General features: G+C 61.0%; 49 protein-coding genes and 5 tRNA genes (1 of these 54 only partly in view). 27 read left to right on the top strand and 27 right to left on the bottom strand.

What is annotated here, in order from left to right; translation table 11 throughout:
* The first annotated feature begins 257 nt into the window (after positions 1-257).
* From ROSMUCSMR3_RS17085 to ROSMUCSMR3_RS17075, 3 genes are read left to right on the top strand one after another with little or no spacing between them, the layout of a single operon-like run.
* Complete coding sequence (locus tag ROSMUCSMR3_RS17085) at positions 258-785, top strand: flavin reductase family protein (protein WP_237183473.1); 528 nt, start codon at positions 258-260, stop codon at positions 783-785.
* Between the two features lie 10 nt (positions 786-795).
* On the top strand, positions 796-2,268 hold the full coding sequence (locus ROSMUCSMR3_RS17080) for an aldehyde dehydrogenase (RefSeq protein WP_081508099.1): 1,473 nt from the start codon (positions 796-798) through the stop codon (positions 2,266-2,268).
* 15 nt (positions 2,269-2,283) lie between these two features.
* A complete protein-coding gene (locus ROSMUCSMR3_RS17075; RefSeq protein WP_081508098.1) occupies positions 2,284-3,342 on the top strand; it encodes an LLM class flavin-dependent oxidoreductase in 1,059 nt (352 codons plus the stop codon).
* A gap of 37 nt (positions 3,343-3,379) precedes the next feature.
* Here ROSMUCSMR3_RS17075 and ROSMUCSMR3_RS17070 read toward each other — a convergent pair.
* Both ROSMUCSMR3_RS17070 and ROSMUCSMR3_RS17065 read right to left on the bottom strand, forming a co-directional pair.
* A tRNA-Asp gene (locus ROSMUCSMR3_RS17070) sits at positions 3,380-3,456 on the bottom strand.
* A gap of 139 nt (positions 3,457-3,595) precedes the next feature.
* A tRNA-Asp gene (locus ROSMUCSMR3_RS17065) sits at positions 3,596-3,672 on the bottom strand.
* Positions 3,673-3,869: 197 nt separating this feature from the next.
* Here ROSMUCSMR3_RS17065 and ROSMUCSMR3_RS17060 point away from each other — a divergent pair.
* On the top strand, positions 3,870-5,354 hold the full coding sequence (locus tag ROSMUCSMR3_RS17060; RefSeq protein ID WP_081508097.1) for an ABC transporter substrate-binding protein: 1,485 nt from the start codon (positions 3,870-3,872) through the stop codon (positions 5,352-5,354).
* A 234-nt stretch (positions 5,355-5,588) separates the two neighbouring features.
* Here the strand turns inward: ROSMUCSMR3_RS17060 and ROSMUCSMR3_RS17055 are convergent, their stop codons facing one another.
* Positions 5,589-6,230: a helix-turn-helix transcriptional regulator gene (locus ROSMUCSMR3_RS17055; protein ID WP_008280159.1), complete on the bottom strand. Its 642-nt coding sequence runs from the start codon at positions 6,228-6,230 to the stop codon at positions 5,589-5,591.
* Between the two features lie 227 nt (positions 6,231-6,457).
* On the opposite strand from ROSMUCSMR3_RS17055, the gene ROSMUCSMR3_RS17050 reads away from it, so the two are divergent.
* The 5 genes from ROSMUCSMR3_RS17050 (at position 6,458) to ROSMUCSMR3_RS17030 (ending at position 11,933) form a co-directional block, all read left to right on the top strand.
* Positions 6,458-7,666, top strand: a complete 1,209-nt coding sequence (locus tag ROSMUCSMR3_RS17050; RefSeq protein ID WP_081508096.1) for a pyridoxal-phosphate-dependent aminotransferase family protein — start codon at positions 6,458-6,460, stop codon at positions 7,664-7,666.
* Positions 7,667-7,678: 12 nt separating this feature from the next.
* On the top strand, positions 7,679-8,620 hold the full coding sequence (locus tag ROSMUCSMR3_RS17045) for an HpcH/HpaI aldolase/citrate lyase family protein (RefSeq protein ID WP_008280157.1): 942 nt from the start codon (positions 7,679-7,681) through the stop codon (positions 8,618-8,620).
* Positions 8,621-8,662: 42 nt separating this feature from the next.
* The gene (locus ROSMUCSMR3_RS17040) at positions 8,663-9,853 is read left to right on the top strand and encodes a malate--CoA ligase subunit beta (RefSeq protein ID WP_008280156.1); all 1,191 of its coding nucleotides are present in this window, start codon (positions 8,663-8,665) and stop codon (positions 9,851-9,853) included.
* Positions 9,853-10,734, top strand: coding sequence for a succinate--CoA ligase subunit alpha (gene sucD / locus ROSMUCSMR3_RS17035; protein ID WP_198385547.1), 882 nt, complete (start codon positions 9,853-9,855; stop codon positions 10,732-10,734). The genes ROSMUCSMR3_RS17040 and sucD overlap by 1 nt, the downstream gene beginning before the upstream one ends.
* 149 nt (positions 10,735-10,883) lie before the next feature.
* Positions 10,884-11,933: a zinc-dependent alcohol dehydrogenase family protein gene (locus ROSMUCSMR3_RS17030; protein WP_081508094.1), complete on the top strand. Its 1,050-nt coding sequence runs from the start codon at positions 10,884-10,886 to the stop codon at positions 11,931-11,933.
* A 290-nt stretch (positions 11,934-12,223) separates the two neighbouring features.
* Here ROSMUCSMR3_RS17030 and ndk read toward each other — a convergent pair whose 3' ends face one another.
* Entirely contained in the window at positions 12,224-12,646 is a 423-nt protein-coding gene (gene ndk, locus ROSMUCSMR3_RS17025) for a nucleoside-diphosphate kinase (protein WP_008280153.1), read from the bottom strand.
* Positions 12,647-12,781: 135 nt separating this feature from the next.
* On the opposite strand from ndk, the gene ROSMUCSMR3_RS17020 reads away from it, so the two are divergent.
* The 3 genes from ROSMUCSMR3_RS17020 to ROSMUCSMR3_RS17010 all read left to right on the top strand — a co-directional run bounded on the left by ROSMUCSMR3_RS17020 (position 12,782) and on the right by ROSMUCSMR3_RS17010 (position 15,948).
* A complete protein-coding gene (locus ROSMUCSMR3_RS17020; RefSeq protein ID WP_008280152.1) occupies positions 12,782-14,629 on the top strand; it encodes an ABC-F family ATP-binding cassette domain-containing protein in 1,848 nt (615 codons plus the stop codon).
* Between the two features lie 96 nt (positions 14,630-14,725).
* Positions 14,726-15,352, top strand: coding sequence for a MarC family protein (locus ROSMUCSMR3_RS17015; protein ID WP_081508093.1), 627 nt, complete (start codon positions 14,726-14,728; stop codon positions 15,350-15,352).
* A gap of 17 nt (positions 15,353-15,369) precedes the next feature.
* Positions 15,370-15,948, top strand: coding sequence for a TIGR02281 family clan AA aspartic protease (locus ROSMUCSMR3_RS17010; protein WP_081508092.1), 579 nt, complete (start codon positions 15,370-15,372; stop codon positions 15,946-15,948).
* Positions 15,949-15,989: 41 nt separating this feature from the next.
* Here the strand turns inward: ROSMUCSMR3_RS17010 and ROSMUCSMR3_RS17005 are convergent, their stop codons facing one another.
* From ROSMUCSMR3_RS17005 to lptF, 9 genes are all read right to left on the bottom strand, one after another.
* Complete coding sequence (locus tag ROSMUCSMR3_RS17005; RefSeq protein WP_081508091.1) at positions 15,990-17,297, bottom strand: pyruvate dehydrogenase complex dihydrolipoamide acetyltransferase; 1,308 nt, start codon at positions 17,295-17,297, stop codon at positions 15,990-15,992.
* A gap of 13 nt (positions 17,298-17,310) precedes the next feature.
* On the bottom strand, positions 17,311-18,675 hold the full coding sequence (locus ROSMUCSMR3_RS17000) for a pyruvate dehydrogenase complex E1 component subunit beta (protein WP_008280148.1): 1,365 nt from the start codon (positions 18,673-18,675) through the stop codon (positions 17,311-17,313).
* Positions 18,676-18,690: 15 nt separating this feature from the next.
* Positions 18,691-19,701 carry a pyruvate dehydrogenase (acetyl-transferring) E1 component subunit alpha gene (gene pdhA / locus ROSMUCSMR3_RS16995; protein WP_008280147.1) on the bottom strand — a complete coding sequence of 337 codons (1,011 nt, stop codon included), beginning with the start codon at positions 19,699-19,701 and terminating at the stop codon, positions 18,691-18,693.
* A gap of 165 nt (positions 19,702-19,866) precedes the next feature.
* Positions 19,867-20,718: a 16S rRNA (adenine(1518)-N(6)/adenine(1519)-N(6))-dimethyltransferase RsmA gene (gene rsmA / locus ROSMUCSMR3_RS16990; RefSeq protein ID WP_081508090.1), complete on the bottom strand. Its 852-nt coding sequence runs from the start codon at positions 20,716-20,718 to the stop codon at positions 19,867-19,869.
* A complete protein-coding gene (gene pdxA, locus ROSMUCSMR3_RS16985) occupies positions 20,715-21,686 on the bottom strand; it encodes a 4-hydroxythreonine-4-phosphate dehydrogenase PdxA (RefSeq protein WP_081508089.1) in 972 nt (323 codons plus the stop codon). The genes rsmA and pdxA overlap by 4 nt, the downstream gene beginning before the upstream one ends.
* A complete protein-coding gene (locus tag ROSMUCSMR3_RS16980) occupies positions 21,683-22,927 on the bottom strand; it encodes a peptidylprolyl isomerase (RefSeq protein WP_081508088.1) in 1,245 nt (414 codons plus the stop codon). Before ROSMUCSMR3_RS16980 ends, pdxA begins: the two co-directional genes overlap by 4 nt.
* A 5-nt stretch (positions 22,928-22,932) precedes the next feature.
* On the bottom strand, positions 22,933-25,104 hold the full coding sequence (locus tag ROSMUCSMR3_RS16975) for an LPS-assembly protein LptD (protein ID WP_081508087.1): 2,172 nt from the start codon (positions 25,102-25,104) through the stop codon (positions 22,933-22,935).
* Positions 25,101-26,192, bottom strand: a complete 1,092-nt coding sequence (lptG, locus tag ROSMUCSMR3_RS16970; protein ID WP_037297185.1) for an LPS export ABC transporter permease LptG — start codon at positions 26,190-26,192, stop codon at positions 25,101-25,103. Before lptG ends, ROSMUCSMR3_RS16975 begins: the two co-directional genes overlap by 4 nt.
* Positions 26,189-27,310: an LPS export ABC transporter permease LptF gene (gene lptF / locus ROSMUCSMR3_RS16965; protein WP_008280141.1), complete on the bottom strand. Its 1,122-nt coding sequence runs from the start codon at positions 27,308-27,310 to the stop codon at positions 26,189-26,191. The genes lptG and lptF overlap by 4 nt, the downstream gene beginning before the upstream one ends.
* Positions 27,311-27,459: 149 nt before the next feature.
* Here lptF and ROSMUCSMR3_RS16960 point away from each other — a divergent pair, with 149 nt between their 5' ends.
* The gene (locus ROSMUCSMR3_RS16960) at positions 27,460-28,947 is read left to right on the top strand and encodes a leucyl aminopeptidase (protein ID WP_008280140.1); all 1,488 of its coding nucleotides are present in this window, start codon (positions 27,460-27,462) and stop codon (positions 28,945-28,947) included.
* Complete coding sequence (locus ROSMUCSMR3_RS16955) at positions 28,947-29,405, top strand: DNA polymerase III subunit chi (protein ID WP_081508086.1); 459 nt, start codon at positions 28,947-28,949, stop codon at positions 29,403-29,405. Before ROSMUCSMR3_RS16960 ends, ROSMUCSMR3_RS16955 begins: the two co-directional genes overlap by 1 nt.
* A gap of 55 nt (positions 29,406-29,460) precedes the next feature.
* Here ROSMUCSMR3_RS16955 and ROSMUCSMR3_RS16950 read toward each other — a convergent pair whose 3' ends face one another.
* Positions 29,461-29,757: an FtsB family cell division protein gene (locus ROSMUCSMR3_RS16950; protein ID WP_081508659.1), complete on the bottom strand. Its 297-nt coding sequence runs from the start codon at positions 29,755-29,757 to the stop codon at positions 29,461-29,463.
* A 129-nt stretch (positions 29,758-29,886) separates the two neighbouring features.
* Here ROSMUCSMR3_RS16950 and ROSMUCSMR3_RS16945 point away from each other — a divergent pair, with 129 nt between their 5' ends.
* Positions 29,887-31,518, top strand: a complete 1,632-nt coding sequence (locus ROSMUCSMR3_RS16945) for an acyl-CoA dehydrogenase family protein (protein WP_081508085.1) — start codon at positions 29,887-29,889, stop codon at positions 31,516-31,518.
* Positions 31,519-31,556: 38 nt separating this feature from the next.
* Here the strand turns inward: ROSMUCSMR3_RS16945 and ROSMUCSMR3_RS16940 are convergent, their stop codons facing one another.
* Positions 31,557-32,273, bottom strand: coding sequence for a PA1136 family autoinducer-binding transcriptional regulator (locus ROSMUCSMR3_RS16940; protein WP_081508084.1), 717 nt, complete (start codon positions 32,271-32,273; stop codon positions 31,557-31,559).
* On the bottom strand, positions 32,270-33,136 hold the full coding sequence (gene hchA / locus ROSMUCSMR3_RS16935) for a glyoxalase III HchA (RefSeq protein WP_081508083.1): 867 nt from the start codon (positions 33,134-33,136) through the stop codon (positions 32,270-32,272). Before hchA ends, ROSMUCSMR3_RS16940 begins: the two co-directional genes overlap by 4 nt.
* 291 nt (positions 33,137-33,427) lie before the next feature.
* Between hchA and ROSMUCSMR3_RS16930 the strand changes: the two genes are divergently transcribed.
* Positions 33,428-33,862: a hypothetical protein gene (locus ROSMUCSMR3_RS16930; protein WP_008280136.1), complete on the top strand. Its 435-nt coding sequence runs from the start codon at positions 33,428-33,430 to the stop codon at positions 33,860-33,862.
* A 118-nt stretch (positions 33,863-33,980) separates the two neighbouring features.
* Here the strand turns inward: ROSMUCSMR3_RS16930 and ROSMUCSMR3_RS16925 are convergent, their stop codons facing one another.
* Both ROSMUCSMR3_RS16925 and ROSMUCSMR3_RS16920 read right to left on the bottom strand, forming a co-directional pair.
* Entirely contained in the window at positions 33,981-35,777 is a 1,797-nt protein-coding gene (locus ROSMUCSMR3_RS16925; protein ID WP_008280135.1) for an ABC transporter transmembrane domain-containing protein, read from the bottom strand.
* A gap of 101 nt (positions 35,778-35,878) precedes the next feature.
* Positions 35,879-35,952 (bottom strand) — tRNA-Gly (locus ROSMUCSMR3_RS16920).
* 268 nt (positions 35,953-36,220) lie between these two features.
* Between ROSMUCSMR3_RS16920 and ROSMUCSMR3_RS16915 the strand changes: the two genes are divergently transcribed.
* Together ROSMUCSMR3_RS16915 and ROSMUCSMR3_RS16910 are read left to right on the top strand one after the other, a co-directional pair.
* Positions 36,221-36,988, top strand: coding sequence for a class I SAM-dependent methyltransferase (locus ROSMUCSMR3_RS16915; RefSeq protein WP_008280134.1), 768 nt, complete (start codon positions 36,221-36,223; stop codon positions 36,986-36,988).
* A gap of 73 nt (positions 36,989-37,061) precedes the next feature.
* Entirely contained in the window at positions 37,062-37,955 is an 894-nt protein-coding gene (locus tag ROSMUCSMR3_RS16910; protein ID WP_081508082.1) for a hypothetical protein, read from the top strand.
* On the opposite strand, the gene rlmB is transcribed toward ROSMUCSMR3_RS16910, so the two are convergent.
* Positions 37,937-38,713 carry a 23S rRNA (guanosine(2251)-2'-O)-methyltransferase RlmB gene (gene rlmB, locus ROSMUCSMR3_RS16905; RefSeq protein WP_008280132.1) on the bottom strand — a complete coding sequence of 259 codons (777 nt, stop codon included), beginning with the start codon at positions 38,711-38,713 and terminating at the stop codon, positions 37,937-37,939. The two genes, ROSMUCSMR3_RS16910 and rlmB, sit on opposite strands and share 19 nt — an antisense overlap.
* 135 nt (positions 38,714-38,848) lie before the next feature.
* Between rlmB and ROSMUCSMR3_RS21315 the strand changes: the two genes are divergently transcribed.
* The 4 genes from ROSMUCSMR3_RS21315 (at position 38,849) to ROSMUCSMR3_RS16890 (ending at position 42,404) form a co-directional block, all read left to right on the top strand.
* Positions 38,849-38,932: transfer RNA gene (locus tag ROSMUCSMR3_RS21315), tRNA-Tyr, on the top strand.
* A gap of 288 nt (positions 38,933-39,220) precedes the next feature.
* Positions 39,221-40,555: a metal-dependent hydrolase family protein gene (locus ROSMUCSMR3_RS16900; protein ID WP_237183472.1), complete on the top strand. Its 1,335-nt coding sequence runs from the start codon at positions 39,221-39,223 to the stop codon at positions 40,553-40,555.
* On the top strand, positions 40,555-41,292 hold the full coding sequence (locus ROSMUCSMR3_RS16895; protein WP_081508080.1) for a hypothetical protein: 738 nt from the start codon (positions 40,555-40,557) through the stop codon (positions 41,290-41,292). The genes ROSMUCSMR3_RS16900 and ROSMUCSMR3_RS16895 overlap by 1 nt, the downstream gene beginning before the upstream one ends.
* A 92-nt stretch (positions 41,293-41,384) precedes the next feature.
* The gene (locus ROSMUCSMR3_RS16890; RefSeq protein ID WP_081508079.1) at positions 41,385-42,404 is read left to right on the top strand and encodes a hypothetical protein; all 1,020 of its coding nucleotides are present in this window, start codon (positions 41,385-41,387) and stop codon (positions 42,402-42,404) included.
* 24 nt (positions 42,405-42,428) lie between these two features.
* Here ROSMUCSMR3_RS16890 and ROSMUCSMR3_RS16885 read toward each other — a convergent pair whose 3' ends face one another.
* The 7 genes from ROSMUCSMR3_RS16885 to ROSMUCSMR3_RS16855 are packed head-to-tail and all read right to left on the bottom strand — an operon-like array spanning position 42,429 to position 48,829.
* Positions 42,429-43,358, bottom strand: a complete 930-nt coding sequence (locus tag ROSMUCSMR3_RS16885) for an AEC family transporter (protein ID WP_081508078.1) — start codon at positions 43,356-43,358, stop codon at positions 42,429-42,431.
* Between the two features lie 5 nt (positions 43,359-43,363).
* Entirely contained in the window at positions 43,364-44,161 is a 798-nt protein-coding gene (locus tag ROSMUCSMR3_RS16880; RefSeq protein ID WP_081508077.1) for an MBL fold metallo-hydrolase, read from the bottom strand.
* A complete protein-coding gene (locus tag ROSMUCSMR3_RS16875) occupies positions 44,161-44,952 on the bottom strand; it encodes a TatD family hydrolase (RefSeq protein WP_081508076.1) in 792 nt (263 codons plus the stop codon). The genes ROSMUCSMR3_RS16880 and ROSMUCSMR3_RS16875 overlap by 1 nt, the downstream gene beginning before the upstream one ends.
* A 21-nt stretch (positions 44,953-44,973) precedes the next feature.
* On the bottom strand, positions 44,974-46,098 hold the full coding sequence (locus tag ROSMUCSMR3_RS16870) for a DNA polymerase III subunit delta' (protein WP_081508075.1): 1,125 nt from the start codon (positions 46,096-46,098) through the stop codon (positions 44,974-44,976).
* Complete coding sequence (gene tmk / locus ROSMUCSMR3_RS16865) at positions 46,095-46,721, bottom strand: dTMP kinase (protein ID WP_081508074.1); 627 nt, start codon at positions 46,719-46,721, stop codon at positions 46,095-46,097. Before tmk ends, ROSMUCSMR3_RS16870 begins: the two co-directional genes overlap by 4 nt.
* The gene (locus ROSMUCSMR3_RS16860; RefSeq protein ID WP_081508073.1) at positions 46,718-47,881 is read right to left on the bottom strand and encodes a D-alanyl-D-alanine carboxypeptidase family protein; all 1,164 of its coding nucleotides are present in this window, start codon (positions 47,879-47,881) and stop codon (positions 46,718-46,720) included. Before ROSMUCSMR3_RS16860 ends, tmk begins: the two co-directional genes overlap by 4 nt.
* Positions 47,882-47,896: 15 nt before the next feature.
* Positions 47,897-48,829, bottom strand: a complete 933-nt coding sequence (locus ROSMUCSMR3_RS16855) for an SPOR domain-containing protein (RefSeq protein ID WP_081508072.1) — start codon at positions 48,827-48,829, stop codon at positions 47,897-47,899.
* Positions 48,830-49,107: 278 nt separating this feature from the next.
* On the opposite strand from ROSMUCSMR3_RS16855, the gene ROSMUCSMR3_RS16850 reads away from it, so the two are divergent.
* Positions 49,108-49,195: transfer RNA gene (locus ROSMUCSMR3_RS16850), tRNA-Ser, on the top strand.
* A gap of 425 nt (positions 49,196-49,620) precedes the next feature.
* Here the strand turns inward: ROSMUCSMR3_RS16850 and ROSMUCSMR3_RS16845 are convergent.
* A complete protein-coding gene (locus tag ROSMUCSMR3_RS16845; RefSeq protein ID WP_081508071.1) occupies positions 49,621-50,487 on the bottom strand; it encodes a sulfotransferase in 867 nt (288 codons plus the stop codon).
* A gap of 277 nt (positions 50,488-50,764) precedes the next feature.
* Between ROSMUCSMR3_RS16845 and ROSMUCSMR3_RS16840 the strand changes: the two genes are divergently transcribed.
* The 4 genes from ROSMUCSMR3_RS16840 to ROSMUCSMR3_RS16825 all read left to right on the top strand — a co-directional run.
* On the top strand, positions 50,765-53,098 hold the full coding sequence (locus ROSMUCSMR3_RS16840) for a methyltransferase domain-containing protein (RefSeq protein WP_237183471.1): 2,334 nt from the start codon (positions 50,765-50,767) through the stop codon (positions 53,096-53,098).
* A gap of 415 nt (positions 53,099-53,513) precedes the next feature.
* Positions 53,514-53,798 carry a phosphopantetheine-binding protein gene (locus ROSMUCSMR3_RS16835; RefSeq protein WP_157667350.1) on the top strand — a complete coding sequence of 95 codons (285 nt, stop codon included), beginning with the start codon at positions 53,514-53,516 and terminating at the stop codon, positions 53,796-53,798.
* Between the two features lie 2 nt (positions 53,799-53,800).
* On the top strand, positions 53,801-55,102 hold the full coding sequence (locus ROSMUCSMR3_RS16830; protein WP_081508069.1) for a polysaccharide pyruvyl transferase family protein: 1,302 nt from the start codon (positions 53,801-53,803) through the stop codon (positions 55,100-55,102).
* A gap of 3 nt (positions 55,103-55,105) precedes the next feature.
* A protein-coding gene (locus tag ROSMUCSMR3_RS16825; RefSeq protein WP_081508068.1) for a phytanoyl-CoA dioxygenase family protein crosses the window boundary here: on the top strand, positions 55,106-55,883 show its 5' portion. 95 nt of this gene lie beyond the right edge of the window; the window shows 778 of its 873 coding nt (coding positions 1-778); it begins with the start codon at positions 55,106-55,108; its stop codon lies beyond the right edge, outside the window.

Genomic DNA, 55,883 nt, shown 5'->3' with positions numbered 1-55,883 from the left:
GACACCGCTGCGGCGGCGCATTCCTGTCAGCTAGTCCAGCCTCATACGGATTCGCAACCCGCAAACAAGCCCGTTTTTCCAAGTTAGCGCAATCACTTGGCAGGAATCCGCAATGCTGCAGGTGCAAACGCCCTGCACAGAGCATCAATTCGGATTATTCGAACATATACAGCAAAACAATTCGTTTTCAAAAATTCACCTTTCATGTCAGCCTGTACCTGCCCTTCAAAACCACCCGCCAGACCCAAGGACATCCCATGCAACACCCCAGCCCCGCCCCCGTGGACAGAGCCAGCTTTGTCAGCGCCATGCGTCAGGTCGCAGCCTCGGTGACAGTTGTCACAACCGATGGGCCGATGGGCCGGTTCGGGGCCACGGTCAGCGCCTTTGCCTCGGTTTCCGCCGATCCGCCCTCGGTCCTTGTCTGCCTGCACGGGCAAAGCCGCATCGCACAGGCAGTGGCCGCCAATGGCCGCTTCTGCGTCAATATCCTGCCCGAAGGCAGCACTGACATCGCCGACCGCTTCGCCGGGCGGCACGACGGCTGGATCACCGACCGCTTTTCCGGCATCGACTGCTACGGCACGCCGGGCACCGCCCCCCTGATCGAAGGGGCCACAGGCTTTGCCTGCGACATGGCGCAGAGCGTGCCATCGGGCAGCCATCTCATCGTGATAGGCCATGTCACCAGCGTGTTTGACGCAGGTACCGCGCCACTGGCATGGCGCGACGGTGGCTATCACCGGGTCGTGCCCAAGGATGCCGCCCGCTGTGCCGCAGAATAAGAGGCAAAGAATGACCACTGAGTACCAAATGCTGATCGACGGCGCATGGGTCGATGCCTCGGACGGTGGACGGTTCGAGAGCTTCAACCCCGCCACCGGTGAAATCTGGGCCACCGCCCCCGAGGCGACCGAGGCCGACGTGATCCGCGCCGTCGAGGCCGCGCATCGCGCCTGCTATGACGGCCCATGGTCGCGCATGACCCCCACCCAACGCGGCCAATGCCTGCGCCGCTTGGGCGATCTTCTGGCCGAACACAGCGAACCCTTGGGCGAGATTGAGACCCGCGATTCCGGCAAGATGTTCAAGGAAACCCGCTGGCAGGCCAAATATATCGCCGAATTCCTGCAGTTCTACGCCGGGGCCGCCGATAAGATCACCGGCGAAACCCTCCCCATCGACAAGCCGGATATGTTCGTCTTCACCCACCGCGAACCTTTGGGCGTGGTGGCCGCCATCGTACCGTGGAACTCCCAGCTGTTCCTCACGGCGGTCAAACTCGGCCCCGCCTTGGCCGCAGGCAACACGCTCGTGCTCAAAACCTCGGAACACGCCCCTGCCGTGATTCTCGAATTCGGGCGGCTCATTGCACAGGCAGGCATCCCCGACGGCGTGGTCAATATCGTCACCGGCCACGGCGATCCCTGCGGTCGCGTGCTCACCTCGCATCCGCTTGTGGCAAGGATCAGCTTTACCGGCGGCCCGAACGCGGCGCGCCATGTGCTCACGAACTCCACCCAGAATTTCGCACAAGTCAGCCTTGAATTGGGCGGCAAATCCCCCTTTGTCGTCTTTGACGATGCCGATATCGAAAGTGCCGTGAACGGCGCTGTCGCGGGCATTTTTGGCGCTTCGGGTCAAAGCTGCGTCGCAGGCTCGCGCCTGCTTGTGCACGCCGATATCGCCGACGATTTCCTCACCCGCCTCAGCGCCATCGCCAGCCGCATCCGCATCGGCGATCCGATGGACGAGGCCACGCAAATGGGCCCTCTCTGCACCCGCGCGCAACTGGATCATATCGAGCGCGAGGTGGCCCATGCCCAGACCCAAGGCGCGCGCCTGATCTGCGGCGGCAAACGGTCTGCGGCGGGCGAGATGTTCTTTGAACCCACCATTCTTGATTGCCCCTCCCCCGACCTGCGCATCGTCGATACCGAGCTTTTCGGCCCAGTCCTCTCGGTCCTTCGCTTCAAAACCGAGGCCGAGGCGCTGACCCTCGCCAACGGCTCCGAGCATGGCCTTGCCGCAGGCATCTTTACCCGCGACAACGCCCGCGCCCTGCGAATGTCGCGCGCCGTGCGCGCCGGTATCGTCTGGGTCAACACCTACCGCGCCATCAGCCCCATCGCCGAATTCGGCGGCACGAAATCCAGCGGCTATGGCCGCGAAAGCGGCTTTCAGGCGCTTTACGATTACACACGGCCCAAAACCGTCTGGATGAATATGTCCGACGATCCCATGGCCAACCCCTTTCAAATGCGCTGATCACAGGAGACCGGCATGAAATTCCACCTCGCAATCAATCTCGAACGGCTCGATCCCAGCGCCGACATGAAGGCCCTGCGCGACCACACCCTCGAAATGGTCCAAATGGCCGAGGCAGGCGGCTTTGAAATCGCTTGGGCGGCAGAGCATCACGCGCTTGAGATGACCATCGCCCCCAACCCCTTTCAGATCCTGACATGGTGGGGCGAACACACCAGCCGCATCCGCTTGGGCGTGGGCGTGGTCAACGCCGCCTATTGGCACCCCATCCGGCTGGCTGGCGAGGCCGCGATGCTGGATTTGCTCAGCGACGGGCGGCTTGAATTCGGCATCGGCTCGGGTGCCTATCAGCGCGAATTCGACCGTATGATGCCGGGGCTCGCGCAGCCCGACAGCTGGCGCTATATGCAGGAATCGCTGCCCGTGGTGCAAAACCTCTGGGCGGGCGATTACGCCCATGACGGCGAATACTGGCAATTCCCCACCGCCACCTCCTGCCCCAAGCCGGTGCAATCCGAGGTGCCGATCTGGGTCGCCGCCCGCGCCCCCATCACCTTTGATTATGCGGTGGAACATGGCTGCGACATCATGAGCTGGCCGCTCACCATGCCCTTTTCCGAGGCCGAGAATTACCGCGCCCGGCTCGACGCCGCGATCGCCAAGAACGGCGGGCGCTATGACGGGCGTTGGGCGCTCATGCGCCACACGGCGGTCTATGAAACCGAGGACGACCGGCAGGCCGCCTTGGCAGCCCTGCGCCGCGTTCTGGGCCAATTCGGCAACCTGATGATGAAACGCGGCGAAGTGGTCAACGGCTTCCCCGATCCCGTCCCCCTCGCGGAACTCGAGGGCAACGCCCGCACCGATCCCGCCATGCTCGAGGAAAACCTCGCCTTCGGCAGCCCCGAGACCGTGGCCGATAAAGTCCGCCAATACGAGGCTTTGGGCGTCGATGCCTTCATCTACTACGCGTCCATGGGCCTCGATATGGATCGCCAGAAACGCTCGCTGCAACTCTTCATCGACAAGGTGATACCGCAATTCGCCGAGCAAACCATCGCCGCGGCAGAGTGATCCGCCAAGGCTGGTCTGTCAGGCATAAAGGGGAAAGTGGCGCGGTTGACGGGGCTCGAACCCGCGACCCCCGGCGTGACAGGCCGGTACTCTAACCAACTGAGCTACAACCGCGCGTGGGAGGCTGCATAAGCGCCCCCCGCGCGCCCGTCAATCCCAAAATCGTGAATCGAAAGCATTGGCAGATAGGCCCTCAGACCCAGCCCCCAAACGCAAAAACCCCCGCCGGGGCGGGGGCCTTTGAGGGCTGCGGTGGCGCGGTTGACGGGGCTCGAACCCGCGACCCCCGGCGTGACAGGCCGGTACTCTAACCAACTGAGCTACAACCGCCCGCAGCACGATCAGGGGCGAACCCCCGACGTGTGGCGCTTCTATGACGGGGCTGCGCGCCCGTCAAGCGCTGGCTGGCGGAAATTTCAACTTTCCTATGCCCATCCCCCACGCCCAAATCGTGATCTCCGCAGCATCCCGAATAGTTTGATTTCCCCGCGCCGCCTTGGCACACTCTGCCCCAATAGCCCGGGGAGATGTCGATGCGGCCCATCCTATTGTCGATCCTGTGCCTGCTGCTTGCCACGCCGGCAGGCGCCGCCCCCTCGGGCACGTTCCGCCATGCGCATAACGTGGGCTTCGGCGCCCATTCGAGCCTTGATCCCGCCTCGCAGGGCCGCGTGCTCCAGATCATCGAGAAAATCCAGAGCCGCCTTGTGCGCCCCGGTCCCGGCGGCAAGCCCGCACCCGATCTCGCCACCTCTTGGACCCCCAATTCAGATGGCACCGTCTGGAGCTTTCAGATTCGCGACGGTGTGCGCTTTCACGATGGCAGCGCGCTGGATGCGGGCGATGTGGTCTATTCGATCAAGCGGGTGATTGACCCCGATTTCGGCAGCCCCGCCCGCGCCGCCGTCAAGATGATCACCCACATTGCCACCACCGGGCCGCTCAGCGTGGAACTGCGCCTTGACGCGCCCTTTGCCGATCTGCCGCTGCAATTGATGGACCCCCGCCTGCGGATCATCCCAGAAGGCTCGGGCGATACCATTCACCATTCCGGAATTGGCACCGGACCATTCAAGGTCGAGAAATTCGACCCAGACGGCATCACCACGCTGGTCGCCAATGAGGACTATTGGGAAGGCCCCCCCGCCCTCGCCCGAATCGAGGTGATCGGTGTGCCCGATGCCCAAGCCCGGCTTCAGGCGTTCCTCGGCGGACAGCTCGACATGGAGCGCGGCATCGCCCCCATGATGCGCCGCGCGCTTGATAAATCGCTGCGCTACCAACTCCTAGAGATCCCCACCGGCAACTGGATGGGTCTGGCCTTTCGCACCGATGTGCCACCCTTTGATGACCCCCGCGTGCGCGAGGCGCTGCACCTGACCGTCGACCGCGACGAGATGCTGCAACTGGCGCTGGATGGCGGCGGGGTGATTTCCTGCGACACGCCCGTGGCCCCCAATGACCAATACCGCGCCGAGATGGAGTGCCCCGCCAACCCCGAGCGTGCGCGCCAATTGCTCGCCGAGGCAGGCTATCCCGATGGGGTCGATGTCGATGTGCATGTCTCTGCCCTTGATCCCAGCTGGCCGGTGATCGGTGTCGCGTTTCAGGAACAGGCCGCGCGCGCGGGCATCCGCGTCAACCTGATCAACGCCGCCGCCGATGGCTATTGGTCAAATGTCTGGATGAAAAAGGACGCGTTCAGCACCTCTTGGGGCGAACGCCCCGCCGATCAAGCCCTGAATGAGGCGTTTCACTCCACCGCCAAATGGAACGAGACTTTCTATAAGAATTCCAAATTCGACCAACTGCTCGAAACCGCCCGCGCCGAGCTTGATTTCAAACGCCGCCGCGCGCTCTATATCGAGGCGCAGGAATATCTGGCGATGAATTCCGGCACGATCATCCCCTTTCACGTCACGCAACTCGTGGTGCTCTCCAACCGCGTGACCCATTTCGATCCGGTGCCCAACGATGCGCTGCGCTGGCATCTGGTGACGGTGGTGGATTGAGGGGGATTTTCTCGGTCATTCGCAGCACTCAACCCGCGCGGAATCAAGGCGCGTAGCGCCGCCGCGCAGCGCCCGTCCGCCCCCTCGGGCGGGCGCTTTTGCGGCGTCGCAGTTTCTTGATGGCGCGGAAGTATTCGGCAGTCATAAAGTGCCATCCACTCCTGTTTCAGCGCCCTCCCGGCGGACAGGCACCGCGTGGCACGCCATCGGCGTGAACATCAGCGATAGCCCCCTTCAATACGTCCCCGCCACATATTTCGCGATGGCCCCGCCCCGCGAATTCACGTCCAGTTTCTGGTAAATCGCCTTGAGGTAATATTTGACCGTATTCTCCGACAGGCCCAGCCGCGCTGAAATCTGGAAATTGGTCAACCCATCCACCAACAGCCCCAATATCTCATGCTCGCGCCGGGTCAGGCTATCGCCTTGCTCGCCCATCAACCGTTTGAGAATCTCGGCGGGCAGGATGCTGTGGCCTTCAACCAGATGGCCCAACACCCGCGGCAGACTGCTCAGAACCTGCCCCATCATACAAACCGAATGCGCCCCCGCCTTCACCGCCGTGCGGATAAAGGCAAACTCCGCCTCCTCGGCAACCACCACCACCATCACGCGCGGATGATCCCGCCGCAGCATGTCCAACACCCGGCCCAGATCCGCATCCGCCAACCGAACCCCCAGCACCAGCACCACCCGCCCCGGCCGCTCACCCAGCGCCTTGCGCAGGCTGGCCAGATCGGTGGCAAAGGGGCCAAGTCGCACCGCCGCGATCTGCGCCACCAATGATCCCAGGCCCTGACAGACAATCGCCTGCCGGTCCGCCACGATCACCTCGGGCAGCTCCAATGCAGCGTCCTGAACGGTCGCGTCAATCATATCTCGCACAGTCTCCTCCTCCGGCCCCGCTATACAAGACCAAGGAACGTCCTGAAATCAAACGATTTTTCAGAATGCAACGGCATACCGCCGCGCCCCCATCGGGTAGGGCACCCCTACCCGCCGGGGCAATCAGCCCCCCGTATGGCCGCGTTTTTCCATGCGCGCGGGCATTACGGCATGCGCCACCGCCCCGCATAAAGGGCCAAGCCAAGAGGAGGACAATCATGAACGGCCATTCGCATCTTTTCATTCCCGGACCCACCAATGTACCCGAGGAGGTGCGCCGCGCGATGAATATCCCGATGGAGGATATGCGCGCGCCGGATTTCGGCGATTTCATCCTGCCGCTGCTGTCGGACCTGAAAAAGGTGTTCCGCCTGACCCATGGCCGCGTGTTTGTCTACCCGACCTCCGGCACCGGCGCTTGGGAGGCCGCGATTTCCAACACGCTCAACACCGGCGACCGCGTGCTCATGTCACGGTTTGGCCAGTTCTCAATGCTTTGGGTTGATATGGCCGAGCGTTTGGGCCTCGACGTGGACCTCTGCGAGGTGGATTGGGGCAAGGGCGTGCCGGTCGAGGATTACGCCGCCAAACTGACCGCCGATAAAGAGCACAAGATCAAGGCGGTCTTTGCCACCCATAACGAGACAGCCACCGGCGTCACCTCCAACATCGCCGCCATTCGCGCCGCGATGGATGCGGCCAACCACCCCGCACTTCTCTTTGTCGATGGCGTCAGCTCGATCGGCTCGATTGAATTCGAGATGGAGGATTGGGGCGTCGACCTCGCCGTCGCAGGCTCGCAAAAAGGCTTCATGCTGCCCGCCGGTCTTGGTCTCTTGGGCGTCAGCGACAAGGCGCTCGCCGCCCATGAGCACGCAAAAATGCCCCGCTGCTACTTCAGCTTTGCCGATATGATCAAGCTGAACGACACCGGCTATTTCCCCTACACCCCCGCCACCCAACTCCTGCGCGGATTGCGCTGCTCGCTCGATATGCTGCTGGCGGTAGGAATGGAAAGCGTCTGGGACCGTCACCACCGCCTCGCTTCGGGCGTACGTGCCGCGATTGCCGAATGGCAGGGTTGCCGCCTCGTGGCGCATGGTCCGGAATGGCATTCCGATACCGTGTCGGCCATCTATGCCCCCGAGGGCGTCGATGCCCGCGACGTGATCGCCACCGCCTATCACAAGTATCAGACCTCGCTTGGCTCTGGCCTTGCCAAACTGGCCGGTCGCGCCTTTCGCATCGGTCACTTGGGTTCGCTCAACCCGGTGATGCTCTGCGGTGCCATATCGGCGGCTGAAATGGCGCTGCGAGATGCCGGGGCTGTGATCGAACCGGGCTGTGGCATCGCCGCCGCTCAGGAACATTTCCGCGCCTCCACCCCCACAATGCAGGTGCGCGTTGCACCCGCCCGCGCCGCCTGATCGGACATCTTTATGAGCTACACGCTTCACCCGCTGAAAAAGCAACGCCTGCAACGCTCGGAACTCGCCGTTCCCGGCTCCAGCCCCTCGATGATCGACAAGGCAGCGGACTCGGATGTCGACTACATCTTCTTTGACCTAGAGGATGCCGTCGCCCCCCCGGACAAGGTGCAGGCCCGCGCCAATATCATTCAGGCCCTCAACGACATCGACTGGAAAGCCAAGGGCAAGACCATTTCGATCCGCATCAACGGCCTTGATACCCATTACATGTATCGCGACGTGGTCGAGATTGTGGAACAGGCAGGTCAGCACCTTGATACCATCCTTGTCCCCAAGGTGGGCGTGCCCGCCGATCTCTACACCGTCGAAACCATGGTCAGCCAGATCGAGACGGCGATGGGCTTTACCCATCAGATCGGCCTTGAGGCGCTGATTGAAACCGCCCTCGGCATGGCCAATGTCGAGGCGATCGCCTCGGCCCCCGGACGGCTCGAGGCGCTGCATTTTGGCGTGGCCGATTATGCCGCCTCCAACCGCGCCCGCACCGTGGTCATCGGCGGCCTCAACCCCGATTATCCCGGTGACCAGTGGCATTTTGCCCTCAGCCGCATGACAGTGGCTTGCCGCGCTTACGGTCTGCGCGCCATCGACGGCCCGTTTGGCGATTTCTCTGACCCTGACGGCTATACGCTCAGCGCAAAACGCGCCGCGACCTTGGGGATCGAGGGGAAATGGGCCATCCACCCCAGCCAGATCGCGCTCGCCAATGATGTCTTCTCGCCCCCCGAGGCCGAAGTCACCCGCGCCCGCCGCATCATCGAAGAACTGCGCAAGGCCGAGGCCCAAGGCAAAGGGGCCGCGAGCCTTGATGGCAAGATGATCGACGCCGCATCCGAGCGTATGGCCAACAACGTCATCAGCGTCGCCGACGCCATCGCCGCCAAAGGCTGAGGGCCAACCAAAAAGGCCAACCACGATAGGGAGGACTACCAAATGGATATCCACGAATTCCAAGCCAAGGAACTCTTGAAACGCTTTGGCGTGCAGGTGCCGCGCGGCGGCATCGCCTATAGCCCCGAACAGGCGGTCTACCGCGCCTCGGAACTGTCCGGCGACCGTTGGGTGGTCAAGGCCCAGATCCACTCCGGCGCGCGCGGCAAAGCAGGCGGCGTGCGCATCTGCAAAAACGAGACCGAGATTTCCGAGGCCGCACAATGGATGCTCGGGCGCATGCTCGTCACCCATCAGACCGGCCCCCAAGGGAAACTCGTCAGCCGCCTCTATATCGAAGAGGCCACCAGCATCGCGCAGGAAATCTATCTGGCCTTCGTGATGGACCGCAAGGAAGAGCGCGTTGTCGTCGTGGCCTCAGGCCAAGGCGGCATGGAGATCGAAGAGATTTCCGCGCAAGAGCCCGAATCGATCATCCGCTCCGTGGTCGATCCAGCCGTGGGCATGCAGGCGTTTCAGGCCCGCGAGATTGCCTTTTCCCTGGGCCTTGATGCCGCCCTCATCCCGCAGGCGGTCAAGACCATCATCGGCTGCTACCGCATGATGGAGGAAACCGACGCCAATATGGTGGAAATCAACCCGCTCGTCGTCACCACCTCGGGCGAGATCATGGCGCTCGACGCCAAGGTCAGCTTTGATGACAACGCCCTTTTCCGCCGCCCCGAAATCTCGGAACTCCGCGACAAAAGCCAAGAGGACTCGCGCGAAACCTTCGCCTCTGACCGCGGCCTCAACTACATCGGTCTGACCGGCGAAATCGGCTGTATCGTCAACGGCGCGGGTCTCGCCATGGCGACGCTCGACATGATCAAGATGGCGGGCGGCGAACCGGCCAACTTTCTCGACGTGGGCGGCGGGGCCAGCCCCGATAGGGTGCTGATGTCCTTCAACGCCGTACTCAACGACCGCAACGTCGAGGCGATCTTGGTCAATATCTTCGCAGGCATCAACCGCTGCGACTGGATCGCCGAGGGCGTGATCCGCGCGGTGCGCGAATTGAACCTCACCCTGCCCCTCGTCGTGCGCCTCTCGGGCACCAATGTCGAAGAGGGCCGCCGCCTCATCGCCGACAGCGGCCTGCCGATCCTGACCGCCGAAACACTGGCCGAAGCCGCTGATCTGGTGGTCCGCGCCTGGTCCGACACCAAAAACACCGTCAAGGGAGCCGCATGATGGCCATTATCATCGACAAGAACAGTCGCGTGCTCGTGACCGGCCTCACCGGCCGCATCGGCAGCTTTCATACGCAGGACATGATCAACCACGGCACCAACGTCGTGGGCGGCGTGACACCGGGCAAGGGCGGCACCAAACATAACGGCCTGCCCGTTTTCAACACCGTCAAAGGGGCTGTGGCAGAAACCGGTGCCGATCTCGTGATCTGCTTCGTCCCGCCCCCCTTTGCCGCCGACAGCATCATGGAAGCGGCGGATGCTGGCATCACCACCTGCGTCTGCATCGCCGATGGCATCCCCGCCAGCGACATGATCAAGGTCAAACGCTACATGCGCCGCTACAAGGCAGAAAAGCGCATGCGCCTCATCGGCCCCAACTGCGCGGGCATCATCACCCCCGGTCAGGCCTTTGCCGGCCTCATGCCGCCGCATATCTACAAACCGGGCCGGGTGGGCATCATCGGGCGGTCGGGCACCTTGGGATACGAGGCCGCCAGCCAGATGAAAGAGCGTGGCATCGGTGTGTCCACCTCCGTCGGCATCGGCGGCGATCCGATCAACGGCTCCTCCTTCCGCGACATTCTGGAGTTGTTCGAGAATGACGAGGGCACCGATGCCGTGGTCATGGTCGGCGAAATCGGCGGCCCGCAAGAGGCCGAAGCCGCCGCTTACATCCGCGACCATATGACCAAGCCGGTGGCGGCCTATATCGCCGGTCTCTCGGCCCCCAAAGGTCGACGTATGGGCCATGCCGGGGCGATCGTGTCGGCCTTCGGCGAATCGGCGCAAGAAAAGGTCGAGATCCTCTCCGAGGCGGGTGTCACAATCGTCCCGACCCCCTCCTCCTTTGGCGAGGTGGTCGCGCGGATGGTCGCCTGATCCGCCCGACCTTGGGGCCGCTTCTCCCTGTGGCGGCCCCGGCCCTACCGGACCTTACAAAATCGACTTGAGAACCTTACAGACCTTACAGGCTTGCACCCGCCAAACCCCGCCCCTAGGCTGCCGACAATTCCAGCTACAGGTGCCCGATGCGCGCAGCCCTCCTGACCTGCTACAATACCCCCACCGACATCACCGAAGTGCCCGATCCCGACTGTCCCCGTGACGGCGCGATCATCGCCGTGCGCGCCTGCGGTGTGTGCCGCTCTGACCATCACGCGTGGAAAGGGGCCGATCCCGATGTCATCCTGCCGCATGTCATGGGGCATGAATTCGCGGGAGAAGTCCTTGAAATCGGGCCAGAATGTCGGGCCTTCGCCGTGGGTGACCGGGTCACGGCCCCGTTCATTCTGGGGTGCGGCACCTGCCCCGATTGCCGGGGCGGAGAGCCCACAGTCTGCAATCACCAACAGGTGATCGGCTTTACCGGCTGGGGGGCCTTTGCGGAACGTCTCGCCATTCCGCGCGCCGATTTCAACCTCGTGCGCCTGCCCGATACGATGGGCTATGCCGCCGCCGCTGGCATGGGATGCCGCGTCACCACGGCCTTTCGCGCCGTCGTGGATCGCGCAAAAACTCAACCCGGTGAATGGCTTAGCGTCCACGGCTGCGGTGGTGTCGGTCTCTCGGCCATCATGATCGGCGCAGCCATCGGTGCCCGTGTTCTGGCCATCGACGTCAACCCCGAGGCGCTGCGCATCGCCAAATCCCTCGGCGCGACAGCCACCCTTGATGCCAGCCAATCCCCAGATGTCGGTGCCGCCGTGCGCGACCTGACCGAAGGCGGCGCGCATGTCTCTCTAGACGCGCTCGGGATCACGGACACCTTTCACAACTCTTTGAAAAGCCTTCGCAAAATGGGGCGTCACGTTCAAATCGGCATGCCCCTTGGCCGCCACGCCACACCCGAATTACCCCTGTTAGAGCTGGTCTATTCTCGCCAGATCACGTTGCACGGCACCCGTGGCATGGGGGCTGACCGCTTCGCCCCCCTCTTCGCCATGATCTCTGCCGGGCATCTCGACCCTGAACGCCTGATCACCCAACGCATCGGATTATCGGGACTTAACAATGCCTTGATCGCAATGGACGGCTTTCAGGGCTATGGCGTCACCGTGGTCGACCAGCTAAGCGCCTGATTCGCCTTAGTTTCGCCACAATCGCGCCCTAACCGCGCCGTGAAACTTACCGATCCTGTAAGGATAATCAAAGGCCAAGCCGTTCAAGGTTTGCCACCCCATAATGGAGCAGTCCAATGCCACAGGCCACCCCCCCGACATCCGGGGCCAAATCCGCGCCCCCGCAACCCTCTGCGCGACCGCAGCCCAAACCAAATGCCGCGCCAGTCTATCAGGACTACGCAAGTATATAAAAGAAAAAGGCCGCATCCCAACAGGATACGGCCCTTTCTTTATCTATCGCCTTAAGATCAGCCGACCAGTTCGAGACCCGAAAAGAAATAGGCGATCTCGACCGCTGCAGTCTCTGCCGCATCCGAACCGTGGACAGAATTTTCACCGACCGACTCGGCGAATTCCGCACGGATCGTGCCCGCTGCAGCATCCGCAGGATTGGTTGCGCCCATCACTTCGCGGTTCTTGGCCACAGCGCCCTCGCCTTCCAGAACCTGCACCACAACCGGGCCAGACGCCATGAATTCGCACAGTTCGCCGTAGAAGGGGCGCTCTTTGTGCACGGCATAGAAAACACCCGCCTGTTCCGGTGTCAGTTGAATGCGCTTCTGCGCGACGATGCGCAGACCTGCATCCTCGAACTTGGCATTGATCTTGCCGGTCAGGTTGCGCTTGGTCGCGTCGGGTTTGATAATGCTCAGCGTGCGTTCAACAGCCATTTCAGCCTCTTTTCCATAGGTTTCACCGGCCCGGCCCCTTGCCCGACCGCGTTTGATCGCGGGTCCGATAACATGCACACCGCGCCTTGAAAAGCCGCGATTGACGGCGGCGCGCACATACGGCATGCGGGGGCCATGTTGCACATAGATGATATCACCTATTCGGTCGCGGGCCGAACCCTGATCGAGAGCGCCTCTGCCTCTATCCCCGATGGCCACAAGGTTGGCATCGTGGGCCGCAATGGCACGGGCAAAACCACCCTATTCCGCCTGATCCGGGGCGAATTGGCACTGGAAGGTGGCAGCATCAGCCTGCCGTCGCGCGCGCGCATCGGCGGCGTGGCCCAAGAGGTGCCCGGAAACGAGGTGTCACTGGTCAACACCGTTCTGAGCTATGACACGGAACGTGCTGAACTCATGGAAGAATCCGAGCGCTCGACCGATGGCGCGCGGATCGCCGAAATCCAGACGCGGCTCGCAGATATCGACGCTTGGTCCGCCGAGGCGCGCGCCTCGAGCATCCTTAAAGGACTGGGGTTTACCGACGAAGAACAGCTTATGCCCTGCTCCGCCTTCTCTGGCGGCTGGCGGATGCGCGTGGCCTTGGCAGGTGTGCTTTTCTCGCAACCCGACCTCTTGCTGCTGGACGAACCCACCAACTATCTCGACCTTGAAGGCGCGCTGTGGCTTGAAACCTACCTCGCGCGCTATCCCCATACGGTGCTCATCATCAGCCATGATCGCGGGCTTTTAAACCGCGCCGTGGGCTCGATCCTGCATCTTGAGGATAAAAAACTCACGCTTTATCAAGGCGGTTACGAGACTTTCGCCGAAACCCGTGCCGCCCGTCTTGCCGCTGCCGCCTCTGAGGCGAAAAAGCAAGACGCCCGCCGCGCGCATCTCCAGAGCTTTGTCGACCGCTTCCGCGCCAAGGCGAGCAAGGCCGTGCAGGCACAATCCCGCCTCAAGATGATTGCCAAACTCAAGCCGATCACAACACCGCAAGAGGCAGCACTCAAACGCTTTACCTTTCCCACGCCCGAAGAGTTGTCACCGCCCATCTTGCGGATCGAGAGCGGATCGGTTGGGTATGATGGCGTGCCGGTGCTGCGGCGGTTGAACCTGCGGATCGACCAAGATGACCGGATCGCACTCTTGGGGCGCAATGGTGAAGGGAAATCTACTCTTTCCAAGCTCTTGGCAGGCAAACTTGACCCAATTGAAGGCCAGATTCACAAAGCCTCAAAGCTGCGCGTCGGCTATTTTGCGCAGCATCAGGTCGAGGAATTGCACCTTGATGAAACCCCCATTGACCACATCCGCCGCCTGCGCCCGGAAGAGGCACCCGCGAAACTGCGGGCGCGTTTGGGCGGATTTGGAATCGGGGCCGAACAGGCCGAAACGCTGGTCGGCAAGCTTTCGGGCGGGCAAAAGGCGCGGCTATCGCTGATGCTGGCCACGCTCGATGCGCCGCATATGCTGATTCTCGATGAACCGACCAACCACCTCGATATCGAAAGCCGTGAGGCCCTTGTTGAGGCGCTGACCGCCTATTCCGGCGCGATCATTCTGGTAAGCCATGATATGCACCTGCTGGGGCTGGTGGCGGATCGCCTGTGGCTGGTCCGGGACGGTGCTGTGGCCCCCTATGAGGGTGATCTGGAAAGCTATCGCGCCATGCTGCTCAGCGGCTCGGACACCGAAAAGCCAAGTGAAAAACCCAAGGAAATCAAGGTCAAAAAGCCCTCGCGCGATGCGATCCTCAAGCTGCGACAAGATGTGAAACGCTGCGAAGAGCGTATCGCCAAGCTGCAGGACATGGAGAGCAAGGTCGCCGCGAAATTGGCCGATCCCGCGATCTACGATGACATCCACGGGCTGACCCAATGGCAAAAGAAATACGCCGAGATTGAGGATGGCCTGTCTCTGGCTGAGACCCTCTGGATGGAGGCATTGGAGCGGCTGGAAACGGCAGAGCGCTGATCGCCCTTACGAGCATCTACCTTTGCGGGCACTCAGGTTTTTGGATCAGGGGACTTTTCCCTTGGCATTTCAGCCTGAAAATGGTGCAAGACCCTTATGGATACTGCGTTTCTCATCACGGCCTTTGTCACGCTCTTCGTGATCATTGATCCTATCGGGATGACACCGCTCTTTGTGGCGCTGACCCAAGGGATGAGCACGGCGCGACGGCGCGCGATTGCCATTCGGGCCTGCGTCACCTCTGCGCTGTTGCTCATCCTGTTTGCTGCGCTCGGCGAGGCGGTGTTGGGCTTTATCGGCATTTCGATGCCTGCCTTTCGCATTGCAGGTGGTTTGCTGCTGTTTCTCACGGCGCTCGACATGCTTTTTGAACGGCGCGGACAGCGGCGCAAGGGACAGGCCGACGCGGCCGAAGAAGACGACAGCGACGATCCGTCGATTTTTCCCATCGCGATCCCGCTCATTTCCGGGCCCGGGTCGATTGCAACGGTGATCCTATTGGCTGGGCAAAAGCCGGGGGCAGAGGGGCTGCTCTGGGTCATCGGTGTTATGCTGTCGGTCATCGCCTTGGTTTTCGTGATGTTTCTGACCTCTGGTCTTTTAGAGCGCGCCCTTGGCAAGGTAGGGATCAACGTGGTGACACGGCTCTTGGGCATGCTGCTGGCGGCGCTTGCCGTACAATTCGTGCTTGATGGCTTGCGCGGCTTTGGTTTGGCTGGCTGAGCGCCTATATAGCGGCCATGCAGGATTTTGATTTCGCCCGACTGACCTATCTCATGATCCTTGGATCAGTGCTTTTGGTTTGGTTTGTGGCTCAGAACCGCGCGTCCTTGGGCAAATTGGCGCAGCAGGCGTTGATCTGGGGTCTTATCTTTGTTGGTGCCTTGGCGGCGGTGGGCCTCTGGGAGGATATTCGCCAGACGGTGCGCCCAATGCAAAGCGTCGTCGCGGGCGACCGGATCGAAGTGCCGCGCGCGCCGGACGGGCATTACTACCTGACTGTCGAGATCGAGGGCGTGCCGGTGCGCTTTGTCGTCGATACTGGGGCCAGTCAGATCGTGCTCAGCCAGAGTGACGCTGAACGGATCGGGCTTGATACCAAGAGTTTGGCCTATCTGGGCCGCGCCTATACCGCCAATGGCGAGGTGCGCACAGCGCCGGTGCGTCTTGAAAGCCTTGTGGTTGGGCCGGTGCGGCATGAAAACCTGCGGGCCGTGGTCAATCAGGGCGAAATGGGCCAATCCCTGTTGGGGATGGAGTATCTGCAACGCTTTTCCAGCATCGAGATCACTGGCGGACGTCTTGTGCTGACCCGCTGAACAAAGTGTAACGCCCCGACTAAGAGCCGGGGCGCTGATCTTTAGGCCAACATGACCATCGGATTTTCAAGGTTCTCGACGATTTTCGTCAAAAGCTCCGCACCAAGTGCGCCGTCGATCACGCGGTGATCCACCGAGAGCGTCACCGACATGACCGTGGCCACGGTCAATTCACCATCCTTGCCCACCACCGGCTTTTTAAGCCCTGCGCCAACGGCGAGGATCGCACCATGCGGCGGGTTGATGACGGCATCGAAATTCTCGATCCCGAACATGCCAAGGTTGGAAATCGCAAAGGTGCCGCCCTGATATTCCTGTGGTGCCAACTTGCGGTCACGGGCGCGTTTGGCGAGGTCTTTCATCTCTGCCGATAGCGCCGAAAGAGATTTCATCTCGGCGTCCTTTAGAACCGGCGTAAAGAGCCCACCTTCAATGGCCACCGCCACCGCCACGTCAGAGGGTTTCAGGCGCAGCACCTTGTCACCGGCCCAGACGGCATTGGCATCCGGCACCGCCTGAAGGGCAAGCGCGCAGGCCTTGATGATAAAGTCATTGACCGACAGCTTGACGCCCCGTGGCTCTAACTGTTTGTTCAGATCCGCGCGGAATTTCATCAGTGCATCAAGGCGGATTTCACGCCGCAGGTAGAAATGCGGCACGGTTTGCTTGGCCTCGGTCAGGCGCGCAGCAATGGTCTTGCGCATGCCGTCGAGCTTGACCTCTTCATAGGCGCGGCCCTGATACATGGCAACCACGGCATCCGACGACGGACCAGAAGGGGCTGCAGCGGGTGCCGGGGTTGCAGCCTTGCTTGCCGGAGCCTCGGCAGCGCTTGCAACGGGGGCAGCGCCGGCCTTGGCCCCTTCCACATCCGCCTTGACGATCCGGCCATGCGGGCCCGAACCGGTGATGCCTGCCAGATCAATCCCCTTGTCTGCCGCGATGCGACGCGCAAGCGGCGAGGCGAAAATGCGATCCCCATCGCCCGTTTTCGGCGCGACGGGGGCAGGTTTGGCCGCAGCTTGGGCTTGCGGCGTTGCCTCGGCCTGTTTGGCTGCCGGAGCCTCGGCCTTGGCCGGGGCACTGGATATATCCGCAGCGCTTTCGCCCTCATCCAGCATCACCGCGATGGGGGTGTTGACCTTGACCCCTTCGGTGCCTTCGGCCACCAGGATCTTGCCAACAACGCCCTCTTCCACTGCCTCGAATTCCATCGTGGCCTTGTCAGTTTCAATCTCGGCCAAGAGATCGCCCGCAGAAACGGTATCCCCCTCTTTGACCAGCCATTTGGCCAGCGTGCCCTCTTCCATCGTGGGCGAGAGGGCGGGCATCAGAATTTCGGTTGCCATCTTAGGGTCTCCCTCAGCGATAGGTCACTTGGCGAACGGCGTCGATCACCTCTTGGGTAGAGGTCAGCGCCAGCTTTTCCAGATTGGCGGCATAGGGCATCGGCACATCCTTGCCCGTGCAGTTGATGACCGGCGCATCGAGATAGTCGAACGCCTTTTGCATCAGCACGGCCGAGATATGGTTGCCGATTGAGGCCACCGGCCAGCCTTCTTCCACCGTCACGCAACGATTGGTTTTCATCACAGAGGCGATGACCGTATCCGTATCCATCGGGCGCAGCGTGCGCAGGTCAATCACCTCGGCGCTGATCCCATCCTCAGCCAGTTTCTCGGCGGCCTCTAGCGCATAGGTCATGCCGATACCAAAGCTGACGATGGTCACATCCGTGCCTTCTCGCCATATCTTGGCCTTGCCGAAGGGGATGGTGAAATCGTCGAGCTTGGGAACTTCAAACGAGCGGCCATAGAGGATCTCATTTTCGAGAAACACCACCGGGTTGGGATCGCGAATGGCGGTTTTCAACAGGCCCTTGGCATCCGCCGCCGAATAAGGCTGCACCACGCGCAAACCGGGCACTTGGGCGTACCACGCCGCGTAATCCTGGCTGTGCTGTGCGCCGACACGCGCGGCTGCCCCGTTGGGACCACGGAACACGATCGGGCTGCCCATCTGACCACCAGACATATAAAGCGTCTTGGCCGCAGAGTTGATGATCTGGTCAATCGCCTGCATGGCAAAGTTCCACGTCATGAATTCGACGATGGGCCGCAAGCCCCCCCAAGACGCGCCAACACCTATCCCGGCAAAGCCATGCTCGGTGATCGGCGTGTCAATCACGCGCTTGGCACCGAATTCCTCGAGCAGGTTCTGGGTGATCTTATAGGCTCCCTGATACTCGGCAACCTCTTCCCCCATGACAAACACGGTGTCGTCACGGCGCATTTCCTCGGCCATGGCAGTGTTCAGCGCTTCGCGCACTGTCATGGTCTGCATTTCGGTGCCTTCAGGCCAATCGGGGCTGGTATTCGCTTTCGGTGCCTCGGGAGCCTTGGCAGTAGCAGGGGCAGCTTTCGGGGCGGGGGCGGCCTCGGGTGCCTTGGCGGCGGGGGCACTTGCCACGTCTTCGGCGCTCTCGCCATCCTCCAGCATCACGGCGATGGGGGTGTTGACCTTGACGCCTTCGCTGCCCTCGGCGATCAGGATTTTGCCCATCACGCCCTCATCGACCGCCTCGAATTCCATCGTGGCCTTGTCAGTTTCAATCTCGGCGAGGATATCACCAGCTTTGACGGTATCGCCTTCTTTAACCAGCCATTTGGCCAGTGTGCCTTCTTCCATGGTCGGAGAGAGGGCGGGCATCAGGATTTCGGTTGCCATTGTCGTCTCTCCTCTTCACGCGTTCTGCGGTGCCGCGTCGGCAATAATATCTGTCCAAAGCTCATCAAGCGCGGGCTCGGGGCTTTCCTTGGCGAATTCGGCACTGGCGTTCACCACATCCTTGATCTCTTTGTCGATCGCCTTGAGGTCCTCTTCGGTGGCATGACCGCCCGACACCAGCAGATCGCGCACATGCTCGATGGCGTCTTTTTCCTCGCGCATTTTCTGCACCTCTTCGCGGGTGCGATATTTGGCCGGGTCAGACATGGAATGGCCACGATAGCGGTAGGTCTTGATTTCTAGAATGTAGGGGCCCGCGCCCGAGCGGCAGTGCGCAACGGCCTTGTCGCCCGCCTCTTTCACGGCCAGCACGTCCATCCCGTCGACCGCTTCGCCGGGAATGCCAAAGGCCTGCCCACGCGTGTAGATGTCAGGGCTAGAGGTTGATCGTTTCTGCGATGTGCCCATGGCGTATTGGTTGTTCTCGATCACGAAGATCACCGGCAATTGCCAAAGGGCGGCCATGTTGAAGGTCTCATAGACCTGTCCCTGATTGGCGGCACCATCTCCGAAATACGTGAAGGTCACACGATCATTTCCAAGGTATTTGTCGGCAAAGGCCAGACCGGCGCCGAGCGGCACGTTGGCACCCACGATGCCATGGCCACCATAGAACCGCTTTTCGGTCGAAAACATATGCATCGAGCCGCCCTTGCCGCGACTATAGCCCCCCTCACGCCCGGTGAGTTCGGCCATCACACCGTTGGGGTCCATCCCGCAGGCCAGCATGTGCCCGTGATCGCGGTATGTGGTGATGCGGCGGTCGCCCTCTTCTGCGGCGGCCTCAAGTCCGACGACAACCGCCTCTTGTCCGATGTAGAGATGGCAGAAACCGCCGATCAGACCCATGCCATAAAGCTGGCCCGCCTTTTCCTCGAATCGTCGAATGAGCAGCATATCGCGATAATACTGCTTGAGATCTTCGGCTGAGACGTTGGATTTCTTAGTGCTTTTCCGGGCAACCATGGGATGGCGACTCCTTGCTGGCGAATATAGTTTAGCATTAAACTATTTCATACACCAATCGCGTCGCGGTTGCGAGAGGGAATTTTACCTAGAGTAAGTCGTGCAGCACACCCCTGCCCAAATGCCGCAGCACGGACACCCTCATCCAGCAAAACAACAAAAGCCTCAGGCCTCAACTCCGCCCGGCATTCGGCGTGCAAGCGCGCAAAACTGCTCTAAACTCACAGTCTCAGCGCGATCCGTGGGTTTAATCCCCGCAGAGAGCAACCGATCCTCGATATCGGGGGCCGCCCCCTTGAGCGCTGCGCGCAGCATTTTGCGGCGCTGGTTGAAGGCGCGGGCGACCACGCGCTCCAATATCTTGGGGTCCGCGGGATAGCGTGGCTCGGGCAACGCGGTCAGATGCACCACGGCGCTTGACACCTTGGGTGGTGGGGTAAAGGCCCCCGGCGGCAGATGCATCACGATGCGCGGCAAAGCGCGCCACTGCGCCAAAAGGGCCAGACGCCCATAGGCCTTGCCCCCCGGCTGCGCCACGATGCGCTCTGCGACTTCGCGTTGAAACATCAAGGTAAGCGATTGCCAAAAGGGCGGCCATTCGGGCGGCGTCAACCAGCGGATCAACAACTCCGTGCCCACATTATAGGGCAGGTTCGACACCACGCGAATAGGCGGCGTCAGATGTGCCAGCGGATCAAGATCAAGCGCGTCAGCATTTAGAACCGTCAGGCGGCCCGGTGCGGCCTCGGCAATCTCTTGCAAGGCGGGCAGGCACCTCGAATCCTTTTCGATCGCAAGCACATGTCGCGCGCCCTCCATCAAAAGCCCGCGAGTCAATCCGCCGGGTCCGGGGCCAATCTCCAGCACGTCGCAACCGCCAAGGTCCCCCGCCTGCCGCGCAATTTTCGAGGTGAGGTTCAGATCGAGCAGGAAATTCTGACCCAAGGATTTGCGGGCGGAAAGACCATGTGCCGCGATAACCTTGGCCAGTGGAGGAAGGTCTTCAAGCGCTCTCATGCGCGGCGCGCCTCGCCCATGGTCTGCGCGAGCTTAAGGGCCTCAATCAACGAGGTGGGATTGGCCCGCCCCTGCCCCGCGATGTCCAGGGCTGTGCCGTGATCCGGCGAGGTGCGGATAAACGGCAGGCCAAGCGTAACATTCACGCCCCGGTCGAAATCCAGCGTTTTGATCGGAATGAGCGCCTGATCGTGATACATACAGACTGCGGCATCATACGTCGCGCGGGCGGAGGCGTGAAACATCGTATCCGCTGAGAGCGGCCCGCGCAGATCAAACCCCTGGGCGCGAAGGCGGCTGATCACTGGGGCAATAACCTCGATTTCCTCGCGCCCCATTTTGCCACCCTCACCAGCATGCGGATTGAGACCTGCAATGGCCAATCGCGGGGCACTCAGGCCGAAATCACGGATCAACGCGGCGTGGGTGATGCGGATCGTCTCTTCCAGCAGACCGGGCGAGAGCGCCTGCGGCACGTCCTTGAGCGGTATGTGGATGGTCGTGGGCACGACGCGCAACTGATCCGAGGCCAGCATCATCACCACACGCCCGACACCCGCCAGATGCGCAAGAAACTCGGTATGACCCGGAAAGGCAAAACCTGCCCCGTCCTGTAGCGCCTGTTTGTGTATTGGCGCGGTGCAGAGCGCCGACGCCGCGCCGGATTGCACCAGATCGACACCGCGCGCGATCACGTCGATCACGCCACGCGCATGAGCAGGGTTGGGCGTGCCAAGCGTCAGCGGCCCATCAAACGCATGCGCCAAAACCGGCAGCGCAGTGGCACAGGCGGCGGATGCCTCGGCAGGATCTGTAATTTGCGCGATAGGTGTTCCGGGTGGCAGATGCGCCGGATCACCAATCAAGAAGAAAGGCAGGGCACCCCGCAGACGGTCCCATGCGGCGGCGGCAATTTCCGGACCGATGCCAGCCGGCTCGCCACAGCTGAGCGCGATGGGCGCGCTCACTTCTCGACGATCCGCGCCTCGGCGCGTAACTGTTCGAGATACCCATTGGCAAAGGACTCGATCCGCTGGTTGCGGATGAAATTCGACAGATCCTCAACCGAAGGTGCCTCTCCGTCAAGTTTCGGCGAGCGACCACAGAGCATCAGGAACACCAGTGTTTGCCCATTGGCGCGCGTCAAGCTGGTCGAAGTTTCGCCGGGATCAAGCGAGGCGAGCGCGATGGCGATATCCTGCGGAATTTCCTCTGGGGCCTTCGACCCGCGCTCCAACACTTCAGGCGGCTGTCCATGCGCCACGCCATAAAGGTCATCGCAGGTATCAACCGCTGCGCGCACCTGTGCCGCACGCTGCAACGCCGCCTCACTCCGCCCGCCGGGGATATAGTAGGCGGCATATTCGATGGCGGCATATTCCGGAGAGGGCACTGTCATTTCCTCGATATCGCGCATGTAGAAGAGCGCCAGAGCACCTTCTAGAGGCAACGGATCGGACACCTCGCCCGGGGCAAGCCCCAGCACGATTGGCCGCAACCCTGCGGGCAATTCAGACAACGCAACCCAATCCATGCGTCCCCCACGCGAGGACGAGGGTGCCGCGGAGTGACGGCGCGCTGCCTCTGCGAATGCGCCTTCGCTGGTGGATTCTGCAATAGACGCGGCCAAGGCCTGCTTGGCCTCTGCATCCTCAAGACTGGTCACCGGCAGGATGATTTCTGACAAAAGAACGCGCACTGCAGCGCCACCGGTCAGAGCGCGCGTTGCACGTTCCAGATCATCTTCGCTTACCGACACGCGCGCAGCAAACCGCGCGCGCGTCAGTTCGCGCCATGTGATCCCGGCGCGAACAAACTCTCGGAAGGATTCTTGCGACACGCCCGAATCTCCCAATGCCGCGATAAGCTGATCAGCGGTCATATTTGCCCGACCGGCAAATTCCTCCATCCCGTCCCGCACCAAATCCTCTTCAAGCACAAGACCCGAGGCTCTGGCGGCGTCAAGCTTGATACGTTCCTCGATCAGCTGCTCCCGGGCCAGTCGCTGCGGGTCGCCGGGCGCGCGAAACAGCGTCAGAAGGCGCGCGCGTTGTTGCAACTCGTAGCCGGTGATCGCCTGATCGTTCACATAGATTTGCGGCGAGAACAGGTTTTGCGCCTGCGCCATACCCCCGCTCAGGGGCCACACCAGCAAGCCCGTCACGGCGAGGGTCAGGGCGGCAATCAGGCGGCGAAAGATCGGTGTCATTCTGGTCAGTTCCTGCAGGTCCGGGTAAAGCTTCGGTCACGGGTCGCGGACGAGAACCCCGTAAACCCTACCGTAAAGCCGAAGTTGGTTTCCGGTTCAAGGATAGTCGAAGAGGTAAACCGGCGCGAGACCGAAAGCGTGATGTCCACGCATTCGTTGGAATATGTCAGCCCCGCCCCTGCACGCACGCTGCGCTCTGCCGCCGCGTCAAACCGCCACTCGGCATGGCCAGTCCAATGCTGAGCAAAGCGATAGCTGCCATCAATCGCCCATTCGGACACTTTCGCCGGTCGATTTTCAGCCGGATCAGCCGAGAGCCAGACATAAGTGGCCGCAATATTGGTATCATCGTTACGCCAACTGGCGCGGGCCTCAGCCTTGGTCGTGTCGAACATGGAATCAAACAGGCCCCGCGCCGTCACGGTCAAACCAGTGGCATTGCGGAACTGTCCCGCAATCAGCAAGTCCGAGGCACGGGCGCGCAACCCCGAGGATTTGGCAAAGCTTGGGGTCAGGCCATCCCTCTCCAGCAAACGCTCTTCGCGCCAGACCTGCCCGAGAGCAAGACTTCCTTGCCAGCCCGCCGGATCAAACCGGGTATAGCTTACCCCATAGGCGGCACTATACCCACGTTCGCGCCGGTCAGGGGCATTGAACCGCGAGGGATTGAAAAGGTTGCCTTCGTCAAACTCGATCAGCGTCGCCTCGTCGAGGGGAATATCGGGGTTCGATCCACCGCTCCACGACAATTGCGCCACAGGCTCGATCACATGGGTGACTGCATGGCGCGTGGATTTGAGCAGCGGCCACCGAAGTTCAAGCGCGAGTGTGGGGGTCAGTTCGGTGGCCTGCGAGGCGGCCGTAATCCCCGCCTGTGAAATCTCGAAATGATCCAGGATGAGGCCGGTTTGGAAACTGGCAAGCACGCCTGCTGGCAGCGTCCAACCGCGATACCAGTCCAGCCGGGTGGTCAGCCGTGTTACATCGCGCCCGTCCGCAAAGCGGTCAAGCGTGGCCAGCGTGGAATCCGAGCTGCGGTAATGGCTGTGCAGTGTCGCGCCAAAGCGCAATTCGCCCCCGATCCGTGTGGGAAAGAACCGGCGCTCATATTCGGCATTGCCCGCCAACGTGGGCAGGGTTGCGTTGCTCTCGCCCACCCGTCGCGATTGAAAATGCGTGATCGCGCCACGGATATACTCATCCCGGCGCGCACGCTCGACCGACACCTCATTGATCAGGCGGTCCTTGTCGGAAAATCCATGGTCCAACAGAAACGTATCGTCGCTGGACAGCTCGACATTGAACCGCAGGATGAAATCGCGCGGCAGTTCGAACCGACCCGTACCAAACAGATATCCACGGGTTGGGTCGGGGCTGAAATCATCCTCGGCCACGGCACCGTTGAATTCAATTTCACCCTGGCGAAACGCCTGACGATAGCGGAATTCCAGCCGCTTGGAATTGGTCGCAAGGAACGGCGCCAGCGTCAGGTCGCGGCTATCGCCAATGGGGATGAAATAGGGCACGCGGATGCCCGTGCCCAAAAGCGAAGAGTTGACCAGCGACGGGGTCAGAAACCCACGCGCGCGATCAAGCGTCGGGTCCGGCAAGCGAAGACGCGGCAGATAGAGCACGGTGGTGTTCAGGATGCGGAACTGCGCGTTGTCAAAATAGAGCTGACGTTCTTGCTCATCATGGATCACCCGCTGCGCCCGGATCTGCCACAGCGGAGGGCGGCCGTTATCGCAAACCCTGCAAGAGGTCACGGCAGTCTTGTAAAGCTGGTTAAAGCGCGCATCGGTGCGGCGCATCTCCACGGCCGCCAATTGCAATTGATCCTGCATGACGATCCGCGCCCCACGCAGGATGCCATTGGTCAGGTCGCGGTCCAGCTCGGCGCTGTCGGCCACGACCAACGCGCCTTCGACATCCGTGAGCGTCAACGGTCCGGTGATCGCCAACTGGCCGGTGCCATGGTCATAGGTGATTTCGCGCGCAGTCAGACGGCGCCCCTGATAGAGCGCCTCAACATTGCCCGTCGCAATCAGGCGGTTGTCCGCCGTGAGGCGCACGTCATCTGCGACCAACACCGCCGGATCAGAGGGGGCATCCTGCGCGGCCAGCGGGCTTGCGAGCGAAAGCAGCAGAACAAGAAAGAGGCGTATTTGGCGGATCATCCATCCTCCAGATGCAGAAGGATGCCGAGACCGATAAATAGCGAGGCAACGGGCGGAGCCCAAGCCGCCAGCAAGATCGGCAATTGGCCATTCTCACCCAAGATATGCGCGAAATTGCGCACGTAATGCAGGCCGAACCCCAAAAGAACTGCCGTCAATACCGAAAGCCCGACATTGGCACCGCGCGTGTGCCCCATGGTCAGTGCCGCCGAAATCAACACAAGCGCCACCAGAAAGACTGGCTGCGCCAATTCGCTCTGGAACCATATGGCGTAACGTCGCGCAGAAAATCCAGCCTCTTCCAATTGATCAATGAACTTGGGCAACTCCCAAATCGGGATGTACTCCGGGCTGCCGAAACTGTCGAGAATTCGATCCTGGGTCAGATCAGAGGGCACGCTCAACTGCGCCTCTTGGCGAGCCATAGCCTCGGGATTGATGTTCTCGGCCAAGTCCCAAATCTTGGCATCTTCGAGCAGCCAGGCCCCGGTCTCAAGCCGTGCGGTGCTGGCACTTATGCGGCGCAGAGGTTGGCCATCGGGGGCAAAGTCATAAAAGCTGGGGCCGTAAAGTGTGCTGAGATCAGAACTGGAACGGGCAGCATAGATCACCGTCTGACCCGCCGTTCCCCCCTGCCGCAGCCACAGACCCTCTGACGCAATGGCAAGGTCAGAATATGTCTGACCCGAGTAGGTATTGACCAGATCGTGATGCCGTTTCGCAGTCGCCGCCACCAGCGGATTGCCTACCGCCAGCCCCAACAGGCCAATAGCCAGAGCCACCGCTGCCGGAGCAAGCAGACCGCGCAATGCAGACCGGCCAGAGGCGCGCAGCACCACCATCTCGGACGAGCGCGCCAACCGTAAGAAAAGCGCGACCGAGGCAAGAATCATCACCAATGGAATGATCTCGTAATAGGCTTCGGGCAGTTTCAACAGCACGATCCCCAAAACCTGACCAAAGGCCAATTCAGGGAAATCGCCCAACTCGTCCATCAGGTCGATCAGCCCCATGATCACGAGCATGGTGATCGTCACGCCCATAAAGCTCACAAAGAAACGTCGCCCGAAATAGCGCTCTAGGATCATGTCGGCACCTCCGCCGCAGGCCCCTTGCGCCGCAGCCGGTGCCACAGGCCCGGATAGCTGGCAAGCGCCAGGAGCAGCCCCGACAACGCCAGCCCGATCAGCGCCGGCAGATAAAGCAACGGCCACAGCACAGCGCTGGCCAGAACCGGTGCCAGCACAAGGCTCTCGACGATCTTGAGCCCCACCAAAAGACCAAAAGCCAGCAACACCTGACGCCAGACACCAAACCGGCTATGTGCCCCCACCAAGAGGGTGCAGAACCCAACCAAAGCCGCGATCACGCAGAGCAAAGCCGCCGTGATGCGGCCATGCATCTGGGCCATCACAGCCCCCATACTAACGCCCGTGCGCGCCGCGACCGCCTCGGGGTCGCGCAGCATCTCGAGCGTGCCCGCAAAGGCCACCTCGTCTAAATTGACCACATCGCGCCGAACAAGGCTGCTGATGTCATAGGAAAAATCGTCAAAATAGGTGGTAAAGAGCCGGTTTTGCTCGGCGCGAATATTCTGGGCCAATCCCGAGACCATGACCAGCCGTGTGCCGCCCCCCTCTTGCACCAGATAGGCGCGGGACGAGGTATAGGTCACAGGCGCTTCGGGATCACGCCGGTCAGACAGAAACACGTCGCGCAATTCGCCAGACAATGTGATCTCGCGAATATAGAAGGTCACGCCGGGGGCGGGATGCAGGAATTCGCCCTCGCTGAGCAATTTGGCCGTGATATTGCGCGAGACCTCATCTAGCCGCAGGCGCAGCTGGCTTAGGCTGCTGGGGATCAGGAAATGCGCCAAGAGCGACATCATCACCGCAACGATCACACCGAAGACAAACACCGGGCGGGCCAAGCGCAGAGGCGAATATCCAGTGGCCTGCATCACCGTCAGCTCGCTTTCGCTTGACAGGCGGTTGACCACGTAAACAGCGGCAGCAAAGGCCGCAATCGGCAGCACGACGCCGATCACCCCCGGCAGGGTCAATGCCGTGAATTCCACAAACACCCAAGCGGGCTGGCCATCCCCGATCAGCCGGTCGAACATGCGCACCGCCTTGTTGATCCAAAAGATCGAAACCAAAACGAGCGCAAAGAAACCGAACAAAACCATGAATTGCGACAGCATGTATCTGTCGAATCTGGTCACTCTTATCCCCCGTGGCAGCAGTATTGCCGGGCAACCTAGCGGAATTGATTGCGGGGGAAAACTGCTAACTGGTCATTGGCGACAAGCCGCGCTAGGTCTTGGCAAAGCCGAACCAAGGAGAGCCCTCGATGACCACCCCCCTGCACGTTGTCTTTGCCGAGACTGATCTAGAGGCGCTCGCCACAGCGCCCGGTCGGATCGCTGTGATCATTCCCCCCGAAGGCAAGCTTGACGCCGGTGCGCGAAAGATCAATCGCATGACGCGCGGCACCCTTGCGCGGCTGGTCGAGGCGGCCGCCCTGAACGACAAAAAACCTGGCGACGTGATCAGCATCAACTGGCCCTCCGGGATGGTGGCCGAGGCGATTGATGTGGTCATCCTTCCCCGCAGCGCCAGCCCCGCCGAGAGCCGCCGCGCAGGTGTGAACCTGAGCCGCCTCAAGGGGGACAAGCCGCTTTTGATCCTTGGATCGGCGTTGCGCCGTCCGGTCGATGTGCTGCTTGGCGTGCTGCTGCGGGCCTATGATTTCACCCCGCACAAATCGCAGCCCAAGAAAGACACCGCACCAAAGGACCCCGGTGCCGTTACGCTGATGACCGGCAGGCCGGATGAAGTCAAAGCCGAAGCCGCGCCCACATTGGCCTTGGCCGAGGGGGTATTCTTTACCCGCGATCTGGTCAACGAGCCTGCCAATCACCTGACCACCACCGAATTCGCAAATCGCATCGCCGCGATGAAGGATCTGGGCCTCAAGATCACCATTCTTGAGGAAAAGGACATGGAGAAACTCGGGATGGGTGCGCTCTTGTCTGTGGGTCACGGGAGCGCCAGCCCGTCGAAACTGGCAGTGATGGAATGGCTAGGCGGGCCAAAGGGCGAGGCACCACTGGCCCTCATCGGCAAGGGCGTGGTGTTCGACACAGGTGGCATCAGCCTGAAACCCGCCGCTGGCATGGAAGAAATGACCATGGACATGGGCGGTGCCGGTGTTGTCGCAGGGGTCATGCGCACGCTGGCCCTTCGGCGCGCCAAGGCAAATGTCGTGGGCCTTGTGGGCATCGTGGAAAACATGCCCTCGGACCGCGCCACCCGTCCTGGCGACGTGGTGACGTCGATGAAGGGCGACACCATCGAGGTGATCAATACCGACGCCGAGGGGCGGCTCGTGCTGGCAGATGTGCTCTGGTATGCGCAAGAAACCTACAAGCCGCGCGGAATGATTGATCTGGCCACCCTCACAGGGGCCTGTATCGTGGCCTTGGGTCACGAGAATGCCGCTGTTCTCAGCAATGACGAAGGGCTCTGCAACGCCTTCCTGCGTGCCGCAAAGACAGAAGGCGAAGGCGCATGGCGTCTGCCGCTCGGGCCGGGCTATGCCGATATGATCAAGGGCCAGATCGCCGATATCAAGAACTCTGCCGGGCGGCCTGCGGGCACGATCACGGCAGCGGAATTCCTGCACCGCTTTGTGCAGGAGGGCATGCCTTGGGTACATCTTGATATCGCGGGGGTGGCCAGCGTCAAGGCGGACACGACCTACGCCCCCAAAGGCGCGACAGGCTGGGGCGTTCTGGCGCTCAACCGTCTGGTTGCGGATATGCTTGAGGAGAGTTGATGGGGGCCGTCTACTTCTATCACCTGACGCGTCAGCCACTTGAGGCGACATTGCCGATGTTGCTTGAGAAATCCTTGGGGGCTGGCTGGCGCGTGGTGGTGCGGGGAAGAGAGGCGGCGCGGCTTGTCTGGCTCGATGAACGGCTCTGGTTAGGGCCTGAGGATGGGTTTTTGCCGCATGGCGTGGCCGGTGGGGCGCATGATGCCGATCAGCCGGTTTTGCTGACGACAGACCATGCCCGACCCAATGGCGCAGCCTGCGTTATGGCGATCGACGGGGCAGACGTGAGCGCAGAGGAGGTGCAGTCACTGCAACGGGTCTGCATTCTCTTTGACGGGAATGACGACGCGGCCGTTCAAGTTGCGCGTGGACAATGGAAGGCGCTGACCGGCGCAGGCTGCGCCGCGCAATACTGGTCCGAGGCCGGCGGGCGATGGGAAAAGAAGGCCGAGGCCTAAACGGGCTAAGGTGTTGGGCTTAAGCGAAAACTCTGAGCAAGACGTCACGCGCGCCTCAGCGGATGACAATCTCGTCACTGCGCAACAGGCCCAAAACTTCACGCGCCTGCTGATCCAACAAGTCAAGATCAAGATAGCCGTCCGAGAGCCGCCGGGTCAGGTTTTCCATCCGCGCCAGCCGCACATTCAACGCGTCAAGCTGGGCCTGCAACTCGACGCTTTGTGCATCAATTTCGGCGCGACGGAATAGGCCGTAATCCCCTTGAACAGCCGCAAATGTAAAATACGCCCCTAGAAAAAAGGCGATCAGGAAAAAAATCAACAGGCCCCAAGGGCGGCTGCGGGGTGTCATACTCTGCTCTGCCTCTTCGATCCGCCTCGTGTCGGGCGTTGCAGGCATCATGCCACAGGCTCTGCGCTTTGTGAATCCCCTTTCGCCGCTCCGCGACCCCCACTAGCATACCCGCCAAAGGAGAGCGCGATGCAGGACAGCCCGCCTAAGGACATGCTTGGTACCCATGAGGTGACGAACCAACCCGCATCGCGCGGTGATCTTGATCTTTGGGCAGACGATTCTGGCTTGCAGACCCATGCGACGGCAGCAGGGGCCGATCCCGAAACTCTGGCCGCCTATGGCGCACGGATCGGCACTGAAACCCTGCGTTCGGCAGGGCGCGCGGCCAACCGACACCCACCCGAACTGGTGCTTTTTGATGCGGGCGGGCGCAGGCTGGACGAGGTGCGGTTTCACCCCGCGTATCATGATCTGATGCGCGTTGGTATCGGCGCGGGCTATGCGGCCATTCCGTGGGAAGGGGCCAAGGGCGGCCACGTGACCCATGCCGCGATGGTCTATCTGACCTCTCAGGTGGAACCGGGCGTGTGCTGTCCGATGACCATGACCTATGCCGCCGTGCCTGCCCTGCGCAGCGACAAGGCGCTTTTTGCAGATTGGGTGCCGAAACTGACGGCGCGCGCCTATGATCCGGGCGCAAAGCCGCTGGCGCGCAAACCGGGTGCCACACTGGGCATGGCAATGACCGAAAAGCAGGGCGGATCGGACATTCGTGCCAATGCCACCACCGCGACGCCAGAGGGCGCATATTATCGTCTTTTCGGCCATAAATGGTTCTGCTCCGCGCCAATGTCAGACGGGTTTCTAACGCTGGCGCAAGCGCCAGAGGGGCTGACCTGCTTTCTGGTGCCGCGCTGGCTGGAGGGCGCGCGCAATGAGATCCAGATCCAAAGACTAAAAGATAAACTTGGCAATCGTGCCAATGCGTCTGCGGAAATTGAATATCACGGGGCCATCGCCTATCGGCTGGGCGACGAGGGCGCGGGGCTACGTACCATTCTGGAAATGGTGCATCACACGCGGTTGGATACCGCCATAGCCCCGGCAGGGCTGATGCGCGCGGCTCTGGATCACGCGCGGCATTGGGCGCACCATCGGTCCGTCTTTCAAAGGCAACTCATCGACCAGCCGCTGATGCGCGCCGTTCTGGCCGATCTCGCGCTTGATTGGGAGGGCACGCTGGCGCTTGGGCTTCATGTGGCGCGGGCATTTGACGGGCGCAGCCCGGCAGAGCGCGCCTTTGCGCGTCTTGGCGTGGCACTCGCGAAATTCCTCGGCAACAAGCTCTGCCCCGGTGTGGTCTATGAGGCCATGGAGGCCATGGGTGGCATGGGCTATGTCGAAGATACGCCCCTGCCCCTTTTGTACCGCGAAGCGCCGCTCAATTCGATCTGGGAAGGGTCGGGCAATGTCATCTGCCTTGATATCCTGCGCACCCTGCGCAAAGAGCCGCTTGCAGGCGAGGTTCTGACTGCGGAGTTGGCCAGCGTCGCCGGGCAGGACCGCCGGTTTGACGCCGCGCTGAAAGCGCATATGCAAACCTTTCCCAAGCTGCCCGAAGAGGCACAGGCCCGTTGGTATTCCGAGAGCCTCGCCACGCTTCTGACCGCTTCAGTCCTGATGCGGCATGCCCCTGATGCGGTGGCGCAGGGCTATATCTCGACACGCCTCAGCGATCCGCGCGGACGTGTGGCCGGGGCGATTGGCACGCTCGACACAGGCCCCATTCTGGCGCGGCTGGGCGATGGGGACACCTGATCAAAGCACACCAAGCTTGGGAACAGTTAAACTGTCGCTCAGTCTGGCAACCCATCCAATTGACCAAGCCGAATGGCCGCCTGCACCGCCTGTGCCGTGGTCTTGACAGCCAAACGATTGCGCGCGTTACGCAGGTGATTTTCAACCGTCCTCTGAGAAATTCCCAGAGTGCCGGCAATCTCGGCCCCTCGGCGCCCGGCCGCAACCCACGCCAGAACCTCGCGTTCGCGCGTCGACAGATGGCCCGTTTCGGGGCTCTCACCTTCGATCAAGGCGCGGCTGACCCGAAACGCCTGCTCCGCCAACAAGGTTAACAAAAGTTGCACCCGCCGAGAGGCGTCGATGCGGCCGCCTCCAAAGCTCACCGCGCCCTCCAAGCCAATCGGCCCGTAAATCGGCACCTGAAACCCATTGGTGCCCGACAGGCTCGGGGTGCGAACAACCCGGTATTCGGTATTCGGCGTCTTGGTCCAGAAAAACGGCGCGCTGCACTTTAGCACATTGAGGGTGATGGGGCATCTCTGGAGATAGGTTTCGGCATCAACTGTGCTGCCATCACCGAACCAATCACCTTTGACCCAATACACCCTGCTCACGATCTGCTCCCGCTGTGCAGCTGCCGAAAACAGCAGCACCCGGTCATACCCAAGCGGTTCACAGGTCTCGCAGATAACCTGCGATACCCCTTCAAGCGTTGTGGCCTCCTCCAGCCGCAAAAGAACTGAAAGAACCGAATCCGCGGGCTCACGGCTCACTTTTTGTGCACCTCAGCCAACAGTTCCGTCGCCGCCAGTTTCCCCAAGCCATTACCAGCCAGCGGGCTGTCACCAGTCAGGATTTTACCATCCTTGTGGACCTGACCGGAAATACCCTCGTTGAGAATCTCAAAGCCGATGGCCTGCAATTCCTCTCCGAATTTCCACGTCAGATGCCCGGGCATATAGCCAATCTCGGGGGTTTGCGCGTCCATTGCATCCGGAAAGGCCACGATCTTGCGACCTTTATAGATCGTGCTGTCCTTGCCCACGGCCAAAAAGGCAGCAGGGCCGTGACACAGCGAGATCAGAAACTTGTCCTCGGCTGCAACCCATTCAAGCAAGGTCTTGACCTCCGCACTCTCGGGCAGACCGATCAATGCACCATGCCCACCGGGGATAAACACCCCGATATAGTCTGACCCTCCCTCAAGCACTTTTGCGAGGACATCTCGCAATTTCACAGGTGTTTTCAAGGCTTCGGCATATTTTGCGAACAGGCCCATCACCTCAGGGTCCTGCCTCGGCATGGCCCAGAGTTCAAACTTGGCTGGATAACCGGAAATCGTCGCGAAATCGAAGCCAAACCCTGCCTTATCAAGATGATAGAGCGGAAGCAGGGTCTCGACTGGATGATTTCCAGTCGAAAACATCGTACCATTCTCCATCCGCAAATAGCGTTCATCTGCACAGATCACCAGAATCTTCCAGCGCCCCCCAGAATAGGGATGAGGATAGTCCGCCCCCGACAGATCGGAAACCGGCGCGGTAAACTGGCTCAGGGAATAGGGCGAGGGGAAAAAGGCATTATCTTCGGCGGGATCGGGCGTGGGGCGCATGTCCGAGGACTGTGGTGTCGACATCTAGTACTCTCCGTTTCAGGCATGAGGTTACACAATTATGCCGCCAGTCGCGCTGACAAAATGGGGGAAATCCCTCAGTTTTGGTATCTCGACACGAAAGCGAGCCCAGTGAAGGCGCAAGATTTGGCGCAATTCCGAACCGAGAGGGTTTGTCTGCTTTCTCTGAAGCTGCATCAAATTCTTCTTTCTGAATGTGATTGATCCAGATCAAGGTCGATAGGCCTGCACACAGCCTAGGGTGGCCCTGAAAACACGGATTCAGAATTCATCTTTGCTAGAAAAGAGGACATCATGCGCAAAATCATCACCGCGGCGACGCTTGGTCTGGCCGCCCTCACAAGCCCTGTCATGGCCGAGGACGCAAAGCAGATGGTCACGATCCTGACCAGTGCAGAACCCCAAACGCAGCTCATGGGCATGGTTCTGACGATGCAGACGATGCAGGCCGGGGCAAGCTCTTATGTGCTGCTCTGCGGCCCGGCTGGCGACCTGGCCCTCAAGGATGCCCCCGCCAGTGCCACCGCGCCGCAAGCGCCGATGGGGATGAGCCCACAGGGCCTGATGCAAAAGATCATGGAGACCGGGGCAACGATTGAGGTCTGCGCCATATACCTGCCCAACAAGGGCGTGGATGAGACCGCTTTGCTAGACGGGATCACCGCCGCGAAACCACCTGCCGTGGCTGCGCGCCTCTTGGCGGAGGAGACGCGGATCATGTCCTTCTGAGGGATGATCTGCGGGGCCGCCTCACATTTCCGCCCGGTGTAATCGGTGAATTGGTCCTGAACGGGACGCGTTTGCGAGGCGGTCCACCATAGTCGATAACGTCGGCATCTTGCCGACGTCAGGCCGCCTCGCCATCGGTGAATTGCAACCGCGCGAGCCGCGCATAGAGGCCATTCTCAGCGACAAGGCTGTCATGCGTGCCCTGCGCGACAATGCGGCCCTGATCCATCACCACAATGCGGTCAGCCTTTTTTACCGTCGCCAGACGATGGGCCACGATAATCGTGGTGCGGGTGCGCGCCATCGCTTCTACCGCTGACTGCACCGCGCGTTCGCTCTCGGCATCAAGCGCCGATGTCGCCTCGTCCAGCAACAGAACTGGCGCATCTCGCAGAATAGCGCGGGCAATGGCGATACGCTGTTTCTGCCCACCGGACAGCATCACACCACGCTCGCCCACATAAGTGTCATAGCCGTCCGGCAAGCGGCAAATGAAATCATGCGCATTGGCTGCGTGCGCCGCGGCCTCGATCTCGGCGTCGGTCGCATCAAGCCGGCCAAAGCGGATGTTGTCGCGTGCCGAGGCGGCAAAGATCACCGGGTCCTGCGGCACCAAGGCCAGATCACGACGAAATTCGTGCCGCGCCATATCCGCAAGCGACACGCCATCGAGCGTGATTCGCCCTGCATCCGGATCATAGAAGCGCTGGATCAACTGAATGACGCTGGTCTTACCCGCCCCAGAGGGACCGACAAGAGCGACCGTTTCGCCGGGGCGGATCGTCAGGCTCACGTGATCCAATGCTGGGATGCCGGGGCGCGATGGATAGGCGAATTGCACATCCTCAAAGGCGATCTCACCGCGCACCGGGCGTGGCACAGGGGATGGTCGGGCGGGATCGCGCACCGGATCTTCGGCTTGCAACAGCTCGACCAGACGCTCAGTTGCACCTGCCGCGCGCTGCAATTCGCCCCAGATTTCCGAGAGCGCCGCAACCGCCCCTGCGACCATCACCGCGTAGATGACAAATTGCACCAAACTACCTGCGGTCATGCCCCCCGCGCGCACATCGCGTGCGCCGATCCAAAGCACGCCCACAATCCCTGTGAAAACGAGAAAGATCACGATCACGGTCATCAGCGCGCGGGTATTGACCCGGCGGCGTGCGGCGTCATGGCTGCGTTCGGTCACATCACCAAATCGCGCGCGGCTCTCGCGCTCATGGGTGAAAGCCTGCACCGTCTGCACAGACAAAAGCGCCTCTGACGCATTGCCCGAACTCTGCGCGATCCAGTCTTGGTTCTCGCGGCTGAGCACGCGCATCCGTCGGCCAAGCGTTAGAATAGGCACGATGACGAGGGGTACGATCAACAGAACGAGCCCCGTCAGCTTGGCTGAGGTCAGCATCATCAACCCCATGCCCCCGATCAAGATCAGCAAATTTCGCAGCGCGATCGACACCGAAGAGCCAATCACTGACAGGATCAGCGTCGTATCTGTCGTGATCCTGCTCAGAACCTCGCCCGTCATCAGCCGCTCGAAAAAGGCTGGGCTCATGCCGATCACGCGGTCAAACACGGCCTTGCGAATATCGGCGACCACGCGCTCGCCCAACCGGGTCACCAGCAGATACCGCAACCCGGTGCCTACCGCCAAAAGCGCCGCGATCAGCACAGCCGCCGCGAAATACTGGTCAAGGATAGCGCCGTTCTCAGCGCTGAAATTATCCACCACCCGGCGCACTGCCAGTGGCAGCATCAAGGCCACGCTTGCGGTGATGACCAACGCCAGAACCGCGGCAGTCAGCAGTTTGCGATAGGGGCGCAAGAATGGCCACAGTTCAGCCAACGCGCCCACATGTTTCGATTTCTCGCGATCCAGCAGATCAGCCCCGTTTTCGGCCCTGCGCACCATAGATTTTTATTCCTCATCCTTTGGCCAAGGTTCTTGGCGGGCGATGAGGCCGTGGTCAAGGGGACAGATCAGCCACAGAGGGCATGGTAGGGGGAATTTGGTGGAGCGGGCGGCGGGAATCGAACCCGCGTCTCTTGCTTGGAAGGCAAGGGTCTTACCATTACACAACGCCCGCGCTCTTGCGCTAGTTAGTAGAGGCGCGCCCAAGGGTCAAGCCCGGCTGTCCGGACTTTTGCCACGACGCGTCTTGACCAAAAGCGCGCCCAAACGCTGATGCACGCGCTGAATAGTCGCACTGAGCGGAACCCGTCGCGAGTCGGCGATTTTGGCCAAGCCGGGCGCGCATATCTTTACTTGAAGCGCCCGCGCAATGGCTGCAAAGTTGAACGGCGGGGGCCTTGGGATGGTCGACGCGCTCAATCCAACACCTAGGGAGCCCCGTTATGGCCATTCCTGATACCCTTGCTGCCCGGCTGATTGAGACTGTAAAAGGTCATGAGTTGAACGGTAGTTTCTTGATGCTTGGGCGGCAGCGCTGGATCGGGTCACGGCGCGGTGCGTCATCGCGGGTGTTTGCGCAAGCGTTGGCAGACCACTTGCCGGGCCTGAGCGAGGCCGATCTGGTTCCCGAAGGTGCAACCTATTCCGAACCCTTCTTCGAGAAACTCGGTTTTGCCTCGGTCGATTCCATGGATTACTCGGATTTTGAAAAGGCCAGTATCATTCAAGACCTCAGCGCCGAATTGCCCAAGAAACTGGAGCGCAAGTTCGACGTGATCTATGACGGCGGCACCTGCGAGCATATCTTTGATTTGCCCACCGCCTATCGCAATATTCACAAGATGCTCAAACCCGGTGGCGTGCTGATCGGGCACAGCCCCTGCAACAACTGGGTCAATCATTCATTTTACCAGATCAACCCCGAGATGGTCTATGGCTTTTGGGAGGCGACACTGGGCTATGAGGTGCTGCATTGCGCATTGCAACCGATCAAGCCTGCGCATGCCCGAAAGGTGGTGACAACCACCAATCCCAATGTGACCGGCAAGCGCCCGCGCCTGTCCGGTTCATTGGCAGAGGGCGGGATCATCCTCGATTATGCGGTGCGCAAGCCGAAGCGCTCAACAAAATCAGCAGACAAGGTGTATCAATCCGATTACGTCAACCGCTGGACCGCGCCAGATCAAGAGAGCACAGAAGACGCCGCCTGAGGCGTGAAAGCGTTTCGGATTGCGGCGATCTTGGGCTAGGCTGATCCTGTCTCAGTGACAAGGGATACGCCAGATGACAGATACGAATGCGCCTCTCCCCGACCTGCGCGACCTGCCTTTTGACATAGACCTGCGCCGCCTCAATCTGGGCGTCGGCTATGTGGCGCTTGGTTTACCGGTATCACTTGGGCTGGTGTCCCTGCTGACCAACACCTGCTTCAACGCCTCGATCAGCCACTATTACTTCAGCCGGATCGGCGGGGATATCCTTGTGGGCGCGCTCAGCTTTATCGGCCTGTTGCTCATGTTCTTTTACAGTTTTCGTGCGCCGGGGCGCGAGGGGTGCTTGGGCTGGCATTGGTATGATGTGGTACTACTAAAACTGGCCGGGGTGGCCGCCGTCATCGTGGCCTTCGTGCCGACCACCGGATCAGGGTGCACCTATTCCGGCGAGGTGGCGCGTGTGTTCCTGACCAATGCCAGCGGCTCAGAGGGGTTTCACCCGCCGGGCGGCACGGTCGAAGGCACGATCAGCTATGATTTTTGGGCCAGCTTTGCCGCGCTCGGTGCAGATGTGCCAACCGTTCTCAAAATGATGCATTTCGGCGCGGCGGGGGTGATGTTTTTGGTGCTTGGGTATTTCTCAGCCTATGTCTTTACCCGTGAAAATTCCACCGCCGCGCGCCTTGCTGGCAATCGCAAGGACCGGCGCAATCTGTGGTATCGCACGCTTGGGCGCATCATTTTTGCCGTGGTGGGCGTGCTGGCGATCAAGGCCGCGCTGCTTGAGATGATCCTGCCTCTTGGCCTTGCTCAGAGCATAGAGGCCATCTGGGACAGTCTCCGCCTAACCTTTTTGTTTGAATCCCTCGGCCTCTGCGCCTTTGGCCTCAGTTGGATGATCAAGGGGCGGTTCATCGCAGCCTTCGAGGATGCCGCCGCCCGCCCTCAGCCTCGCGCTGCGTAAAGCGCCACAGCCGCCGCGTTGGACACGTTGAGCGAGCCGAAATCGCTGGCGAACTCGATCCGCACCAAGGCATCGCACACCTCGCGCGTCCTCTCGCGCAGCCCCGGCCCCTCGGCGCCGAGCACAAGGGCAACCGGACGGTCACGCTTGCCCTCAAGAGCGGCCTCAATGGTCAGTTCCGCCTCACCGGCCAGCCCCAGCACCGTATAGCCCATGGCCTGCAACTCGATGATCGCATCGGCCAGATTGCGCACTCTGAGGTAAGGCTGGCGTTCAAGCGCACCGCTGGCGGTCTTGGCAAGTGCCCCGGTTTCGGGTGCGGCGTGATGGCGGGGGGCAATTACTGCCCGCGCGCCAAATACTTCGGCAGAGCGCAGAATAGCACCCACGTTATGCGGGTCTGTGACCCGATCCAAAAGCACCACGCGGGGCGCGGTGCGACCATCCCCCAAACAGACCTCAGCCATCGGGCCCCAATCCAGCGGCTTGACTTCTAGCGCGGCACCCTGATGCACCGAACCGGGATCAAGCGGGGCGTTGAACTTGCGCGGATCGACCTCTTCGGGTGTTATGCCGCTTGCAGCAATCGCCGCCTCCAGCTTGTCAGCGGCGTTTTTCGTCACGATCAGCCGCAGTTTTTCGCGGGCCGGGTTTTCCAGCGCATCACGCACCGCATGCAAACCAAACAGCCACACAGTCTCAGAGGCTGCCGCCCGCTTGGCCTGTTCCTTGTCGATCACCCAACGGGGTTTTTTCATGGCTGTAAGGCCCCTCTTTTCCGGCCCGTGACAATGCGACGGGCGGCCACTGCTTGCAAGCGATTTTCCGGTTGACGCAGCATCCGGCCACTAGTAATCAGCCCCCCACGTCCGGCGCGCAAGTGCTGGGAAAGTGGGCGACAGGCCGCAAGGTGTGGCAGGGGACTGTAACTCCCTCGCGGAGACGCACGCCAGGTTCGATTCCTGGGTCGCCCACCACTTTCCCTCTTAATTTCAAGGGATCGCGGACCCGCCTGTGCGCAGAGCATTGGCGAGTTTATGTGCTATTGCGTTGACGTCGCGCCTGATGTCCCTAACTTCTGTCAAGCGGAGACAGCGCGGCGTGCCCTCTGCCGATCAAGATCAAGGTAAGAGGCGAGACCGATGTGCCAGATATGCTGCCCTTCCCCTTCAAACAGCCACGACGAAATTGATTGCTGCCTCTGCGGCGCCCCCACTACTCAAGCGGCCTTTGCCCGGATCGAGGCAGACATCAACCGCCGCGCTATGTTGGGTGGTCTGGCGGCGGTGGTGGGTCTTTATGCGGGGTTTGGTCTGGCGTCAAAACCGGCTCGGGCACAGACCCCCGGTCGCCCGCTGCTCTTGACCAACCTGCGCTACTTCAACGGCAATGACCTCTCTCTGATCCAAGGCCGCGAGATCTTGATCGAAGGCGGGCGGATAACCGGCCTGCCCGCCGCCGGACAGGGACCGACGGATGCTGAGCGCATAGACTGTGGTGATCGGGCGGTCATTCCGGGCCTCATCGACGCACATTGGCATAGTACGCTGGTTGGTGTGACCCAACTGCAGGCCATGACAGCCGACATTGGTTTTGTGCATCTGATGGCCGGGCGCGAGGCAGGGGCCACGCTCTTGCGCGGCTTCACAACCGTGCGCGACACCGGCGGCCCGGCTTTTGGCCTCAAGCTGGCCATTGATCGAGGTGCTTTGCCCGGACCGCGCATTCTTGCGTCGGGCGCGATGATTTCGCAAACCTCGGGGCATGGCGATTTCCGCATGACTTCGGAACTTCCCCGCGCCGACGGCGATCTGAGCTATAGTGAACGGGTCGGCGTGGTGGCGATCGCAGACGGGCGCGCCGAGGTGCTGCGCCGCACCCGCGAACAATTGATGAAGGGCGCAAGCCAAATCAAGATCATGGCCGGCGGCGGCGTCACCTCGCTTTATGATCCGCTCGAGAGCCTGCAATTCACCGAAGACGAAATGCGCGCCGCCGTCGAGGCCGCAGAAGATTGGGGCACCTATGTTTGCGCCCATGTCTATACGCCCAAAGGTATCCAGCGCGCCCTGCGGGCTGGGGTGAAATCCATTGAACACGGTCAATTAGCAGATCTTGAGACGGTTCGCCTGATGCGCGACATGGGCGCGTGGTGGTCGATCCAGCCCTTTTTGGCCGATGAGGATTCCAACCCAAGCAGCGATCCAAGACAGAACGCCAAGCGGCAGGAGGTGTCGGTAGGCACCGTGCAGGCCTTTGAAATGGGCCGCACTGTGGGGGTCAACATGGCCTTTGGCACCGACATCCTGATGAACCCTACAGGGGCCAGCAGTCAGGGGCGGCAATTGGCCAAGCTGAGCCGCTTCATGCCCCCGCTCGAGGCCTTGCGCATGGCGACAGGGGCGGCGGGCGATCTGCTGGCGCTTTCTGGGGAACGCAGCGGCTATGACGGACAACTTGGTGTCATCGCAGAAGGGGCGATGGCCGATCTTCTGGTGGTCGAGAGCGATCCCGAGGCAGGGCTTGACTGGCTTGATGCGCCCGAGCAAAGCCTTGCAATGATCGTCAAGGGCGGTGCGGTCGTGAAGGATCAACTCTGATGTTTGCGCGCCTCGCAGCCCTGTTGACGATACTCAGCCTCGCGCCGCCTGCACATGCGCAAGACTGGAACGCCCAGATCACGCCCTATGCATGGGGGACCGGCATTGGCGGAACGATCACACCCCGTGCAGGCGGCCCGTCATTGCGCTTTGACAAAGGGCTGTCAGACGTTCTCGAAGATCTCGATACGGCGTTCTTTCTCACGGGTTATGCCCGCTATCAGCGTTTGGTGGTGATGGGCGACCTGTCCCATTCGGCAAGTTCGCGACGCGGAACCGTGCCGTTGCCACCCCCTGCCCCCGGCCTGCCCGCGCGTGGCCGGATCGAGCAATCCTCGCTGACGCTTACCGCAGGGTATCGGGCGCTTACGACGCCTGATGCCACGGTTGATTTCATGGCAGGCCTGCGCCACTGGCAGGTTGAAGGACGCGCCACCACGCCGGTGCCGGGGCTTGCCGCCGGGATCGACGTGAGCTTTACCGATCCGATCCTTGCCGCGCGGACCAATCTGCGGCTCACGGACCGCTGGTCCTTTATCGGTTACGTCGATGTCGGTGGCTTTGGGGCGGGCTCAGACATGACATCTCAGCTTGTCGGCACGCTCAACTGGCAGGCCAGTGACCGGCTCTGGCTCTCGGCAGGATACCGGCATCTTTACGTGGATTATAGCAAGAATGGCCGAAAGTTTGACGCGACATTCTCTGGCCCACTTGCGGGATTAACCCTGCGCTTTTGACACGCAGCGCGCGCTGACCTGCGATAACCGCTTTATCTGTGCGGTGGAAAACCCCATAGTGAGGGTGGCAGTCAGGCAGGATCACGACAAGAATGGCCCCCAAGACAAAGGTCCCCGAGACAGAGGTGCCTCAGACCTACAATATCCTGATCGTCGGTCAGGCCGGTCGGTTGCAATACGAGGCTATTCTCTTTGCAGCGTCACTGCGCGCCACCTCACCCGGCTTTGCGGGGCGTCTTTTTGTGGCAGAGCCGCAGCCGGGGCCGCTCTGGGGCGACGATCCACGCATCAAGGACGAGGACAGCCGCGCGCTCTTGACTGATCTCGGCGCGGAATTCGTGGCCTTTGAAAGCCGCCATTTCGGGGCAGCCTATCCCTATGGCAACAAGATCGAGGCGCTGTTCGCGCTGCCCAAGGGCGAGCCCTTTGTGTTCTTCGACACCGACACGCTGATCTGCGGCGATCTTGCCTCTGTTCCCTTCGATTTCAGCCGCCCCACAGCCTCGTTGCGCCGCGAAGGCACATGGCCGCAGATCGAGCTTTATGGCCCAACCCATACGCAGATCTGGAAATCGCTCTATGACAAGTTCGGCCTCACTTTCGAAACCTCTCTCGATCAGGGCCAGCCAGAGGGCTATTGGCAACGCTATCTCTATTTCAACGCAGGCTTTTTTTTCTATCATTGCCCGCATGTCTTTGGCCGACGCTTTCTCGACTATGCGCTCAGCATACGCGATGACGGGCCGCGCGAATTACTCCTGCAATCCCTCGATCCTTGGCTCGATCAGGTGGCACTGCCCTTGGTGATCCATTCGCTTGGAGGCGGGCGGGACACGCTGCCACCCGACCTGCTGGATGGTCAGATCAGTTGTCACTATCGGCTTTTGCCGCTGCTTTATGCACGCGAGGCCGATCATGTGGTCGAAGTTCTGCAAGAGGTGACGGCCCCCAACAAGATCAAGCGCGTGCTGAAGAATTACGAACCTGCGAAGCGGATGATCTATCAGGGCCGTGGAATGAAGGTGCGCGCGCTTTTTGACCAAAACGATCTGCCCCGTCGCGAGCAAGTGATCCGCAATACCATCAAGCGCAACGGGTTCTGGATGCGCTAAGGCAGATCCACGCACCGCCTTGGCTCAGGGCAAAACCTGCAACCAGATCCAAGCCGTAACGATCGTCAAGCCAGTGGACAAAAGAACGCTCGAGGCCGCCACACGCTTGGCGTGACCATAGATATTGGCAAAGACATAGGCGTTGACCCCCGGTGCCATGGCCGCCGTCACCACCGCCGAGCGCACGCCCTCAACCGACAGCCCGATCCCCAGACCAAGGCCAAAGGTGATCGCCGGATGCGCCACCAATGAGATCAGGCAGACATAGAGGATCACCCGCAAATCGCCTTCGGGACGGTATTGCACCAGCACGCCCCCCAGACCAAAGAGCGCCGCCGGCAGCGCCGCGCGCGCCATAAGATCAAGCCCATCGTCCACCGGCGCAGGCAGAACCAAACCCGACAGGTTGACAACAAACCCTGCCGCGACGCCCATGATCAGCGTGTTGGAAAACATCGCCTTGAGCACTTTGACAACAACCTTCGGCCCCGCCGTTCCGCGCGCCTTGACGATTTCCATCACGGTGATGCCCAGACCGTAGCAAAACGGCGAGTGCACAGCGATGATGGCGAAATTGGCGGCCAAGGCATCCGCCCCATAGGCACGCTCCATGATCGGCAGGCCCAAAAGCAGCGAGTTGGAGAAGAGGCAGCAAAAGCCGATAGCGACTGCATCCTCCCATGTCCGGCCAAAGATCAGCCTTGCGCCGAAAAGACCAAGAGCAAAGCCGGAACTCGCCCCGACGTAGAAACTGAGCAAGAGCCGCCAATCGAAACTCTGCCCCAGATCGAGGCGCGAAATGGCCGTAAACAGCAAACAGGGAATGGCGAATTTCTGGGTAAAGCTCATCAGGCCATCCACGCCCGCCTGACTGAACCAGCGCCGCCAAACCGCGAGATAGCCAAAGCCGATCACCAGAAAGACCGGCAGGATGATTTCAAACAGCGCCTGCATCGCGCTTAGACCGTGTAACGCAGGATCATCCCGTCATAGGCGGGGGTCACATGCGCCGGTGTCTCCTCTGCCACAGTCTGATAGTCGAGATCGATATGCATATTGGTCAGGACAGCCCGGCGCGGGGCCGCGCGCGCGATCCATTCAAGCGACAGCGCCAGATGGGCATGCGTCGGATGCGGCGTGCGGCGCAGCGCATCCAATATCCAGCAATCCAGCCCGCTCAGCACCGGCCAGACATCCTCGGGAATGGCGGCCACATCAGGCAGATAGGCAAGATCACCCACGCGAAAGCCAAGCGAGTCAATCGAGCCGTGATTGACCTGAAACGGTGTGAGCGCGATAGCCCCTCCCGCACCCTCGATCTCAAACGGACCGTCGATCGTGTGCATGTCAAGAATGGGGGGATAAGGGCTATCTGCAGGTTGGACAAAAGCATAGCCGAACCGAGAATAGAGCGCGTTTTGCGTGTCGCCATCGGCCCAGACCGGCAAACGCTTGCGCATGTTGAACACGATCATCCGCAGATCGTCGATGCCATGGACATGATCGGCGTGGGAATGGGTATAAACCACCGCATCCAGCGCGCCGATGCCTGCGTCCAGAAGTTGCGCGCGCAGGTCGGGCGAGCTGTCGATCAGCACGCGGGTAATGCCCCCCTCGGTCTCTCGTTCGATCAGAAGGGAGCAGCGGCGGCGCGTGTTGCGGGGGTTGGTGGGATCGCACTCGCCCCAATGCCCACCAAGACGCGGCACCCCCCCAGACGATCCACAGCCCAGAACGATAAAACGCAACTCTGCCATCACAGCACCGCCTTGGTAAAAAGTCGCCCAAAATTGGCCTCGGTCTGCGCGGCAAATTCGGCCCAGCCCATGCCGAACACTTCGGCAGCCTTTTGTCCGGTGTGAGGCGTATAGGCGGGCTCATTGCGGCGGCCACGATGGGGGGGCGGTGCCAGATAGGGCGCGTCGGTTTCCAACAGGATTCTCTCTACTGGTGCACTTGCAAAGATATCGCGCAAGTCTTGGCTTTTGGGGAACGCCGCAATGCCTGACATCGACAGGTAGAACCCCAGATCAAGCGCAGCGCGCGCCAATTCAGCGCTGGAAGAAAAGCAATGCATGACGCAGGTATACCCGCCGTTGCGATATTCCTCGGCCAGAATGCGCGCCATGTCTTGATCCGCGCTGCGCGCATGAATGATCAGCGGCAGTCCCGTGCGCCGTGCGGCCTCGATATGCACCCGCAGGCTTTGTTTTTGCACCTCGGCACTCTCGGCAGTGTAGTAATAGTCGAGCCCCGTTTCGCCGATGCCCACAAACTTGGGATGTTCCGCCAATTTTACCAAATCATCGACGTTCACCAAGGGGCTCTCGGCCGCGCGCATCGGGTGAATACCCGCCGCATAAAACACCGGCGCATGCGCCTCGGCAATTGCGCGCACGCGCGGCTCTTGGTCCAGACGGGTGCAGATCGTTACCATGCGATGCACACCCGCAGCCACAGCGCGGGAAATGACCTGATCCCGCTCCTCGTCGAAATCAGGGAAGTCGAGGTGGCAGTGGCTGTCAGTGATGCGAATGTCGGTGCTCATGCCTGTCCTCGGGCGCGGGGATTAGGCCCCGGCGGTTTGCTGAATCCTGAACACCGTATCTAGGACCAGGCTGGCAGGGTCAAGGTTGACCGCCCGCCCATGCCGGGCCCGTGCGCCGATGGTTTCGGCACAGTCGGCCCATGCCCGACCCTGATAGGCATCAGGTGCCAGCCGTGCCAGCATCGCGGCCTCGCCCGCTGCGGCCTCGGCGGAGGGGGGCTGGCCTGTGGCGCCTGTCCGCGCCAAGCGCGCCAGCAAAAGATCGGTGAGAGAAAACAGCAGATCCAGCCGGTCTTCGGCCCCGCGCGTCGCCGCCGCTTCGGCCAGCCGCAGGGCGCGGGGGCGATCAAGGCGCGGCAGGCTTTCCATCAGGCCCACCAGCTCTGCGTAGAGTTTGAGCCCGCCCAGATTGAGCAGCCGCACCGCCGCCCCAACCGAGCCGCCTGAAAGCTCCGCCAAGGCCGCTGGATCGCCCTCGGGCGCTATTCCTGCCTGCTCCAGCGCCTGCGCCATCTCTTGCGGTCCCAGAGGGGCCAACCGCAATGTGCGACAGCGCGAGCGGATGGTGGGCAAAAGACCAGAGGGTTGATGCGATATGAGCAACAGGACCGTGCGCGCAGGCGGCTCTTCCAGCATCTTGAGGATGGCGTTGGCCGCTTGGGTGTTAAGATCATCCGCCGCATCGACAATCACAACCCGCCGCCCGCCATCTGCGGCAGAGAGGGCAAAGAAATTGCCCAACTTGCGCACCTCGGAGACGCGAATTTCGGCGGCCAGCCGATCGCCCTTGTCGGTGGGGCCGCGCCGCAGCAGAAATAGCCCCGGATCGGACAAAGCCAGCAAGCGCCGCGCTACCGGATGATCCGGCGCGACATCCAGCGTCACGGGCGGCGGCGGCGCGCCAAAAAGCCCCTCGTCCTGCACCAGCGGGGTTGCCAGCAAGAACCGTGCAATGCGCCACGCCAGTGTGGCCTTGCCTACACCACGCGGCCCGGTGATCAGCCAGCCGTGATGCAGCCGTCCTGTGTTGAAGGCCTCGAGAAATTCGGCCTCCGCCGCACTTTGACCAAACAGTTGCACCGTCTCGCGTGGATGCGGCGCGCCCTCGACGCGGTCAGGTTCAGGCAGCAGGCCATCGTCGTTCATGGCAGGTGCGCCTGCACCACACGGGCGACGTCCTCGGCCACGGCGTCCATGTCTCGCGCGCCGTCGATCACCGTAAAACGTGCTGGGAATTCCTGCGACAGGGCCAAAAACCCGGTGCGCATCCGCGCCTGCATCCCCTCGCCAAAGGATTCAAACCGCGCCTCGTCGCCCCCGCGCGACAGCGCCCGCCCAAGGCCCACACCGGGATCAATATCAATCAGCACGGTCAAATCCGGCTCTCGCCCGATCATCAGCGTATGTAACTGATCGACAATCCCGCGCAAATCAGCGCGGCCAAGACCCTGATACATGCGCGTGCTGTCGGCAAAGCGGTCGCAGATCACCACCGCACCACGGGCCAGAGCGGGGGCGATCACCCGCTCCAGATGATCGCGCCGCGCGGCGGTGAAAAGCAGAATTTCGGTTTCGGCGGACCAGCGGTCCTTGTCGCCTTCGAGCACCAGACGCCGAATTTCCTCAGCCCCCGGACTGCCCCCCGGCTCGCGCGTCAAGACCACATCGCGGCCCTTGGCGCGCAGCGTCTCTGCCAGCCGTCGCGCCTGTGTGGATTTGCCTGACCCGTCAATCCCCTCAAAGCTGAGGAACAGCCCCTGCCCGCTCAAAGCGCCCCCTCGGGGCCCTGCTGCAAGCGCGCCAAAAGCACGCCTGAAACAGTGCGTATCCGGGTCATGAACCCACCCTGCGCCACATCCTCGGCAGCCACCAAAGGCACGCGCGTGGACGGCAGCCCCTCGGGCGCAAAGACCAATTCGGCCAGCACATCGCCTTTGGCCACCGGCGCGCGCACCGGGCCGGTATACACCACCTCGCCCTTTAGCTCACCGCCATCAAGCACCGGAAGCAGGGTCGAGACATCCTCGGCCACGGTCAGACCCACGCTGGTGGCCTCGCCCATCCAAACCGCAGCGCGCGCAACCTCCTCGCCAGCCGTGAGCACGGATTTCTCTGCAAATTGCCGAAAGGCCCAGTTTACGATCGACTCGGATTCGCGCGCCCGGTCCTGCGCTGTCGCCAGCCCCGAGATCACGAAAACCACCCGCCGTTCACCCTGCTTGGCCGATCCGGTCAGGCCAAATCCCGCCTGTTCTGTATGCCCAGTCTTAAGACCATCAGCCCCAATCCCCAGCCCCAAGAGCGGGTTGCGGTTGCTGATATTGCTCGGTGCGCGACCGTCAAAGCGAAACTCGGTTTCGGCGAACATCGGATAGAATTCTGGGAAATCCTCAATAATGTGGCGCGCCAAAAGCGCCAGATCACGCATGCTCATGACATGCCCCTCGGCGGGCCAACCGCTGGCATTGCGGAAAATGGAGTTGGTCATGCCCATTTGCTGCGCGCGCTGCGTCATAAAGCGGGCAAACCCGGCCTCGGTCCCATCTGGGCTGAGGGCCTCGGCGATCACCGCGCAGGCATCATTGCCGGAGAGCACGATAATACCGCGCAACAGGTCCTCGACCCGGACTCGGTCGGTGGTGTCAAGAAACATTGTCGAGCCACCATAGCTCATAGCGTGCTGGGATACAGGCAGGCGCTCGTCCAGCGTCAGTCGCCCACTGCGCACAGCCTCAAAAGCCACGTAGAGCGTCATCAGCTTGGACATTGACGCGGGCGGCATGGGTGTGTCGGCGTTCTTGTCGAGCAGAACCGTCCCGGTGGTCACATCCATGACATAAGCCGCCTTGGCGCTGGTTTCAAAGGCCTGCGCAGGCAGCGCCACCCCAAGACAAAGCGTTGCAGCAGCAATATGGCGGATAAGGCGCATCAGACCCTCCTAATCTCAGTTGGTGACGGCATAGGCGTCTTCAAAACCGATGCCTTGGATCTTTTTGAGCAAGGCTGCCCGCTCTGAGGAACTGGTCGCAGGCCCCACGATCACGCGCCAGAATGCTTTGCCTTGGCTGTTTTGCTCTAGCACCGTCGGCACCATCCCGGCCTGCCGCATCGCCGTCGCAGTATTTCGAGCGTTTTCTTCAACGCTGAAAATCCCGATCTGGATAAAGGGCTTATCAAGCCCAGAGGCGCGAGGGGGAGTGGGAGTGGCCGCAGGAGCAGGGATTGGCGCCGCAGCAACGGTTGGCTGCGTTGCAGTCGCTGGCGTTTCCGCAGAAGCCTCGGCCGCATCAATTGCCGCCGCCGCCCCGGCGACGGGATCAAGCGCCGTCGCTTCGATCTCGGACGGTGCTGCAAGGACCTCTGCCGCATCCGGCGCGCTCTCGGGCTCGGGTGTTTCTTCTTTGGCCTCTTCCCGGCGAAGCGCGGTTACATTGAGCTGTACCGGCGCCCCCGCCAGCATACCAAGTGCGGCTGCGGCATCCGAAGACACCTGTAACGCCGGTCCGGGAATATCTCGCGCGCGCCGGAACAGCGCGCCGATCACGAATTTCGAATCCGCCGTGCTGCGGATGATGACCCGCTCCGGTTCTTTGACGTCAGGATGTGCCACCCAAACCCCGCCGAGCGATGGCCGCCCGTCCCAAAGGCCCATATCTGTCACCTGAAAGACATCCGGGGCCTCGACATCACGCTCCACCAGCTTGACCGACTGACGTGCAGGCGTCGCGCCCCCCGTCGAGGATTGCGCGGCGCTGTCGGGCTTGAGCCATGAGGGCGCGCCCTCTTCGCATCCAGCCAGCAGCATCATCGCCGCACCGACGAGGACGAGCCGCGATAGCCGCACCTGTCCGCCCTTGCCCTGTTCCGCAATTCTCATCTCTTGCCCCTTGCCCTTTGCCCCGTGCCCGTATGCGCAAGTTTTCAGCGGTGTTAGCCGGTGGTCCGGTCTTGCCTGTTATCGTCCCGGTCCTGTCGCGCGCCCGCACTCTAGCGCCTTGCCCCCCGCGTGAAAAGTGCGCAGGCGTTCGATGCGCGATTTTCCCCAGCATCCCCCCCTTTCAGAATCGCCCGGACCTCTATAGGCACAGTCGCACCACACAGCGGCGCACCGCCGGGCCTAACCCGGCCCGGATGCGCCGGTGTCGTCTAAGGCATGGAAGCTTGGCAGAGTGGTCGATTGCACTGGTCTTGAAAACCAGCGTACCGAGAGGTACCCAGGGTTCGAATCCCTGAGCTTCCGCCAAAAACCCCTGATTTCAAAGAGTTAAGTGAAGCCTTCGGGCGCTCACCTCCTTTGAAGCCCCAAACCACAAAAATGATCGGATAAATCCATCTTTCTGGTTGGCGGCAAAATTTGAGTTGAGCTGGGAGACGCGGCTTTACGCGACATCCCTCACGCTAGAGGCATCTGGCGAGGGCATAGTCATGTCTGGGAGATTTGAGGCTCAAAGAACCCACTGCCCTAGGTTTGTCCAAAGATTTTCCAGACCGGCCGCGCCGCGCCTCAGCCCTTGCTGCCGAAGGGCCCAAATGGACGTTTGTCGCTCCTCTCACGGTTTGCGGTGTGCAAGCCGTGACTTCAGACGCTTTCTGGCCGTGGTATTTGCGGTGTTATCTCAAAAATGCCTCTATCGGCAACGCGGCACCGGATTCTTGAAACGAAAAATTTCAGTGCGACTGCCACTCTTTTGGCACGACAAAACCCTCTGTTTCGACTTCATGTGTAATGCGCTCTATGTCCTGCGCGAAGAGCTTGGCAAAGAAATCGGGCATAGGGCGCGAAGCACTTTCAGTGAACCGGCGGTTCAGCAGGGGTTGCGGATACTGAAAGGGCGCCACACCAAGAAACTCTTCGATGCGCGCCAGAGTACCGCGCTGGTCGGCATGAAGATCTTCATAGAACATTACCATGCGTTCCTGCTCTTTGAGGCCAGATTTCATGCGCCGTAGAACCGCCCCGTACTCCGCGTTGTCCCATATATGCGGTAAACGCACGAAGGTCTCGTAATCGCCGGCGGTCCACTCATCAAGGAGGTGCAGTTTGCCGGTCAGTTGAAGATGAAACTTGGTGTGGCTCCACAGCCGCTTGAGCGGATGCCGCATCGTATAAAGAACGCGCAGCCGTTCGCAGTCGGCGGAAATCCTAGGCCATGCCGCCTCGGGCACAAAGGCATGAAGATTAGAGAAATCACAGGCCCAGACCTGATGATCCCGTAACTGGAACAGATTGCGATACCAGAAATCATCCAAAGGGCTGTTCAGATAGTTCGACACCCAATGCAAATTCGCGCGGATGCGGTCGATATTCGCCTTTTCTGGATCATAGCGGAACAGGTAGCGATCCTTGGCGTCCTTGAGCCGTCGCTTTTCGTTCAGGTAACTGTTGTCCACATACCTATGATAAAAATAATGCAGTTCCTTTTCGGGCGTGAAATGAAGCTCTGGGTGACGCTCCAAGACTGCATAGAGCCATGTTGTGCCCGCTTTCATCGCACCGATGCTCAGGAAAAGGTTTGAAAACAACTTGTTATTCATTCTAGAGCAGTCCCGTTTTTCTCGACCCATCACTATCTCGCGTCGCATTTAAGGTAAACAGTGGAATGCTTCCGGTTGAGCGGAAAAATGACGGCATCGGAGGATACTTGCTTACATGACGTTACGTAGATGACGGTTGGATACCACCGGCATCTTGCGGAGGCGCATCGGTTCGGTGTCCGCAGTTGACATTTTTTGACCTGCGCAAGAAGGTGAACGCGTGCGTAAGATCGAATGAAACTGCGCGTCAAGCAGTCGGTCATTCGGAGGGAACACCTTGCAACAATCCGATCTTTTCGGTCTCTGCACGATCTGTGGTCACGTCGGCACTATGCTTCGCGGCGATCAGCGGTCTGTGCGGGAATCCTATGCCTGTTCGAACTGTCGCTTTACGTTGCGCTGGCGAGACCAGGCTGGCGTCATCGTAGATGAGTTCGGTCGCGGACAGGCGATTTCTCTTGATCAACTTGTCGAGCGCGGCCTGCTGAATGACATATCGATCTATGAACCGGCGCTGCGGGGGCCGTTCGTTGCGCGCCTCAAAGGCTTGCAAAACTACGTCCGGTCCTATTTCCGCCCCGATGAGCCGCTTGGCGACGTCTCTTCGGACGGCGTGCGCAACGAAGATTTGACCCGGCTGACTTTCCAAGACAACAGCTTTGATCTGATCATCACCAGCGATGTGATGGAACATCTTCCCGATATCGAGAAAGCCTTTGCCGAGACGCTGCGTGTGCTTCGGCCCGGTGGCATCCATGTCTTCTCTATCCCGAATGACTATCCGCTACCGGATCGCACCGAGACACGGGCACGACTGGAGCAGGGAACGTTGGTTCATCTCAAACCCGAGCGCTATCATAACGCTGGGGATGGGACAAAATGCTTGGTGTTCACCGACTACGGGAGCGATCTGTCGGAGATCATCCGCTCTTTGGGGGGGCATCTGGCCGTGGTGAGACGCAGCGGCGTGCAGGAGCCCTGTTACACCAATGCGACATTCGTGATGCGCAAAGTCGCATCGCCAGAGATGCGGAGCGTTCACAGTGCCGTGCAACCGCCTGTGCAGGAGCGTGCCAAGGATCTGGAATGTCCGATTTGCAAGGGCTCCGAGTACGAAGACTTCAACGGTCGCCAGAACGCGCGGTGCTCTACATGCCGAGCCGTAGAGCGCAACCGGCTGATGTGGATGATTTTGGATCGGCTGGGCGGTTTTGAACCGGGCAAGCGAGTGCTGCAGTTGGCACCGGAACCAAGCCTTGCGCGAAAGTTCAGCGACTTGTCCGGCGATGCCTACCACGGGGCCGAAGTGAACGCGGAACGTTTCCAGAAAAGCCAAAACAAAAGCATCCGCATGTTGGATTTATGCACGGACCTCGCCGCGATCCCGGATGCCAGTTATGATGTGATCCTTCACAACCATGTTCTGGAGCATGTCCCGTGCGACGTGCGCGAAGTCTTGCGTCAGTTGGACCGGATATTGGCACCGGGCGGGCTGCATTTCCTGTCTGTCCCGATCCGTGGCGAGAAGACTGACGAAGATCTATCGCCTGATCTGACGGATGCTGAGCGCCTGGCACGCTTTGGCGAAAAGGATCACATGCGCATTTTCGGGTCAAGCGATCTGAGGGATTTGCTGCAAGAGGTTTGGGGAACAGGCCCACATCTGATCGAGCCAATTGAGATCTTTGACCGCGACGACCTGCGGCGCGCAGCGATCCCCACGGCGGCGCGTCAAGGCGCGTCGGGGCATAGCGTATTCCACTATTGCAAGGGGGCGCATCCGCCTGCGGTGGTCTTGGCCGAAGCCCGATCCAAGAGCGCGCCAAAACCTGAGAGGACCATCGCACCGGGGGCTTCGGCGGCGGTTCGGACTGTGCGCAACGAGGTGGATGCTAGCTATCCTGCGGAAGACGCGCCACCGGGGTCGCAGATCATGTTGGGATTAGAGGCGCTTAGACGCGACAATCCATGGCCGGATTTCCCATGGGAAGACCACGCACCCTTCAAGCTGGCGCTGGACGCGAATGGCGATGGGGGACGCGACATCGTGTTGCGTGAGATCATCGCAAAGGACGTGCGTCTCATGGTTGAGGTGGGCTGTTTCTTGGGGGGATCGGCGCTGCACTGGCTGACGGCAAATCCTGATCTAAACTTGATTGGCGTTGATCCTTGGGATGGCAACTGGGCGGATTACGTTTTGGGGATGGCACATCATCCGTCGATGTCGCTCCATGTTGAACATCTGTCAGATACCGAAGTGAAACGCATCGCCCGCCTCTTGTCCGACTATGGGAATTTTGCTGTCGCCCTGAACAATCTGCGGGACTTCAGGCATCGCTTCTATCCGGTTCGTCGGTTCTCGCCTGAGGCGCTCTATTACCTGAGGCGCCGGGAGATTCCGGTGGACATGATCTATATCGACGCGTTCAAGCATCGGGCCGATCTTGATGCGGCTTATGCGCTCTATCCCGATGCGATCTTGTGTGGTGATGACTGGCTCTGGCCGGACGAATCCGGATGCTTTGTGATGCAGGAGGCAATCAAAGAGTTCGCACGCGACCATGGGTTCGAGATCGAGGCAAAACGGCAAACCTGGGTGCTGCACAAGTAAAGAGGGCCTAGACGCGGCAGGGACATGAGAAGGCGTCACTAGGCTTGGATGCAGTAATGGCGGCTGTCACGAGGCGTTATGGCGGGGATCGCTTGATCGGTCGTGGCAGGCCCGTTGAGTATGACAATGGATCGGGCGCGAATTGCGTCATACGGCACTGCAACGGGTGTTCGACCGCGTCTATTAATTCCAAAGCAAATGTGTTGGGGCAAGCTTCGTCTGGTTTGACGCCTTGGCACTGGAACGCGGGGGTGGTTCTGCCCTGTGCGGCGCGAAAGGGGGGGCGGATTACACGTCCTCTCTCCCCAGTCGTGATCTGATCGGCGTCTGGCCCAATTGATTGCAAGACCGGGATAATTCGGGGATACTTAGGCCAACCCACGTCTGGCCCATAACGAAATAACGCAGGTGATTCATGCCCAGCCGAACACCTCTAATCCAACCCGCTGACGAGGGCGTGATCCGCGGCGGGATGGCGGCACATATCACCACAGTGATCAAGGTGCCGGATCCCGTTTCGACGAAGAACCGTTTCGATGTCTACGGGCTTGATACCACCGAAACCACAAACATCGGCGCCCAGAAGGACGAGCAGTTCGCCATTCAAGTGAACCCTAATGAGGTTTTTGACAATCCGAGCGTCAGGGCCCTTGGCCACCATGTCGCTCATCCGATTGGCGAGAGCCGAGCGACGACATAGCCATGGGCAACGCTTGCGGCAAAAGACCGCTCGATATCATGATCACCGGCATGTTCGACATGCCGAATTTCGGCGATCTCATGTTCCCCGTGGTTGCCGCGAATGAACTGGGCCGTCGCGGATGTCGCGTGCATGCGATGTCACCGACCGGGGCAGAAACCGGCCTGCGCGAGGCGATGGCATCTCGCGACATTGCCACAGCGTTTGATCCGCTTGCCCCGTGTGATGGCCTACTCATAGGCGGCGGATATATTGTGCATACCCATCGCATGGACCCGATCAAAGAGTATCGCGAGGGTGGGATCGGCGCTGCGATTGGCCCCTTGACCTGGCTCGGGGCCACGTTGGCGGCGGCGTTGCGGGATGTGCCTGTGGCGTGGAATGCCCCCGGCGTTCCGCACCCTCTTCGGTCCGGACTAAAGCCGCTCGCGGCGGCGGCCTTTGACTGTGCCGATTACCTTGCACTCCGGGATGCCGGTTCGATCCGGATGGTGGGCCTGTCAGAGCATCCAGAGGTCGAGATCGTTCCAGATACGATTCTCGGCCTTGAAACAGTCTGGCCAAAAGCAGAACTGGCCCAAGATTTTGCCCGGGTCTGCGCCACTCTGGGCGTGACACGGACAGACCGGGTGCTGGCGACGCATGTTCGGCGCAGATCGCTTGGGGAGGCATCGCTGTGCGACCTCGCCGAAGGTCTGGCGCAGATGTGCACGCGCCTTGACGTATCGCCGATTGTGATCGGGCTTGGCACAGCGCATGCCGACGACCGGATGGCGCGCGAACTGACGGCAGCACTTGCAGCGCGGGGGGTGGCCGCCGCAGCCCTTGACCGGCCGCGCGGGCTCCGGGATATCGCAGCACTTCTTGCGCATGCGCGTGCCTATGCCGGGTCATCGCTACACGGCTATATCACCGCCGCTGCGTATGGTGTGCCTGGGCTTTTGGTGGCGCGCCCGGCCTACCGAAAGTTCGACGGCCTTGTCAGACATCTGGGGCGTAGTTGCGACCTGATGAAGGATTGGCCAGAGGCGCTTGCCGCGCTGGAACAGGCTGTGCAAGGCCCATCACAGCCCATACCGCCCGGTGTGCTCGCCAGACTTGATCGCCATTGGGACAGAGTTGCCGAGACATTTCGGGCCGGACCAGACGCGAAACGGCGTGAGCGGCTCGCGTTCGCAGCGCTCGCCTTTCGTGAAGGTCTGAGGCAAGATGGGTTGAACTGGGCGATGACGCCTTTCAGCACGCCGCAGGACCGCAAAGCCGCCCTGACGGGGCAGGACATACACGAAACGGAGCCATTCTAACCCATGCCCTCGACGGATGCCTATTCCTCACAACGCCATGCGCTTACCCCCGAATCCTGCGCCTCTTTCGGGCATGATGGCGTGCTCTGTCCTCTCGACGTCATGTCGGAAGAGGAGGCCGCGACGATACGCGCGCATATCGAGGCACAGGAGGCGCAATCGCATGGACGCCTCTCGGGATTGACACGGGTCAAGCCGCATTTGCTTCTGCCGTTTCTTTGGGACATTGTGCATGATCCGCGGATCGTCGGCCCCGTTTCAAGCCTGCTGGGGCCTGACATTTATTGCATTGGATCAAGCATTATCGACAAGCCGGCGGGATCTGACGGGTATGTGGCCTGGCATCAGGACGCAACCTTTTGGGGACTGAGCGATGCAATTGGTGCGACCGCCTGGTTGGCGCTGAGTGCTACCAATTCCGAGTCGGGCTGCATGGAGGTGATCCCGGGCACACACACGCGGCAATTGGCGCATCTGGATACGCAGGATGCCCGCAACATGCTGGGTGCGCGCGAGGCAGTACGGCAGGAAATCGACCGCTCTCTTGCGCGCGCACTGGTGCTTCGACCGGGTCAAATGTCTTTGCATCATCCGCTCGTCTTGCACGGGTCTGGGCGCAATCTTTCGTCGGATCGACGGCTTGGGTTCGTTATCCGCTATGTACCAGCCACCATCAGCCAAGATGGGGCCACCGTAACACTGGTGAGCGGGCGCAATATATCGGGGATGCCGCTAGAAACCGCACCAGAGGGCGCGCTGAGCGCTGACGCGCTGGCGCGAC

This window comes from Roseovarius mucosus, from assembly GCF_002080415.1.
Classification (GTDB): Bacteria; Pseudomonadota; Alphaproteobacteria; order Rhodobacterales; family Rhodobacteraceae; genus Roseovarius; species Roseovarius mucosus_A.
This window is presented reverse-complemented; position numbering and strand designations above follow the sequence as displayed.

Excerpts from the sequence above, each read along its gene's own strand:
- ROSMUCSMR3_RS17085 (WP_237183473.1), top strand. The coding sequence starts at position 258 with ATGCAACACCCCAGCCCCGCCCCCGTGGACAGAGCCAGCTTTGTCAGC.
- ROSMUCSMR3_RS17080 (WP_081508099.1), top strand. The coding sequence starts at position 796 with ATGACCACTGAGTACCAAATGCTGATCGACGGCGCATGGGTCGATGCC.
- ROSMUCSMR3_RS17075 (WP_081508098.1), top strand. The coding sequence starts at position 2,284 with ATGAAATTCCACCTCGCAATCAATCTCGAACGGCTCGATCCCAGCGCC.
- ROSMUCSMR3_RS17060 (WP_081508097.1), top strand. The coding sequence starts at position 3,870 with ATGTCGATGCGGCCCATCCTATTGTCGATCCTGTGCCTGCTGCTTGCC.
- ROSMUCSMR3_RS17055 (WP_008280159.1), bottom strand. The coding sequence starts at position 6,230 with ATGATTGACGCGACCGTTCAGGACGCTGCATTGGAGCTGCCCGAGGTG.
- ROSMUCSMR3_RS17050 (WP_081508096.1), top strand. The coding sequence starts at position 6,458 with ATGAACGGCCATTCGCATCTTTTCATTCCCGGACCCACCAATGTACCC.
- ROSMUCSMR3_RS17045 (WP_008280157.1), top strand. The coding sequence starts at position 7,679 with ATGAGCTACACGCTTCACCCGCTGAAAAAGCAACGCCTGCAACGCTCG.
- ROSMUCSMR3_RS17040 (WP_008280156.1), top strand. The coding sequence starts at position 8,663 with ATGGATATCCACGAATTCCAAGCCAAGGAACTCTTGAAACGCTTTGGC.
- sucD (WP_198385547.1), top strand. The coding sequence starts at position 9,853 with ATGGCCATTATCATCGACAAGAACAGTCGCGTGCTCGTGACCGGCCTC.
- ROSMUCSMR3_RS17030 (WP_081508094.1), top strand. The coding sequence starts at position 10,884 with ATGCGCGCAGCCCTCCTGACCTGCTACAATACCCCCACCGACATCACC.
- ndk (WP_008280153.1), bottom strand. The coding sequence starts at position 12,646 with ATGGCTGTTGAACGCACGCTGAGCATTATCAAACCCGACGCGACCAAG.
- ROSMUCSMR3_RS17020 (WP_008280152.1), top strand. The coding sequence starts at position 12,782 with ATGTTGCACATAGATGATATCACCTATTCGGTCGCGGGCCGAACCCTG.
- ROSMUCSMR3_RS17015 (WP_081508093.1), top strand. The coding sequence starts at position 14,726 with ATGGATACTGCGTTTCTCATCACGGCCTTTGTCACGCTCTTCGTGATC.
- ROSMUCSMR3_RS17010 (WP_081508092.1), top strand. The coding sequence starts at position 15,370 with ATGCAGGATTTTGATTTCGCCCGACTGACCTATCTCATGATCCTTGGA.
- ROSMUCSMR3_RS17005 (WP_081508091.1), bottom strand. The coding sequence starts at position 17,297 with ATGGCAACCGAAATTCTGATGCCCGCCCTCTCGCCCACGATGGAAGAG.
- ROSMUCSMR3_RS17000 (WP_008280148.1), bottom strand. The coding sequence starts at position 18,675 with ATGGCAACCGAAATCCTGATGCCCGCCCTCTCTCCGACCATGGAAGAA.
- pdhA (WP_008280147.1), bottom strand. The coding sequence starts at position 19,701 with ATGGTTGCCCGGAAAAGCACTAAGAAATCCAACGTCTCAGCCGAAGAT.
- rsmA (WP_081508090.1), bottom strand. The coding sequence starts at position 20,718 with ATGAGAGCGCTTGAAGACCTTCCTCCACTGGCCAAGGTTATCGCGGCA.
- ROSMUCSMR3_RS16980 (WP_081508088.1), bottom strand. The coding sequence starts at position 22,927 with ATGACACCGATCTTTCGCCGCCTGATTGCCGCCCTGACCCTCGCCGTG.
- ROSMUCSMR3_RS16975 (WP_081508087.1), bottom strand. The coding sequence starts at position 25,104 with ATGATCCGCCAAATACGCCTCTTTCTTGTTCTGCTGCTTTCGCTCGCA.
- lptG (WP_037297185.1), bottom strand. The coding sequence starts at position 26,192 with ATGATCCTAGAGCGCTATTTCGGGCGACGTTTCTTTGTGAGCTTTATG.
- lptF (WP_008280141.1), bottom strand. The coding sequence starts at position 27,310 with ATGCTGTCGCAATTCATGGTTTTGTTCGGTTTCTTTGCGCTCGTTTTG.
- ROSMUCSMR3_RS16960 (WP_008280140.1), top strand. The coding sequence starts at position 27,460 with ATGACCACCCCCCTGCACGTTGTCTTTGCCGAGACTGATCTAGAGGCG.
- ROSMUCSMR3_RS16955 (WP_081508086.1), top strand. The coding sequence starts at position 28,947 with ATGGGGGCCGTCTACTTCTATCACCTGACGCGTCAGCCACTTGAGGCG.
- ROSMUCSMR3_RS16950 (WP_081508659.1), bottom strand. The coding sequence starts at position 29,757 with ATGACACCCCGCAGCCGCCCTTGGGGCCTGTTGATTTTTTTCCTGATC.
- ROSMUCSMR3_RS16945 (WP_081508085.1), top strand. The coding sequence starts at position 29,887 with ATGCAGGACAGCCCGCCTAAGGACATGCTTGGTACCCATGAGGTGACG.
- hchA (WP_081508083.1), bottom strand. The coding sequence starts at position 33,136 with ATGTCGACACCACAGTCCTCGGACATGCGCCCCACGCCCGATCCCGCC.
- ROSMUCSMR3_RS16930 (WP_008280136.1), top strand. The coding sequence starts at position 33,428 with ATGCGCAAAATCATCACCGCGGCGACGCTTGGTCTGGCCGCCCTCACA.
- ROSMUCSMR3_RS16925 (WP_008280135.1), bottom strand. The coding sequence starts at position 35,777 with ATGGTGCGCAGGGCCGAAAACGGGGCTGATCTGCTGGATCGCGAGAAA.
- ROSMUCSMR3_RS16915 (WP_008280134.1), top strand. The coding sequence starts at position 36,221 with ATGGCCATTCCTGATACCCTTGCTGCCCGGCTGATTGAGACTGTAAAA.
- ROSMUCSMR3_RS16910 (WP_081508082.1), top strand. The coding sequence starts at position 37,062 with ATGACAGATACGAATGCGCCTCTCCCCGACCTGCGCGACCTGCCTTTT.
- rlmB (WP_008280132.1), bottom strand. The coding sequence starts at position 38,713 with ATGAAAAAACCCCGTTGGGTGATCGACAAGGAACAGGCCAAGCGGGCG.
- ROSMUCSMR3_RS16900 (WP_237183472.1), top strand. The coding sequence starts at position 39,221 with ATGTTGGGTGGTCTGGCGGCGGTGGTGGGTCTTTATGCGGGGTTTGGT.
- ROSMUCSMR3_RS16895 (WP_081508080.1), top strand. The coding sequence starts at position 40,555 with ATGTTTGCGCGCCTCGCAGCCCTGTTGACGATACTCAGCCTCGCGCCG.
- ROSMUCSMR3_RS16890 (WP_081508079.1), top strand. The coding sequence starts at position 41,385 with ATGGCCCCCAAGACAAAGGTCCCCGAGACAGAGGTGCCTCAGACCTAC.
- ROSMUCSMR3_RS16885 (WP_081508078.1), bottom strand. The coding sequence starts at position 43,358 with ATGCAGGCGCTGTTTGAAATCATCCTGCCGGTCTTTCTGGTGATCGGC.
- ROSMUCSMR3_RS16880 (WP_081508077.1), bottom strand. The coding sequence starts at position 44,161 with ATGGCAGAGTTGCGTTTTATCGTTCTGGGCTGTGGATCGTCTGGGGGG.
- ROSMUCSMR3_RS16875 (WP_081508076.1), bottom strand. The coding sequence starts at position 44,952 with ATGAGCACCGACATTCGCATCACTGACAGCCACTGCCACCTCGACTTC.
- ROSMUCSMR3_RS16870 (WP_081508075.1), bottom strand. The coding sequence starts at position 46,098 with ATGAACGACGATGGCCTGCTGCCTGAACCTGACCGCGTCGAGGGCGCG.
- ROSMUCSMR3_RS16860 (WP_081508073.1), bottom strand. The coding sequence starts at position 47,881 with ATGCGCCTTATCCGCCATATTGCTGCTGCAACGCTTTGTCTTGGGGTG.
- ROSMUCSMR3_RS16855 (WP_081508072.1), bottom strand. The coding sequence starts at position 48,829 with ATGAGAATTGCGGAACAGGGCAAGGGCGGACAGGTGCGGCTATCGCGG.
- ROSMUCSMR3_RS16845 (WP_081508071.1), bottom strand. The coding sequence starts at position 50,487 with ATGAATAACAAGTTGTTTTCAAACCTTTTCCTGAGCATCGGTGCGATG.
- ROSMUCSMR3_RS16835 (WP_157667350.1), top strand. The coding sequence starts at position 53,514 with ATGCCCAGCCGAACACCTCTAATCCAACCCGCTGACGAGGGCGTGATC.
- ROSMUCSMR3_RS16830 (WP_081508069.1), top strand. The coding sequence starts at position 53,801 with ATGGGCAACGCTTGCGGCAAAAGACCGCTCGATATCATGATCACCGGC.